Source organism: Klebsiella sp. HMSC16C06, from assembly GCF_001808325.1.
Taxonomy (GTDB): Bacteria; Pseudomonadota; Gammaproteobacteria; order Enterobacterales; family Enterobacteriaceae; genus Klebsiella; species Klebsiella variicola.
The window spans coordinates 1-55,535 of the sequence record NZ_KV792972.1 but is presented as its reverse complement, the minus strand read 5'-3'; the positions used below and the strand labels follow the sequence as shown (position 1 = coordinate 55,535).

65 protein-coding genes and 2 pseudogenes (1 of these 67 running past the window's edge) are annotated in these 55,535 nt (G+C 48.5%); 56 read left to right on the top strand and 11 right to left on the bottom strand.

What is annotated here, in order from left to right:
- From HMPREF3142_RS00325 to HMPREF3142_RS00280, 10 genes are all read left to right on the top strand, one after another.
- Positions 1-388: the end of an AAA family ATPase gene (locus tag HMPREF3142_RS00325; protein WP_049594364.1), read on the top strand. Its footprint begins 845 nt before the window's first position; 388 of the gene's 1,233 nt are visible here — the last part of the coding sequence; the start codon falls outside the window, past its left edge; it ends in the stop codon at positions 386-388.
- Between the two features lie 180 nt (positions 389-568).
- Positions 569-4,087 (top strand): DNA polymerase III subunit alpha, encoded by a 3,519-nt coding sequence (gene dnaE, locus HMPREF3142_RS00320; protein ID WP_040223251.1) that lies wholly within the window; start codon positions 569-571, stop codon positions 4,085-4,087.
- 14 nt (positions 4,088-4,101) lie between these two features.
- Positions 4,102-4,527 (top strand): DUF7740 domain-containing protein, encoded by a 426-nt coding sequence (locus tag HMPREF3142_RS00315; protein WP_172579091.1) that lies wholly within the window; start codon positions 4,102-4,104, stop codon positions 4,525-4,527.
- Positions 4,528-4,727: 200 nt separating this feature from the next.
- Positions 4,728-5,147, top strand: a complete 420-nt coding sequence (locus tag HMPREF3142_RS00310; protein WP_019704547.1) for a hypothetical protein — start codon at positions 4,728-4,730, stop codon at positions 5,145-5,147.
- Positions 5,148-5,158: 11 nt separating this feature from the next.
- Complete coding sequence (locus HMPREF3142_RS00305; RefSeq protein WP_014342082.1) at positions 5,159-5,458, top strand: lipoprotein; 300 nt, start codon at positions 5,159-5,161, stop codon at positions 5,456-5,458.
- Positions 5,459-5,613: 155 nt separating this feature from the next.
- The gene (locus HMPREF3142_RS00300; protein WP_064164595.1) at positions 5,614-6,045 is read left to right on the top strand and encodes a hypothetical protein; all 432 of its coding nucleotides are present in this window, start codon (positions 5,614-5,616) and stop codon (positions 6,043-6,045) included.
- 119 nt (positions 6,046-6,164) lie between these two features.
- Positions 6,165-7,172: a regulator gene (locus tag HMPREF3142_RS00295; protein ID WP_070611325.1), complete on the top strand. Its 1,008-nt coding sequence runs from the start codon at positions 6,165-6,167 to the stop codon at positions 7,170-7,172.
- A 60-nt stretch (positions 7,173-7,232) separates the two neighbouring features.
- Positions 7,233-8,177 (top strand): 5'-3' exonuclease family protein, encoded by a 945-nt coding sequence (locus HMPREF3142_RS00290; protein WP_070611323.1) that lies wholly within the window; start codon positions 7,233-7,235, stop codon positions 8,175-8,177.
- Positions 8,177-8,443, top strand: coding sequence for a hypothetical protein (locus HMPREF3142_RS00285; protein ID WP_070611321.1), 267 nt, complete (start codon positions 8,177-8,179; stop codon positions 8,441-8,443). Before HMPREF3142_RS00290 ends, HMPREF3142_RS00285 begins: the two co-directional genes overlap by 1 nt.
- Positions 8,444-8,445: 2 nt before the next feature.
- A complete protein-coding gene (locus tag HMPREF3142_RS00280; protein ID WP_070611318.1) occupies positions 8,446-9,519 on the top strand; it encodes a recombinase RecA in 1,074 nt (357 codons plus the stop codon).
- 35 nt (positions 9,520-9,554) lie between these two features.
- Here HMPREF3142_RS00280 and HMPREF3142_RS00275 read toward each other — a convergent pair whose 3' ends face one another.
- Complete coding sequence (locus HMPREF3142_RS00275) at positions 9,555-10,331, bottom strand: hypothetical protein (protein ID WP_174441918.1); 777 nt, start codon at positions 10,329-10,331, stop codon at positions 9,555-9,557.
- 748 nt (positions 10,332-11,079) lie between these two features.
- On the opposite strand from HMPREF3142_RS00275, the gene HMPREF3142_RS00265 reads away from it, so the two are divergent.
- Both HMPREF3142_RS00265 and HMPREF3142_RS00260 read left to right on the top strand, forming a co-directional pair.
- Positions 11,080-11,415 carry a hypothetical protein gene (locus HMPREF3142_RS00265; RefSeq protein WP_032440513.1) on the top strand — a complete coding sequence of 112 codons (336 nt, stop codon included), beginning with the start codon at positions 11,080-11,082 and terminating at the stop codon, positions 11,413-11,415.
- Positions 11,415-11,627: a hypothetical protein gene (locus HMPREF3142_RS00260; RefSeq protein ID WP_032734156.1), complete on the top strand. Its 213-nt coding sequence runs from the start codon at positions 11,415-11,417 to the stop codon at positions 11,625-11,627. Before HMPREF3142_RS00265 ends, HMPREF3142_RS00260 begins: the two co-directional genes overlap by 1 nt.
- A gap of 430 nt (positions 11,628-12,057) precedes the next feature.
- Here the strand turns inward: HMPREF3142_RS00260 and HMPREF3142_RS00255 are convergent, their stop codons facing one another.
- On the bottom strand, positions 12,058-13,275 hold the full coding sequence (locus HMPREF3142_RS00255; RefSeq protein WP_072201189.1) for a RepB family plasmid replication initiator protein: 1,218 nt from the start codon (positions 13,273-13,275) through the stop codon (positions 12,058-12,060).
- 208 nt (positions 13,276-13,483) lie between these two features.
- Between HMPREF3142_RS00255 and HMPREF3142_RS00250 the strand changes: the two genes are divergently transcribed.
- Both HMPREF3142_RS00250 and HMPREF3142_RS00245 read left to right on the top strand, forming a co-directional pair.
- Positions 13,484-14,128: a hypothetical protein gene (locus HMPREF3142_RS00250; protein ID WP_021313778.1), complete on the top strand. Its 645-nt coding sequence runs from the start codon at positions 13,484-13,486 to the stop codon at positions 14,126-14,128.
- A gap of 514 nt (positions 14,129-14,642) precedes the next feature.
- Positions 14,643-16,103 carry an Eco57I restriction-modification methylase domain-containing protein gene (locus HMPREF3142_RS00245; RefSeq protein WP_070611316.1) on the top strand — a complete coding sequence of 487 codons (1,461 nt, stop codon included), beginning with the start codon at positions 14,643-14,645 and terminating at the stop codon, positions 16,101-16,103.
- A gap of 30 nt (positions 16,104-16,133) precedes the next feature.
- Here HMPREF3142_RS00245 and HMPREF3142_RS00240 read toward each other — a convergent pair whose 3' ends face one another.
- Both HMPREF3142_RS00240 and HMPREF3142_RS27100 read right to left on the bottom strand, forming a co-directional pair.
- Positions 16,134-17,000, bottom strand: a complete 867-nt coding sequence (locus HMPREF3142_RS00240) for a hypothetical protein (RefSeq protein WP_070611314.1) — start codon at positions 16,998-17,000, stop codon at positions 16,134-16,136.
- The gene (locus HMPREF3142_RS27100) at positions 16,997-17,209 is read right to left on the bottom strand and encodes a helix-turn-helix domain-containing protein (protein ID WP_073579045.1); all 213 of its coding nucleotides are present in this window, start codon (positions 17,207-17,209) and stop codon (positions 16,997-16,999) included. Before HMPREF3142_RS27100 ends, HMPREF3142_RS00240 begins: the two co-directional genes overlap by 4 nt.
- Positions 17,210-17,634: 425 nt before the next feature.
- On the opposite strand from HMPREF3142_RS27100, the gene HMPREF3142_RS00235 reads away from it, so the two are divergent.
- The 25 genes and pseudogenes from HMPREF3142_RS00235 (at position 17,635) to HMPREF3142_RS00120 (ending at position 39,295) form a co-directional block, all read left to right on the top strand.
- Positions 17,635-18,720 (top strand): metallophosphoesterase family protein, encoded by a 1,086-nt coding sequence (locus HMPREF3142_RS00235; RefSeq protein ID WP_032734160.1) that lies wholly within the window; start codon positions 17,635-17,637, stop codon positions 18,718-18,720.
- Positions 18,720-18,953 (top strand): hypothetical protein, encoded by a 234-nt coding sequence (locus HMPREF3142_RS27095; RefSeq protein ID WP_072201193.1) that lies wholly within the window; start codon positions 18,720-18,722, stop codon positions 18,951-18,953. Before HMPREF3142_RS00235 ends, HMPREF3142_RS27095 begins: the two co-directional genes overlap by 1 nt.
- Positions 18,950-20,866, top strand: coding sequence for an AAA family ATPase (locus tag HMPREF3142_RS00230; protein ID WP_019704556.1), 1,917 nt, complete (start codon positions 18,950-18,952; stop codon positions 20,864-20,866). The genes HMPREF3142_RS27095 and HMPREF3142_RS00230 overlap by 4 nt, the downstream gene beginning before the upstream one ends.
- A 25-nt stretch (positions 20,867-20,891) precedes the next feature.
- A complete protein-coding gene (locus HMPREF3142_RS00225; protein ID WP_072201198.1) occupies positions 20,892-21,602 on the top strand; it encodes a hypothetical protein in 711 nt (236 codons plus the stop codon).
- 9 nt (positions 21,603-21,611) lie between these two features.
- On the top strand, positions 21,612-22,181 hold the full coding sequence (locus HMPREF3142_RS00220) for a RuvC family protein (protein WP_032443574.1): 570 nt from the start codon (positions 21,612-21,614) through the stop codon (positions 22,179-22,181).
- 75 nt (positions 22,182-22,256) lie between these two features.
- Positions 22,257-24,560, top strand: a complete 2,304-nt coding sequence (gene nrdA, locus HMPREF3142_RS00215; RefSeq protein ID WP_064146281.1) for a class 1a ribonucleoside-diphosphate reductase subunit alpha — start codon at positions 22,257-22,259, stop codon at positions 24,558-24,560.
- A gap of 130 nt (positions 24,561-24,690) precedes the next feature.
- A complete protein-coding gene (gene nrdB / locus HMPREF3142_RS00210; RefSeq protein ID WP_014342181.1) occupies positions 24,691-25,833 on the top strand; it encodes a class Ia ribonucleoside-diphosphate reductase subunit beta in 1,143 nt (380 codons plus the stop codon).
- A gap of 76 nt (positions 25,834-25,909) precedes the next feature.
- On the top strand, positions 25,910-26,785 hold the full coding sequence (locus HMPREF3142_RS00205; RefSeq protein WP_014342180.1) for a nucleoside triphosphate pyrophosphohydrolase family protein: 876 nt from the start codon (positions 25,910-25,912) through the stop codon (positions 26,783-26,785).
- Between the two features lie 193 nt (positions 26,786-26,978).
- On the top strand, positions 26,979-28,082 hold the full coding sequence (locus tag HMPREF3142_RS00200) for a thymidylate synthase (RefSeq protein ID WP_014342179.1): 1,104 nt from the start codon (positions 26,979-26,981) through the stop codon (positions 28,080-28,082).
- Between the two features lie 19 nt (positions 28,083-28,101).
- Complete coding sequence (locus HMPREF3142_RS00195) at positions 28,102-28,497, top strand: HAD family hydrolase (RefSeq protein ID WP_014342178.1); 396 nt, start codon at positions 28,102-28,104, stop codon at positions 28,495-28,497.
- Positions 28,494-28,970 (top strand): trimethoprim-resistant dihydrofolate reductase DfrA50, encoded by a 477-nt coding sequence (gene dfrA50 / locus HMPREF3142_RS00190; RefSeq protein ID WP_040203768.1) that lies wholly within the window; start codon positions 28,494-28,496, stop codon positions 28,968-28,970. The genes HMPREF3142_RS00195 and dfrA50 overlap by 4 nt, the downstream gene beginning before the upstream one ends.
- Complete coding sequence (locus HMPREF3142_RS00185) at positions 28,970-29,614, top strand: AAA family ATPase (protein ID WP_040223254.1); 645 nt, start codon at positions 28,970-28,972, stop codon at positions 29,612-29,614. Before dfrA50 ends, HMPREF3142_RS00185 begins: the two co-directional genes overlap by 1 nt.
- A gap of 63 nt (positions 29,615-29,677) precedes the next feature.
- A complete protein-coding gene (locus HMPREF3142_RS00180) occupies positions 29,678-30,097 on the top strand; it encodes a hypothetical protein (protein ID WP_023279504.1) in 420 nt (139 codons plus the stop codon).
- 9 nt (positions 30,098-30,106) lie between these two features.
- Complete coding sequence (locus HMPREF3142_RS00175) at positions 30,107-30,664, top strand: 3'-5' exonuclease (protein WP_014342174.1); 558 nt, start codon at positions 30,107-30,109, stop codon at positions 30,662-30,664.
- A gap of 125 nt (positions 30,665-30,789) precedes the next feature.
- On the top strand, positions 30,790-31,623 hold the full coding sequence (locus tag HMPREF3142_RS00170; RefSeq protein ID WP_040223256.1) for a hypothetical protein: 834 nt from the start codon (positions 30,790-30,792) through the stop codon (positions 31,621-31,623).
- 184 nt (positions 31,624-31,807) lie between these two features.
- Entirely contained in the window at positions 31,808-32,401 is a 594-nt protein-coding gene (locus tag HMPREF3142_RS00165; RefSeq protein WP_039817730.1) for a phage N-6-adenine-methyltransferase, read from the top strand.
- A gap of 197 nt (positions 32,402-32,598) precedes the next feature.
- Complete coding sequence (locus HMPREF3142_RS00160; RefSeq protein WP_040203299.1) at positions 32,599-32,841, top strand: hypothetical protein; 243 nt, start codon at positions 32,599-32,601, stop codon at positions 32,839-32,841.
- Between the two features lie 497 nt (positions 32,842-33,338).
- Positions 33,339-33,993, top strand: a pseudogene (rnhA, locus tag HMPREF3142_RS00155) (ribonuclease HI).
- Between the two features lie 157 nt (positions 33,994-34,150).
- On the top strand, positions 34,151-34,690 hold the full coding sequence (locus HMPREF3142_RS29215; RefSeq protein ID WP_176747600.1) for a hypothetical protein: 540 nt from the start codon (positions 34,151-34,153) through the stop codon (positions 34,688-34,690).
- A 299-nt stretch (positions 34,691-34,989) separates the two neighbouring features.
- Complete coding sequence (locus tag HMPREF3142_RS00145) at positions 34,990-35,415, top strand: tellurite resistance TerB family protein (protein ID WP_019704567.1); 426 nt, start codon at positions 34,990-34,992, stop codon at positions 35,413-35,415.
- Positions 35,415-35,570, top strand: coding sequence for a DUF3927 family protein (locus tag HMPREF3142_RS00140; protein WP_014342167.1), 156 nt, complete (start codon positions 35,415-35,417; stop codon positions 35,568-35,570). Before HMPREF3142_RS00145 ends, HMPREF3142_RS00140 begins: the two co-directional genes overlap by 1 nt.
- A 127-nt stretch (positions 35,571-35,697) precedes the next feature.
- Entirely contained in the window at positions 35,698-36,276 is a 579-nt protein-coding gene (locus HMPREF3142_RS00135; RefSeq protein ID WP_040203292.1) for a hypothetical protein, read from the top strand.
- 128 nt (positions 36,277-36,404) lie between these two features.
- A complete protein-coding gene (locus HMPREF3142_RS00130) occupies positions 36,405-38,090 on the top strand; it encodes a class I SAM-dependent methyltransferase (RefSeq protein WP_070611311.1) in 1,686 nt (561 codons plus the stop codon).
- A gap of 61 nt (positions 38,091-38,151) precedes the next feature.
- Entirely contained in the window at positions 38,152-38,880 is a 729-nt protein-coding gene (locus HMPREF3142_RS00125) for a hypothetical protein (protein WP_095889379.1), read from the top strand.
- Positions 38,881-39,031: 151 nt separating this feature from the next.
- Positions 39,032-39,295 carry a hypothetical protein gene (locus HMPREF3142_RS00120; protein ID WP_064146275.1) on the top strand — a complete coding sequence of 88 codons (264 nt, stop codon included), beginning with the start codon at positions 39,032-39,034 and terminating at the stop codon, positions 39,293-39,295.
- A gap of 185 nt (positions 39,296-39,480) precedes the next feature.
- Here HMPREF3142_RS00120 and HMPREF3142_RS00115 read toward each other — a convergent pair whose 3' ends face one another.
- Complete coding sequence (locus tag HMPREF3142_RS00115) at positions 39,481-40,446, bottom strand: hypothetical protein (protein ID WP_064146273.1); 966 nt, start codon at positions 40,444-40,446, stop codon at positions 39,481-39,483.
- 423 nt (positions 40,447-40,869) lie between these two features.
- Between HMPREF3142_RS00115 and HMPREF3142_RS00110 the strand changes: the two genes are divergently transcribed.
- From HMPREF3142_RS00110 to HMPREF3142_RS00075, 8 genes are all read left to right on the top strand, one after another.
- A complete protein-coding gene (locus tag HMPREF3142_RS00110) occupies positions 40,870-41,187 on the top strand; it encodes a DUF5983 family protein (RefSeq protein ID WP_060527990.1) in 318 nt (105 codons plus the stop codon).
- A 12-nt stretch (positions 41,188-41,199) separates the two neighbouring features.
- Positions 41,200-41,394, top strand: coding sequence for a hypothetical protein (locus HMPREF3142_RS00105; protein ID WP_064146271.1), 195 nt, complete (start codon positions 41,200-41,202; stop codon positions 41,392-41,394).
- Between the two features lie 1,549 nt (positions 41,395-42,943).
- Positions 42,944-43,162, top strand: coding sequence for a hypothetical protein (locus tag HMPREF3142_RS00100; protein ID WP_019704577.1), 219 nt, complete (start codon positions 42,944-42,946; stop codon positions 43,160-43,162).
- A gap of 12 nt (positions 43,163-43,174) precedes the next feature.
- Positions 43,175-43,387 carry a hypothetical protein gene (locus tag HMPREF3142_RS00095; protein WP_023279445.1) on the top strand — a complete coding sequence of 71 codons (213 nt, stop codon included), beginning with the start codon at positions 43,175-43,177 and terminating at the stop codon, positions 43,385-43,387.
- 148 nt (positions 43,388-43,535) lie between these two features.
- The gene (locus HMPREF3142_RS00090) at positions 43,536-43,835 is read left to right on the top strand and encodes a hypothetical protein (protein WP_072201200.1); all 300 of its coding nucleotides are present in this window, start codon (positions 43,536-43,538) and stop codon (positions 43,833-43,835) included.
- 119 nt (positions 43,836-43,954) lie between these two features.
- A complete protein-coding gene (locus HMPREF3142_RS00085; protein ID WP_004109918.1) occupies positions 43,955-44,362 on the top strand; it encodes a hypothetical protein in 408 nt (135 codons plus the stop codon).
- Positions 44,363-44,488: 126 nt separating this feature from the next.
- A complete protein-coding gene (locus tag HMPREF3142_RS00080; protein ID WP_070611307.1) occupies positions 44,489-44,770 on the top strand; it encodes an ABC transporter in 282 nt (93 codons plus the stop codon).
- A gap of 204 nt (positions 44,771-44,974) precedes the next feature.
- Complete coding sequence (locus HMPREF3142_RS00075) at positions 44,975-45,457, top strand: hypothetical protein (RefSeq protein WP_064164532.1); 483 nt, start codon at positions 44,975-44,977, stop codon at positions 45,455-45,457.
- Between the two features lie 591 nt (positions 45,458-46,048).
- Here HMPREF3142_RS00075 and HMPREF3142_RS00070 read toward each other — a convergent pair.
- The 4 genes from HMPREF3142_RS00070 to HMPREF3142_RS00060 form a co-directional block, all read right to left on the bottom strand.
- Positions 46,049-46,252: a hypothetical protein gene (locus HMPREF3142_RS00070; protein ID WP_004109904.1), complete on the bottom strand. Its 204-nt coding sequence runs from the start codon at positions 46,250-46,252 to the stop codon at positions 46,049-46,051.
- A 50-nt stretch (positions 46,253-46,302) separates the two neighbouring features.
- Entirely contained in the window at positions 46,303-46,953 is a 651-nt protein-coding gene (locus tag HMPREF3142_RS00065) for a hypothetical protein (RefSeq protein ID WP_004109892.1), read from the bottom strand.
- A gap of 324 nt (positions 46,954-47,277) precedes the next feature.
- Complete coding sequence (locus HMPREF3142_RS28820) at positions 47,278-47,577, bottom strand: hypothetical protein (protein ID WP_123609186.1); 300 nt, start codon at positions 47,575-47,577, stop codon at positions 47,278-47,280.
- Between the two features lie 9 nt (positions 47,578-47,586).
- Positions 47,587-48,117, bottom strand: coding sequence for a transcriptional regulator (locus HMPREF3142_RS00060; RefSeq protein ID WP_004109890.1), 531 nt, complete (start codon positions 48,115-48,117; stop codon positions 47,587-47,589).
- Between the two features lie 155 nt (positions 48,118-48,272).
- Here HMPREF3142_RS00060 and HMPREF3142_RS00055 point away from each other — a divergent pair, with 155 nt between their 5' ends.
- The gene (locus HMPREF3142_RS00055; protein WP_019704582.1) at positions 48,273-48,710 is read left to right on the top strand and encodes a hypothetical protein; all 438 of its coding nucleotides are present in this window, start codon (positions 48,273-48,275) and stop codon (positions 48,708-48,710) included.
- 50 nt (positions 48,711-48,760) lie between these two features.
- Here HMPREF3142_RS00055 and HMPREF3142_RS00050 read toward each other — a convergent pair whose 3' ends face one another.
- Both HMPREF3142_RS00050 and HMPREF3142_RS00045 read right to left on the bottom strand, forming a co-directional pair.
- Positions 48,761-49,036 (bottom strand): hypothetical protein, encoded by a 276-nt coding sequence (locus tag HMPREF3142_RS00050; RefSeq protein ID WP_004109887.1) that lies wholly within the window; start codon positions 49,034-49,036, stop codon positions 48,761-48,763.
- Positions 49,037-49,038: 2 nt separating this feature from the next.
- On the bottom strand, positions 49,039-50,598 hold the full coding sequence (locus HMPREF3142_RS00045) for a DEAD/DEAH box helicase (RefSeq protein WP_032423021.1): 1,560 nt from the start codon (positions 50,596-50,598) through the stop codon (positions 49,039-49,041).
- 59 nt (positions 50,599-50,657) lie between these two features.
- Between HMPREF3142_RS00045 and HMPREF3142_RS00040 the strand changes: the two genes are divergently transcribed.
- The 8 genes and pseudogenes from HMPREF3142_RS00040 to HMPREF3142_RS00005 all read left to right on the top strand — a co-directional run.
- The gene (locus tag HMPREF3142_RS00040) at positions 50,658-51,362 is read left to right on the top strand and encodes a ParB/RepB/Spo0J family partition protein (protein ID WP_050484892.1); all 705 of its coding nucleotides are present in this window, start codon (positions 50,658-50,660) and stop codon (positions 51,360-51,362) included.
- Positions 51,362-52,030 (top strand): ParB/Srx family N-terminal domain-containing protein, encoded by a 669-nt coding sequence (locus HMPREF3142_RS00035; RefSeq protein WP_023279438.1) that lies wholly within the window; start codon positions 51,362-51,364, stop codon positions 52,028-52,030. Before HMPREF3142_RS00040 ends, HMPREF3142_RS00035 begins: the two co-directional genes overlap by 1 nt.
- Positions 52,027-52,668: an ATP-binding cassette domain-containing protein gene (locus HMPREF3142_RS00030; protein ID WP_032423019.1), complete on the top strand. Its 642-nt coding sequence runs from the start codon at positions 52,027-52,029 to the stop codon at positions 52,666-52,668. The genes HMPREF3142_RS00035 and HMPREF3142_RS00030 overlap by 4 nt, the downstream gene beginning before the upstream one ends.
- Positions 52,658-53,209: a hypothetical protein gene (locus tag HMPREF3142_RS00025; RefSeq protein WP_004109875.1), complete on the top strand. Its 552-nt coding sequence runs from the start codon at positions 52,658-52,660 to the stop codon at positions 53,207-53,209. Before HMPREF3142_RS00030 ends, HMPREF3142_RS00025 begins: the two co-directional genes overlap by 11 nt.
- The gene (locus tag HMPREF3142_RS00020; RefSeq protein WP_046882063.1) at positions 53,206-54,096 is read left to right on the top strand and encodes a hypothetical protein; all 891 of its coding nucleotides are present in this window, start codon (positions 53,206-53,208) and stop codon (positions 54,094-54,096) included. The genes HMPREF3142_RS00025 and HMPREF3142_RS00020 overlap by 4 nt, the downstream gene beginning before the upstream one ends.
- A 9-nt stretch (positions 54,097-54,105) precedes the next feature.
- Positions 54,106-54,372, top strand: coding sequence for a hypothetical protein (locus HMPREF3142_RS00015; protein ID WP_070611305.1), 267 nt, complete (start codon positions 54,106-54,108; stop codon positions 54,370-54,372).
- Positions 54,373-54,547: 175 nt separating this feature from the next.
- Positions 54,548-55,189, top strand: a complete 642-nt coding sequence (locus tag HMPREF3142_RS00010) for a DNA-binding protein (RefSeq protein WP_004109866.1) — start codon at positions 54,548-54,550, stop codon at positions 55,187-55,189.
- Positions 55,190-55,191: 2 nt separating this feature from the next.
- Positions 55,192-55,535, top strand: a pseudogene (locus HMPREF3142_RS00005) (terminase); the annotation flags it as partial.

Below are 55,535 nucleotides of genomic sequence, written 5' to 3'. Positions count from 1 at the left end.
CATCGGTACAGGCAACACTAATGGTTCAGGTGATGAAACGGGGCTTTATCAAGGAACGAACATCCAGAACGCGGCTAACTTCTCTCGCTTTGGCATCGTATCTCACGTCAAGTACATGAAGCCTGGTGCTGAGGTGAACATGCTGGTTGAAGCGGGAATCATCCGTGAATACGCCGAAAAAATGGTTAAGTTCGCCAATCTGGTACGAGACGGGTATGAGCAACACATGATCAGCCAACCAATCGGCCCGCGTGAGCTGCTTCTGTCCGCAAAAATCGGAATGATGCGAGGTGATTTCGCAGCCGGCATCGAGAAGTCATTCATCAATAAACTCCCCTCCACCTCTGCGCAAGCGGCGCGTGAAGTGGTTCAGAAAATCTTCGGTTAATCGTGCGTAAAGGTTGTTTTGGATCTCTTATCGCAGCTTCTGAAACTGGCGCGGCCTGTTTGTCATGCGCTCACAGGCCTGACTGCCACCAGGCAGCCAAAGGAGTTGCGATTTCGATATACGGGAAGTTCGTCGGCTTCCCCAACGACAAAATTAAGAAAAAACAGAAGGTAAAAACACATGAAAGCACTGATGGTCAGGACTGATTTTTCCCTGGGAGAATCAGCACTGAAAGCAGAGCACGCAGTAAAGGTAGCAAAGGAGGCTGGCTATACCGCGGTTATCTCTGCTGACACGATGAATATCGCCAGCGTTATCCCCCTGCAGCGAGCAGCTGGCGATGAGATGGCGGTGATCTGTGGTGTTAAGCTGAATGTTGTCGACGATCCAACATACGAGTACCGGGCTAAACTGGCCAAAGAGTCTAATGGATGTATGGAATCATTGGAGCGTGGACGTAACTACTGCTTCACCGCACTGATTAAAAACGAGCAAGGTTATCGCGACATTTGCGAACTAATGACTTTAGCCAATACACGCGAGCAGTTTTACTTCGTACCACGCCTGGCGCTCGAACAGCTGGCGGCTACTTACGCTAAAGGCAATATACTGTTGCTGACTTCGGATATCGGCAGCGTATTCCAGCGCCCGGACTTCGCTAAAATTATTAGCGCGCTGATTACTGCCGGCGGACGCGAGAATTTCTACAGCGTAGTTTATCCGCACCCTACGCCATTCTATGACCAGATCAACGTGCGAGCCATGAAAGTGGCAAGCGCACTGAAAATCGAGCCCGTTGCGTTTTACCCAGCTTATTACGAAGGGGTTGATGACGCTGACATCAAAGACATCGCCCACATGGTGATGAACAATATCAAAGTCGATCAGCCACACCGGCTGCGTATCCCCCACCAGCGCGACAATGCAATAAATGGTCGCCGTCATCTGCTGCAGGCTCTGAAAGAGTTTTCTGTCCGAATGGGCGTATCTGTATCTGCCGCCATGGCTTCTACAACGCAAGACTCCATCGTTAAGGCGTGCGAATGGCGCTGGCACGAGATGGCGCCGGCGCTGCCAAAAATGGCAGACGATGAGCCTGCAACGTTGATGAAACTGGCTGTCGCAGGGCTTCGAAAACGTCTCAGCAACAAAGAATTTGGCTACACGCCACCAGCTTCCGAGCACCGCGTTTACGTCGATCGCCTCAAGTATGAAATGGAAACGCTCACTCGCCTGGGATTCTGCGGTTATTTCCTGATGGTTCGCGATCTGATGAATCATAGTCGCGAGACTGGTATTCCTGTCGGGCCAGGTCGTGGTTCATCCGCCGGCTCTCTGGTGGCATGGTGCATCGGCATTACTAACGTTGACCCAATCCGTCATGGTCTTCTGTTCGAACGTTTCATTAACCCTGAGCGTCTCGACTTGCCGGATGCGGATTTGGACTTTAGCCAGGCGCGGCGTCATGAGGTGATCGAGTATCTGAATGCCCGATATGGCGAAGAGTATGTTGCAGGCATTCCGAACTTCACTTATCTGGGCGCCGCTTCCGCACTGCGCGACACAGCGCGTATTTATGGAGTTGATGCGGCGGATATGGCTGTTTCCAAGGAGCTAAAGACCCTGGAGGATGACAGTCTGTCTCTGTCGGAGCTGCGCGAGCAGCTGGCCAGTCTGGACAAGTACGCCACCAAACATCCGGACGCATTTAAGGCGGCGAGCAAGTTGCAAAACCTGATGCGTGGCTTCGGCCGCCATGCTGCAGGGATGATTGTCGCTGGCGTACCTCTGACGGAACGTACCCCTGTAGAGCGACGTGGAGACGCGCGTTGCATCGCATTCGATAAACGATACTGCGAGGCAATGGGGCTGATCAAACTGGACGTTCTGGGCCTGGCCACTCTCGATCTGCTGGATAGCGCAAAACGTTACATCAAAGAGAGCACCGGTAAGGACATCAACCTCGATGCCATCCCACTGGATGATCGCAAAGTACTTGATGGATTCGCCGCGGGGTATACGCAAGGTGTGTTCCAGCTTGAGTCCGGCCCCATGAGGAAGCTACTCAAAGATCTGGGTGGTGGTATCGAGCCAATGAGCTTCAAAACCGTTGTGGCCACAACTGCGCTTTTCAGACCAGGTCCAATTCAGTCAGGCATGTTGGACGACTATGTTGCTGTGGCCAAGGGCTTCATGCCACCGCAATCACTTCACCCGGTACTTGACGAGCTGACTGCTGAAACAAACGGCGTCATTCTCTATCAGGAGCAGACGATGAACGCTACGCGACTGCTGGCAGGCTTTACCATGGCCGAAGCTGATGGTGTGCGTAAGGCGATCGGCAAGAAGGATATGGAGAAGATGAAGAGCATGGGCGAGAAATTCATCGTTCAGGCTCAGGCTGGGTGGATCGACGTCGTTATGGAGGATGGCACGGCGCAGCGCATACACCGCGCGGAACATTTTAAATGTGAAGACGGCAAGTTGCGGACAGTAGAAGAGGCGCTGGATGCCGGCGTTAAGCTGCCGATGGCAGTTGTTAGCGTGACAGGGTCACATCCTGGGTTATCTGAAACAAAAGCCAGTGAAATCTGGCAAGCCTTCGAGAAGAACGGTGCGTATCAGTTCAACAAATCTCACTCAGTAGCGTATTCGTTGATCAGCTATCAATCCATGTGGCTGAAAACGCATTTCCCTGCAGAGTTCTTCGCCGCAGCGCTCACCATTCTTGGCGAGGACAAGCACCAGGGACTGGTAAAGGATGCCTTAACCTATGGCATCCGCGTACTGCCACCCGACATTAATATGTCCTCGAATCGCATCGAGATCCGCACGCTCGAAGATGGCAGCCAGGTACTTTACGCCCCGTTCTCTGCGGTTAAAGGATGTTCTGAAAATGGGTGCCAGGCCATTATGCGAGCGCGTGAGAAAGTTGGTGGCAAGTTCGAGTCGCTGGCGCAATTTGAGGAAGCGGTCGAGAAGAGAGCCTGTAACAGCCGAGTACGTGAGTCTCTGCAAAAGGTTGGAGCATTCGCCTCTATTGAACCTGGCAGTATGCCGGCGACCGATCCGGTACGTCTGCGCGACCAGGCAGAGCTGATGGGCAATCTGGTGATCGATGCGGTGAAAGCTTCACGCCCATTTGAAATGAACCCAAAACGCTCTGCAGAGGTCAATGTGCTGATGACTCGCATGGCCGCAGAAATGGGCCTGGGCGATGAGTTGATACGACCAAGCATCGGCATTAAGCCAAAAATTATGGTCATACTCGACAACGCCAATGGCAATGATGCACGTACCGGCTACTTCATGGAGAACGGCTACGATGACTTCAAAGCCAAGTTGCTGGTTTCTGGTGACCTGCGTATGGGGGATTTGTATGTCACTGGCGTGTGTAAAAAGGTAAAGGATAAGGAAAAAGACTACACCAAAGATGAGATCGGCCAGTTTATCGACTTTATGCGGGAAGAGATAAATCTGGTTCGTCCAACCTACGTGCTGACGTGCGGCAGCCGGGCGACATCGCTGTTCAATAACAAGAGCAAGCCATCCGATCTTGTTGGGCGCAAAGAATATCTGCCAGACCTGGACGTGACCGTGTTCTATGGATTTAACCCGAATATTTTGTACTTCCGTCCAGAGGAAGGAGAAAAGCTGGAAGCCATTCTGGCAGAGGTAGCGGAGACTATTAACAAATGACTAAAGGAAAACACATGAGCGCAGCGAATAAAATTGCACAAGAGCTCACAGCAATACCACAGGAGTTTCAGGATAAGGCGATTGAAGCCACTCTGCGATCCCAGTTCTGGGAAATCATTGACTGCCCTGTCACGCTCGATCTGGCATTGGCGTTTGCAAAGCAGGATGGCGCCGACCCTATTTGTCGATTACGGAAATGCGCGCGTGCGCTGGCATTAAAAACGCAAGATCCAAAGGCGTGCCAATATCTGCTGGAGATTTATGAATCTGACAAACCAGAAGAAGAGCTGGCTTCATTTAAAACTTTCCGCGCCCGTCTTGTCCTGAAGGTGGCCAAGGAGTTCATGGAGGTGAGCAAGATAGGCGACGTCAGAAAATACCGGCTTAAGAGGCAGACCAGAGTCACTCTATCAAACATATTCGGTAAAAAAGTAGCATAAAGAATGCCCTGCCCTATGGCGGGGCATTCTTTGGAATCAGTGTAAAATTTACCCCGTTCTAACAGAATTGAGACATAAAGCCACACATTTTTAAGGGATGCTCTTGTTTATTCTCGTGAATTTGGGAACATATTTGTAGCACCAACAATGGTACTTAACTGGACTACACACTCTCATAACGGAGCCTTTGGGTTAGGGATATGATAAAAAAAACGCTAATAACGGGGATGAGTTTCATAATGGTTGGCTGTGCTGGCATGAAGATACCGAATTATGATGAGGTCAAAACAAGCCCGCACTACACTGAATGTCGTGAGTTCGCTGCCGATGTTTACAAGAATAATGGATACAGTAAAGAAGCCAACACGGTGATTTTTAACATGGACGACCGCAAGGCCCAAGCGATTGTTTCAGGATGCGTCGTGACAATGAGCAAGAACAGCATCGAAGAAGCAAAGGCAGACTTAAACAAAAAGGCTGCAGCTTATGGGATGATCAGCGGTGCTTGTTATAACACATCATGTCGAGTCGACACTGAACAGCAGTTAAAGGCTTATACCCTTGGGAGCTATTACGCTTCATCTAAGAAATTTCCTGAGCAGATGAAACCTGAATTTTGAGGAAAAAAATAATGCCCCGCACGATTAAAGGCATAGCCATCGTCGCTACCTCACTAATACTTTCCGGATGCGCCTTCCCAGACAAGGATGGCGACTTTGGTGCATATGTACACAGCTGTCAACAATACGCCTATGGTAAAGCCTATGCTTTTGAACATAGAGATTTAGCTTATAAGATTTGCAAAGATGCGGCGAAACTCTGGGGCGACGAAGTCCCTGCCTATGTTATTCGGCAAATCAAGCTTCACCCCGAAATCCCAGAAGATGAGATTAAATACGCGGCAATGGCCGGGTCATTGGGAAATAACTAAATTCACAAAATATAACCCGCCAAACGGCGGGTTTTTTGTTTGCATACTCCATTTATAAGCCCCTCCGCACCCTCCACACCCTCACGACACATGCTCCACCAGCTGATTTCTTCATGGTACTATTGATATAAATTAGTAAGTGGATACATAACAAAATGAGCACCGAAATTTACGAAAAAATCATGACCGATCTGGAGTTCGATCGCGACAATCTGGAAGAGGTTTGGCGGCAGCAACCGAGGCTGTTGATGGAGTACGGCGCAAGACTAGCGCGCGCGGAACGAGAGGTTGCAGATGCTAAACTATCCCTCGATGCCATAGAGGCAAAAATTTACGACATTGAACGTAAGAACTTGAGTATGAACGGAATAAAGTTCAATGAATCAGTACTGGAAGCTAAGGTTCGCACAAGCCCACAATACCTTGCGAAGCGCCAAAAACTGGATGACGCACGTCTGATCGCTGACATCTATAAGCACGCTGTCACCGCCTTCTCTCACCGTAGAGACATGATCGTGCAGGCCTCGAAAATGGCCATCGTAGAGATTGAACGACTGGGCGCCGAACGCTTCACCGCCACCCGATAATTTTTGATAGATAGTAAGTAAGTACTGATCTATTATTATGTACGCTTTTAAGAGCCACGAACAAGCGAATGCCCCAAGCGCAAAGCGCCCATGGCCATAATCACAACAAGGAGAAATACATGTCTAAGTCATTACTTGATCTGCTTAACAAGACCCGCGGCGATATTGCTTCCAAACGAGGCAATAACGTCGACCTAACCCGTCTGAAAGACGGTAATAACTATCTGCGCATCTTCCCTAACAAGGACGATCAGAACGGTGTGTTCTTCCAGACTTTCGGTATGCACTACGTTAAGCATCAGAATGAGGAGGGCAAAGAAGTTACCACTGCCTATATCTGCGAACAGCACACCCACAATCGTGCGTGCCAGCTATGTGAGATGGTGATGGAAGGTCGCGCTCGCTACAAAGGCAACAAGGCAATGGAAGAGCGTATCGGTCAAATGCGCGCTACTCCCCGCTACCTGGTCAATGGCGTACTTTCAGCTCGTGAAGACTTTGGCGACGCGGAAAAATGCCAGCTGATTGAGCTCCCGTCCACTGTGTTCGACGATATCTGCAAAGTGATGTCTGAGGATATCGCAGATGATATCGGCAACCCGTTAAGCAAAGAAGAAGGCTATGCGTTCCTGATCAAACGCACCGGCTCCGGTCGCGATACCAAGTACGACGTATCCCCAAAACGTAAAGTCTACAAGGGCGATATCCCTGAAAAACTGTGGTCGACCCAGCATGACCTGATCGCTTACGCCAATCAGGCTGATGAAACTCGTCTGCTGTCTACCGTTCGCACCATGGGGCGTCTCATTGGTATTGCAGCACCTGCCGCCACCACCGCTGCTATTTCCTCACCAGCTGCTGCAAGTGCAGCAACGCTGCCTGGTTTTGGCACCATCACTGGCCATACGGAAGGTGCAGCTGCTGTAGCCACGACCTCTACCCCGGAACCAGCAAAAACATCTCTGGTAGACGAAGAGATCTTACGTGCCGCAGAGGCTGAGTTCGTTCCAGAGCCGGAAGAAGTTAAAGCACCAGCTGCTTCCGCCACTACCACTGCGGCCGCGACCAGCACTTCTAATGACGATGAAGGTCTTGACGATCTGCTGGCGGAATTAGAATCGCTTTAATCCCAGGCCATGACTGTTAAGGCGTCTACGGACGCCTTACTTTTTGGAAGGAGTTTTCCGGTGAATTATCTCTTAGTGGACGGTAACAGCCTGGGCTATTACCACCAGCAATCTGACAAATTACATAACGGCGAAATGGAAGTTCAGGCGGTGTTTGGCTTCATCAAAAATGTTCGTCGCTATGCGTCCATTCTTCACGCACGCCCCATGATCCTGTGGGACGGCTTTAGCGACAAGCGTCGCGACTATTACCCGGATTACAAAGCAAATCGCGATGAAGATCCGGAAATGAAGAGGATGAAAGAAGGCTTTGCAGTCCAGAAGCCTTACATCCTGAAAATGATGGCAGCCCTTGGCGTCAACCAGCTGATCGCCAAAGACGCCGAGGCCGATGACCTGGCGGGGATGCTGGTTGGTCGTCTTGCGCCACAACCAACGGTCGATCATATCTACCTGCTCACCGGCGACGGCGACTGGCTGCAGCTGGTTCGAGAAAAAGTCAGCTGGGTGAGCCTTCGTGAAGACGCCAAACACAAGCAGGTGAACTTTGAGCAGTTCCCAGAGCTGATCGGCCTGCCTACCCCACGTGCTTTCCTCGAAGCCAAAGCTCTGCAGGGGGATACCTCCGACAACATCAAAGGTGTAGGCGGGATTGGTGACGGTGGCGCCAAGGAGCTGCTGCACGAATGGGGAAGCGTCGCCGCTATGGTGCGCGGCATTAACGACGGCTCGATCGTCATCAATAAAGGCCGATACAAAACGGCATTCAACAAACTGGCCAAAAATGCCTTCAACGAGAAGACCGGCTGCCGGATGCTGGAGGCCTTCAAGCGCAACATGACGCTGATGAACCTCATCGATACCAAGTTCCCACCCAGCGAAATCGAAAAGATAAAAGGCGCACGTGATTTGAAAGCCTTCGAACTGCTCTGCCATGAGCTGAACTTCCGGTCATTCCTGGAAGATCTGGACGTGTTCGTTTTGCCTTTTGAGAGGTACTGCTGATGTTGAAATCACTCATCAACGGCAATACGACCACGCCTACGATGCTGGCTAAGGAGATTGTCTTCTTCCATGGAGAACATGCCGTTGTTGCGCTACCGCGCATTCTCGGCGCGGCCGGCATGAGCGTGACAGAACGAGAGTACGGGCTGATTAGCGAACAGGTCGTCAAGATCCTCTCCCGCATGGCCAAACACCTCAACCACGACGCAATAAAGTTTGATGAAGCCGCCGCTTCCAAACGCATCAAAGAGACAAAAGGAGCCTAAGAATGGCAAAAGGAAAATCAGCACTGGCAATGGCATTAAAAAAGAAAATCGGCAGCAATGACGAGATCCAAAAGGTTTCACACTGGATTGATTCCGGCTTCCCTCCGCTGAATAAAGCCATCTCCGGGCGCTATGACGGCGGTTTCCCAAGCGGACGTATCGTTGAGATCTTTGGGCCGCCAAGTGCTGGTAAAACCTTCCTGGCGACGGCCGCCATGGTCTCCGCTCAGAAACAGGAGGGTCTGGCTGTATTCCTGGACCACGAAAACAGCTTTGATGTTGGTCTGGCGGTGGCAAACGGCCTGAATGCGGATGAGGATGACGGCCAGTGGGTCTATAAGCAGCCGGACACGTTCGAAGAATCGGTTGAGCTGATCGGCACCATCCTGAAACTGGTGCGAGACGAAGGGCTGATCCCCGCAGACGCCCCTATTTGCATCGTAGCCGACTCCCTTGCGTCAATGGTGCCAAACTCCAAAGCCGAGAAGTTCGACAAAATGGCGGAAGGTACAGCGAAGGATAAAGATCAGCTAAACATGAACGACAATACGGCCCTGGCTCGTGCTACGAGCGCCAACTTTCCAACGCTGGCGCTCTGGGCGCGCAAGTACAATGCCTGCATTATTTTCCTTAACCAGGTTCGTACAAAAATCGGCGTGATGTTTGGCGATCCGACCACCTCCCCTGGTGGTGATTCTCCGAAGTTCTACGCCTCAGTACGTATTCGTCTTGGCGCTTCTGTTATGAAGGATGGCAAAGATAAGATCGGTCAGGACGTTGGCGCCGAGTGCATCAAAAACAAAGTGGCACCGCCATTCGGCAAATGCTCATGGAAATTCTACTTCGACCCGACCCGCGGTCTGGACGTTATCGAGTCACTGGTTGAGCACATGCTCGAAGAAGGATACCTGCCAAAGAATGCCAGCGGCCGCGTAGAGATTGGCGACAAGAAGTATACCAAATCGCAGATCGTCGACATGTATCGAGAAAAACCCCTTACGGAAATTATTGCTGCTCTGCAAGCTATTGAAGACAGACGTATGAAGGAATCTAAGACATTGGTTGAGGGCGATTAAGTTAATTAAAAAGGCGCTAGTATGCGCCTTTTTAATTAAAAGAAATCTTTACTATCCTTAAAACGTTCATAGACCTCTTGCTCCCTTTTATTCCAAGATTCATCTGTTATGTAATTAGGTTTCCATTCTAAACTTTCCCAACCACTAACTAAAAAAGCAATAGCAAAACGGTCATCGTTATTAATCATGGTGTTCGATCCAACGTCGACTTTAGCCACTAAACCTATTGCTTTTAAATACCCAACTGCATTAATCACCTCTTGACTTGATAGAGTCAACTTACCACAAATGATTGATAACTTTACTGAAATATAAACATCCCCTCTAGACCTTATCATCAAAAGATATAGGTATACCTTTAGAGCATTTAGTTCATTAACTCCCCGGTTAGTCATTGCTTCAAAAGAAGGGATATGACTCTTGTCGTCTACCACTCCCTTGTAGGGCATTTTGCACCAAAAACCATGACTTGTGCTAAAGTCAGCCAAATCTCTACCTTTTTCTCTTGGCTTGCAATTTATTAGTATGTATCTTTTCTTTCTCTCGCCTTTTGTACGAATAATCTTAGCCTCTTCGAGGACACGTAAACCAGAGTTGATCAATTTTCTGCTCAGAGAACACATTGCAGCAAAGTCGTCATAGGTTAAGTTCGCGCCGATCTTGCCTTCTTCATCAATATCTGACTTTAAACAAATTACGATAAAGAGCTTAAGAACAGAAATTCCCTGAGAAACTTTATTTTTCTTTAAGCTTTGTAAGAATTTTTTATCTCTCATTATGTAGTAAGGCATTGGCTTCCAAAGTGGGCTCATTTCACTTCCCCATGACCAAATAGTAAACAAACAAGAGTAAGGCAGCCGCGACAAACAGTTTCGTTAACTCATCCGCTACGTCAGCAAGACGTAACAAGCATTTTACTATATTTTCCATAGACATACTCGTACCCTCGTTCAAATATTTGGTTTGTTGAAATTAGTATGCAGCTTTACCTAAAGACTTAATAGTCTTTAGGTAAAGTTCTTTCTAGAATAGAGATGCACGTAAATTTCTTATAAAACATAAAGATAACTAAAATTCATAGTTCACGAGAATACTGTTAGGGTTCACGAAAGTATTACTCTCGCTTTCACTCCCTAAAAATTTCATGACGATATCAACAAGAAGTGCATATCAGTCCGCATAACAAATGCCTTGCTTGACGCATTGAACGCCTCGAGGAGATCACTAAGATAAGTAAGTACATACAAAAAAAAGGAGAAGTACATGAGGATGATGCTAAGCCAATCTGTGCGGAAGATGCTTAACATCTTGAGCGAACACAAGGCATTAGCACTCTTTCGTAGCCATTTACAGTTCAAAATATATAAGTTAGTATTTACCTATTATGAAGATATACATAGATATCCTGTTACTCATCTTTTCAATACTGTTTATGTTGGACTGCCTGCTGATCGGGACACTCAAGAAAGCTCTGTCTCCTGTCAACGGAACCACTGTGAACATGCTCGCACTGGTGCTGGTCGTCACCTCTACAGCACAGGTCTACACAGGGATAGTGGTATGAGAAAAATAACGCTACTGCTGGCCGCCCTCTCCTTCTCTCTACTGGCGGATACCCGGATTTACCAATGCGATATGACCGTATCGCAAGTGAAAAATGATCAAATCAGCAGACCTACTAAAGCTGACTTCGGCGCGCTGGTCGTTGATAGCGGAGATCAGTTCTATGTCGTCCGCGGCGATGAGGTTCTCTCATCTCCATATCTGGCTAAACGCAACGGTAAACTGGTTGGCGTTGGCGAGGACAAGCTTATCTACAACAAATCCCACGACGTCTACGGCGTTCATAGCAAAGACCAAAGTTTCTTTTTCGACGGATGTAAGGAGGTTGGTTAATGGCTCTCACAATGACTGGTCTGGAGATTGAGAAAACAAGCGGCTACTGGAGAGCGAAAGGCTTCAGAAAACCGGACATGCAGGAGCGTCTGGAACGCGAAGACGGTTACATCATCCACCAGCGTCGGGAATGGCGCATGTTTGATCCTGAAACCGGGAAACTCACATCGAAAGCACAAACGCTTTGGGGTTTGCTCAAGCAGATCCACTAACCGATGTTTCTGCAAAGCGTTTTAAGTGTGATGGAATAACATTTGTTAGTAACCACTAACCTAGAATTCATGCGGGTTAGCAGGTTAGTGACCACTGGGGAAGCTATATTGTTATCTACACGGGCCTGACGCAAAGCAACGACTGCGTCGCCCGTTTTCAGGATATCTAATTCAGTGCTGTATTACCGCTCACAGTATACGTTGCCAGTGAATTACCGCTCACAGCATACGTTTTACCGCTGACAGCATATCTTTCACCGCTGACAGCATACATTCATAGGGCAGCAGTTGCTCTTAGACGTTAGCCATGTCGATTTATAAAGACCGCAGATAGTGGAAATGTACCGCTGACAGCATACGTTTTACCGCTGACAGCATACATTGAGACAAAAGAACCGCTGACAGCATATGTTGAACCGCTGACAGCGTATCAAAGCAACTTGAGGCTATTGGTGAGTATCTCGATCAGCTTGATATTCTCTGGCGTCAGGTTCTGCGACAGCTCAGAAATTTTGTTTTTGAGGTTCTGTTTCGCATCAATTTCACCCTTCGCTTCTTCTGCCTGCTTAGGCGCCTCTGGCTTCTCGGGTTTGCTCGATGTGACTTTCAGTTTTGGGTTACGACTGTGGATCTGGATGTAGACAGAACGGCCACGCTTAACCTCGCTATATTCGAGATAGCCCAGCTCTTGCAGTGACTTCAATCCGTTCCTGATAGTCTGGTTTTGCGAGCTGACGTTGCGCGTGCTCAGATTGAGCCTGGCGCGCAGCCGGGCAAGAGATACCGGTGCAGGCTTAGGAGGAAGACTTTCGATGAAAGTATACAGCGCCTGGGCCGTCTCCTTGCGCGGGAGCTTGTTAATGACCTTTAACTGCAGCAGAACTTTGTGGTCAAAGCGATAGAGCTCAGACAGCTTAGGTTCAGCATAAAAGACAATAGAGTCTTTCTTCTCGTTGTAATCAACGCTGTTTATGAGGTGAACCATCAACAGGGATATCTTGTTGGTGTCGTCGACGTTCTTCTCTTCATGAGTGCGCTGGAACGACAACGTCGTGCGCATGATCTTGAGCAGGCTGTTTGTCAGGCGGTCTCGCAGGGTTTTGCGGATCTGCGAGGACGGGTAGCCGCAGAACTTGGCGAACTTCGTGATGCTCAGCTCTACGCGCCCTGTTGGCTCGCCGTATTCAGCCAGAGAGCGAACAACACCAACCCAGGTTTTGAAGTCATGATCCATATCCAGCCGCGGACCGGTGATTTTAATGTTTGAATAACCCTCTGACCGCGCGACTTCAAGCTGGACAAGCTCTCTGGATGCGTCGATCATGTTGGACTTGTTGCGAGAGCTATTCTTCGTTCCTTTGAGTGTCGGCACGAAGAGGCCAAGACGCATTAAAGCGATTGGCTGCACCGTGTTGTTGCTGTTAGGAACTAAGTCACCTGTGTACAAATTGAGAGCATCTTCCTCAAGAATTTCGTTATCTTCAGGTATTTCTTTGATTTCACTCTCTTTTTTCTTTTTTGTGGACATGTGGATACCTTTTGGTTCTAACCGCTGACAGCATACGTCAATTACCGCTGATAGCATACACAAAACCGTTGGCAGCATATACCGTACCGCTGACAGCATATCGTTTACCGCTGACAGCATACACGGATCGGTCCTTAGCCCAGGCGTGGCGCGGCCTGCGGCGATCGGGGATCTCTTTGGATCTATATAGGGATCTGTATAGGGATCTTATTATTGGGATCTAACCAGTGGATAAGTGGATAAGTGGATAAGTAAAACAGGCATTTGCGATTACAGGTGTGCCTAGTAAGCTATCGTGGTTCCGGTCAACAATCACTAAAACGAGAACATGGACTTAAAACGCACACGTTGGGTACGCCGTCTGGAAGACGGAACCTACACCATAGAATCAAACTCCACACTGAGCAACGAGAAGGTTCTCTGCAGCCTGTGTGGCATAGCCTCGAAGTGCAACATCAACGAGACCCGACTCAAGTTGCGTGACGCTGGCGTTAACTTCCACCTGAACAGCTGTGCCAGATACGTACCGCTGCTGGCATTTCGAAAACCGATCATCGGTCTGGATACCCCCTACTTCAACACTATGCGTTCAGGCGTTACCTGGCGTGACAGATTGACCGAAGGGAAAATTGTCTGCCTAGTTGAAGCTGATACTGCGAAGATCCTTCGATTCGGTGTCGTGGATAAAGTTTACTCTGGGCCAGTTGATGAGATGCTGAGAAAGCACAGTCGATTCAATCACCTCTGTATGGGCGGAGAGAAGATCGAAAAAGTGGGTGAAGTGATCCGCCGATCCTATGGCCACTTCCTGAAAGAAGACAGCCTGCTCACAGCGATTTACATCAGACACATCAAACGGGACTTTGATATCGAGTATCACAGCGAAGAAGAACTCGATTTAGTCGACCCTCGGCCAAAAGCAGAAGTGTTTAGCATCGCAAATGCGCGTCAGAAGCTCTCTGACGAACCCTAAACGAACAAAGGGGTCTTTACGCGAATACAAAATAGCGTAGCTTAGAATGCATCTGAGAAGCCAAGGGAGTGGTATATGGACGATTTTTACTCAAGAGAGATTACTCTGGCTGATATGATCTTTCTTCTTTCGGATGCATGAATTCTAGGAACCTCCTCATCCCGCAGACACGATATTCAGAAGTTTTGCTATGCCATAAGACTATGAGTATTGTTTTAGAACTTGACATCTGCTTCGAACTAACAGCGGACACTCAGTGATTGCGAGAAACAATCATCCTATGGTGACTCCCCGAAAGTTATTGTGTTGTTTGCTGAGTTTTTTGGTGGTTACTGCTAGTTTTGTCATGAGTCACCGATGGTCGAGAATTTCCTCACTTAGCACGTATCCACTATTAGTGGGCTGGAGTGTGGGGTGATGGGCTGACGTAACCAAGTTATCATTAACTTGAAAGTTGAAAAAAACATAGTAGAATGACGACTAAAAGTAGCACACTTAAGATTGAGCGATAAAAATGCACCAACATATTACGGATAAATCTTTTCAAGCTTTTTTTACAGACGCAGATGACCTTAGAAATACAATGATTAGCTTGTTGGGGGACGTGTCTAATCAAAATGTTATTGAACCTTGTTTCGGTGAGGGGGCATTTATAAAAAACCTAATCGGAAAGCCTAAAAATATCGATGCTATTGACATTGACGAAAATCATTTTTTAAGCGACTTGAAAATAAAGAACTGTAATTATTTTCACGCCGATTTTATCGATTATTTTGTTCAGCCAAATAATCGTAAAGTGCTACTCCCTAATACCGAGTATGATGCAACTATTTGCAACCCGCCTTACGGTCTGAAGTTCACACAAGAATATAGAAAAATAATAAAAAAAGCATTCCCTAATGTGTATGCTAAGGAATCTTACGCCTTATTTTTCTATTTTACATTGAAGACATTAAAAAAAGGAGGGCGTTATGTTTTCATTATCCCTGATACCTTCCTTACGAGTACGAATTTGAGGTATATGAGGCATTTCATACTTCAATCAGCTAAACCAAGTCATATCATTCAGTTTAAAAGTAGACGATTTGGCTCTGTTAACTTCGGTTATAGCAATATGTGCATTATTGCTGGTAATGTGGGGTCTCTTGGTACTGATTGCGAAGTTAATTGGATCGATGCCGTTGACTCAAATCAACCTCTCTTACAACTATTGGAAACCGATAACACAATTGTTCGTGGTGATTATTTTATTAATAATGTGGACAAAGCCTGGATTAGTCCAAAATTGTTTGAATCAATTAAGATATCTCGAGAAACTGTAACTCTGGGTGAGATTGCAGAATGTAAAACAGGTATTTATACAGGTGATAATCAAAGATTTTGTGGATATGACTCCGAAAATGCGCCTAAAAGAATTAATGGTCACCCAGTTGATTGGAGTCTAGTAAATCTAACTCCAACTGATCTTGAGAAGGAGCATGGTATAGATTCAAATATAGCTTATGTACCTTTTGTCCGAGGGGGACATAGAAATGTCTTTGAAGCTACAAATAGCTGTATTCGATGGGATAAAGAAGCTGTCGCATATTATTATAATGATAAGAAAGCTCGGCTTCAAAACAAAGATTTTTATTTTAAAAAGGGAATCGCAATACCTATGGTTACCTCTGGTAAGTTAACCGCTTCAGAAATGGATAACTGCATTTTTGACCAAGGTGTTGTTGGTGTTTTTGCCAAAGAGGCAAGCTACCATGATTTTTTATTAATTTACCTAAACCACCCATTTGCAACAGAACAAAAGTCCTTGGTATCACCTGGGGCTAATAACTCTGCAAACTATTTGAAGCGGATTAACATTCCTAAGTTGACCGAAACTGAGTTGTTAGAAGCAAGCAAAATAGTCGAGTTAGCGAAAGTTCAAGGATGGGAAAAAACAGAAGACAAAAGAAATGATTTTATTTCCTCCGTCTTTTAAACAAGGTGCACTATGTGCACCACTTTAATATTACCAATTTAAATAATCAGCTAGATTGGTATTAACTAAATAACTCCAAAATTTAGGCGATAGGTCATTCCTAAAATCAATGGCTTCTCGTCTAATTTCGCATATCCCTGCATTTGTCAGTTCATCTATTTTTTGGTAAGCCGCATCGCCACAATGAACTTCCCATATATTATTTCTGCGAATAGTCTCTAAATAGTTATTATTTTCGTTTTGTCTAACAAGGAATAATAAATTGACATTAGGATCCCAATGTTTGTAGGCTCGTCCGACAGCAATTAAACGAAGTGTATTCCCTTTTTCGTTAGAACCAAAGCCACTTTTAAAGTCTATAATATAATTTCGTCCATTTAGATTGAACATTTCATCTTCAACCATATTAATCTCACCTACAAGTTCAAAAACACTATCTACGTCATTTACGATGTGGTGTTGATATTGATTCCCTTGGGTGTGATTTATTATGCGATCTCTAAAGCTATTTCTAACCTCATGGAAACTTGGTGCTGAAATACGATATAGATTTGGCAATAAAGAGTGATCCCATGCAGCTTTGCAAAAACGCTCCCACAACTCTCCATTCCTTCGTGAAAAAGCCATGTACTCATATGGCCAAACTACATTCCGATATTCAAAGCTCATGACTGAATAACAATATTGGAGAAGCATAAATAACTTTGAACGATCGATATGTGAATACTCAACGATTAATATTTTACCTAAGTCATTTTTTACACGTTCTACCGCTTGATTTATAAGTATTGACTTCGAACTCTCTGGAAGGTTTTTAGCTTGTATATCTCTGGCGATATCCGTTAAATTTGAGTGAAAATAGGAAAAAATAAATTGTTTTAACTGAGTGTAATTCATTCAAATAGTTCCTTAACTTCTATACCTAAAGCTGAGGCAATCTTATGGATATTTAATAGGCTGACGTTTCTTTCCCCACGCTCTACACTACCTATGTAGGTTCTGTCCAAGTCACATAAGCTTGCAAGTTCTTCTTGTGTTAAGTTCCGTTTGTTTCGATGCTTTCTGACAGCTAAACCAAAACAAACTTGGTAATCATTTTTTTTCATAACAATCGATTAAACCTAAAAGATGACAATGAGTCTACAGACTATAAGTCTCATTGATGTGTGAAAAGGGAGGAAAAGTTGTGGATCTTAGTCTAGAAACTACCTGACTTGTAATGGCGCACAAAATTTAGTTAATGGCACAAAAATGTTTACATCCGAGTCTCGTTCTTAGACGAATCTTCTCACATAAACAATTATACCTTTTCGCCTTGTACATACGGAGCTGGGCTCCCGGTAATGCCACACCTAGAGCCCAGATCTTACTTAATTGTCTTGCTTAACCTTAAAAAAATAAGTATGTACTTACCTATTTATTTTGCCATAATATCCCGCCTGTAGATTTTCTAATGTGCCGTGTTTACTTGGTTGTTGGCCTGTTTTGCATGCTTAGAATCTATATCAAAATAACCATAAAGGAAATACACATGACGTTGCCATATGGGGTGATCTCCGATCCCCATTACCACAAATGGGATTCATTCTCGACGACCGATGCAGATGGTCTCAACTCTCGGCTGGCTATTCAGTTGGAGGCTACAAAAGAAGCGGCCATCGCTATGAAAAAAGCGGGCTGCACCCACATGCTGGTGGCCGGCGACACATTCCACGTCCGCGGAACCGTATCCCCTACCGTACTCAACTACGTCTCCGATGCCTATGAGTGGATCGTCAAAGATCTGGGGCTCAGCGTTGCGATGCTGGCTGGCAACCATGACCTCGAAACGAACGACTCTGTCTACAGCGCTAACGCCGCTGCGGCGCTAAAGTCGATTGGCGTACAGATCGTCTGCGGCCGTAAGCCCCACAGCATCAAATTGGGTGACGTCACAGTCCATATGGTGAGCTGGCGAAACAACCACGCCGAGTTAATTAGTGACCTGAAAGCACTTCGTGCGCGGCTTGACGGGGATCTGCACGACGTCGTGATTCATACCGCCATCAACAAAGCTATCCCCACAATGCCTGATGTTGGCATCGATGCGCAGGAGCTGAAAGAGATAGGCTTTCGCCTGGTGCTGTCCGGCCATTACCACAACCACAAGGAGGTGATCCCCGGAGTTATCAGTGTCGGCGCGCTGACGCACCAAAACTGGGGGGACGTAGGTTCGCTGGCGGGCTACATGATTGTGAACCCAGACGGATCGTTCAGTCATTTCGAAACCTCGGCGCCGAAATTCGTAAACCTGGAAGACGATGTGGATGACAGGCAGATACACGGCAATTACGTGCGCTTCCGGGCCGTCGTCGAAAACGATGAGGAAGGCATCAAGCTGCAGAACGTCCTGAAATCCATGGGAGCGAAAGGTGTTGTATGCAACTTCATCCGCAAGGGCTCAATGATGGAGGGTACTGCCAGCACCTCAGAGACCAGCAAAATCGACAGCCTTGGCGAGTCTGTTTCTGCTTACTGCAAAATCGTTCATGACACAGACGGTGGATTTGACCTGACCAAACTGAATGCCTTGTGTCAGGAGATCCTCACCGAAGCGGAAAGTGCGGAGGCGGTGTAGTGACTTCCTCCCGCAATAATTTCTGGGATTTCATCCAGATGATTAAACGGCTTGAAAGCGGAAAGCCCGTTTTATTCCAGAAGCCCTATCCGCCAGAAGGAAACCCACAGGCGTTTTACCTTGGTCAACTAACGAAACGTGGCCTCCTGTCACGCAACTCCTTCCCGGCACATACGGAATACCGCCTTCGCAAAGGGCAGAAATTGACTAAAGCAATTCGAGGCAAAGCATGAAATTTTTAACGCTCGAAGTGGAAAACTTCATGGCGCTGGCAAACGCCAAGGTCGAGCTTGATCAGCGTGGGCTGGTGCTCATCCAGGGTGTTAATGCCGGGGACTCATCGGCCGCCAGCAATGGCGCTGGTAAATCAACCCTCATGAATAGTTTGATGTGGTGTATTTATGGCGAGACATCCCATGGTGTTAAAGGTGACGACGTTCTCTCTACGGGGCATGAGAAGAACTGTCGCGTAAAAGTCACCATTGAAGACGAAGGTAAACGCTACGCCATTATCCGCCACCGCAAGCATAAGGAATTTAAAAACCGGCTTATCGTCCGCGGCGAAGACGGCGACATGACAAAGGGTAAAGATTCGCTCACCCAGGAGTTTGTAGAGCGACTGATCGGTGCGTCAAAAGAAGTATTTATGGCATCGATCTATGCCAGTCAGGAGGCGATGCCTGATTTGCCTGGCATGTCGGATAAAAACCTCAAAACCATCGTAGAAGAGGCTGCCGGCGTCGATCGTCTCACCAAAGCCTACGCGATTGCTCGCGAACGAGCCAACGCAGCTGCCGCACGCATGGAGACCACTAAAACCAAGATGGACGCCTGCTTGTCTCTGGTCGAATCGGCCCAGAATGAGCTGGAGTCTGCCAAAACCTCTTCTGAAGCCTGGGAGCGAGACCGCAGCGAACGGCTTGATGTCGCCCGTGCCGATCTGGTTGGAGCGGAAGTCACGCTCACTGAGGTCGAAATGGAGTTGCGCAGTCTGCCGGAGCAGATCCGCGATACTGAAAATGCCATCGGTAAAGAGCGGGAAAAACTTGCGTCCAAAGAAGAGCACGACGCCAAGCTGGTTAAGGTTCGTGGAGCGATCACTGATATACGCGCCAGCATCCGCATTACCGAAAACATCCAGAAGGAAGCGATGCAACGTGCTCGCGCATTCAAGGTGAAAGCGGAAGAAGTAAATACCAAAGTCGGTGAGCCGTGCCCTACCTGTGGCAAGGCTTATTGCGTTGAAGATCTGTCCACCGTGAAGGAGAGTTTTGTTGAACAGGCGCGCAGTGAGATCAGCCAAGCGCAGGCATCTGCAACGTCAGTGGCTAAATACCAAGAGCATCTTGAGAAGGCGCTCAAAATTGAATCATCACTTGTCGCCAGTACACCAGATGTGTCTGCCATTATTTCCCGAATCGAACAACTGACTAAAGAGCTGGGAACGCTTCGTCATCGGGAAAAAGAAGTCGTGGCTGTAGAAGCTTTGGTTGCCCGGGCGCGGAGCGAAGTAGATCGCATTACCAAAGAAACTAACCCATTTCTGGCTGTCATCAAACGCCATGAAGAAAGCCTGGCTGCCAATAAATCTAACTATGGTGTACTTAAAACTGAGTTAAAGAATATACAGGAGCAGGCTCTGCTGCTTGATAAAGCGCGCCAGGTCTACTCTCCTGCCGGCGTTCGCTCGCATATCCTGACCTCCGTGACGCCTTTCCTGAATGCCCAGACAGCGGAATATCTCAATACACTGTCGGACGGAAACATTGTGGCGGAATGGTCAACGATGGAATCAACCAAGAAGGGCGAGTGGCGCGATAAGTTCAATATCAGCGTGCGCAAGATCGGCGCCAGCAAAACCTTCCAGACATTGTCAGGTGGCGAAAAACGCAAAGTGCGCATTGCGTGCTCCCTGGCTCTGCAGGATCTGGTGGCCAGCCGCGCGAGCAAGAACATCGAGCTGTTTATCGGCGATGAAATTGACGATGCTCTGGACACAGCCGGTCTGGAGCGTCTGATGGGTATTCTGGAAGCAAAAGCGCGCGAGCGCGGCACGGTGATGATCATTTCTCACAAAGAAATGAAGTCATGGTTCCGGGAAACCATCACCGTGGAAGTGAAAGAGGGTCGCAGCTATGTCGTTTAACCTAAGCCGCACGCAGTTTTTGCAAATGTTTGCTGTGATGCAGTCATTCAGACTGATTAACAGTTATACCGCTGCTAGGGTGGCTCCTGGTGTAGGTTGGCAAAATCTCAATATTGAGACGGAGCAATTTACGGCTCTGATAGATCTGCTTTTCAAGACCCCGTTAATGCCAAGCCTGAAATCGATGCCGCCAGAGAGCAATGCGCCCATTCTGATCAACCCATTTTCGAAAGGTGGCTATCTTCCACACTCTGGGCCTGGGTTCTTGGTGATCCCGGAATCATCTGCGATGGTTATCGAAGATGATGTGCTGTACGGGGCAATAGAGGCGCATACCAGCAGTGCGTTTACTAACCTGACTCGACTGGCAAATGCACGTGCGTGGCAGGTTGCAATGCCAGGCAAGGCATTTGCTGGCATCAATTTCAATTGCGATTCACATGGGAGATTTCCAGAAAGAGGCGAATTAAGCTTTGAGACTGAAGATGGTGATAAGGCAATGGTTGAGTTCTCTGTCCCCTATGTACTTCGTTCTAACAGGATGGTTGCGCGTAAGCTGATAGATATCATGTCCTACTTCATCGGGCAGAGCATGATCGACGCAGACATAGAAAATGGTGTGCTGACCAGTGACAGCATACACGTGGTGAGCAGCATTCCAGAGCCCGTTCGCAAGTCTCCAGTTAAAACCCTGGAAGAGAAATTAATGGAATGCCCGGTATGGGCAACATGGTAAGGAAACTCTATGAGTAAAGTGATCAAAGTAGTTGGCGTCGACCCTTCAATGAGCAACTTCGGGCTGGCCATTGGTACGCTGGATCTGGATACAGACAAACTGGAAATCCATGGTCTTGAACTGGTTGAAACCAAAGCCGGCGGAACGAAGAAAAACGTCAGAGTAAACAGCGATGATCTGCGCCGGGCTAAAGAGATCTGGCGCACCGCCAGGCCCATCATTGAACAGGCCCATATGGTGTTTTGTGAACTACCGGTGGGTAGTCAAAGCTCTCGCGCGCAGACTTCTTACGGTGTATGTATCGGCGTTCTTGCTTGCGTTGATAAGCCACTTATCCAGGTTACGCCAAATGAAATTAAGCACTACGTCGGGAATAAACTGACCACATCTAAGGAAGAGATCATCCAGTGGGCGATTACAAAACAGCCTGATGCCCCTTGGTTGCGTCGGAAACAAGCGGGGAAAGATGTACTAGTTGCCAAGAATGAGCACCTGGCGGATGCCATAGCTTCGATATATTCTGGAATGCAGACAGACCAGTTCCGACAAGTGCGCGACGTTCTTAAAGGGATTTTATAATCCTCAATTGATAGGTAAGTACTTATTTAATAATATAGGCCACTACATTTAGTGGCCTTTTTTGATGGGTGATACATGATAAGGATTGTCAAACGTAATGGCTCCACAGAGCCGCTATCCGAAGAGAAGTACAACCGCGTCGTGATGTGGGGTGTAGAAGGTATACGTAACGTAAGCGCCTCTGCCGTAGCCATGGGCGCCGCCGCGAGCATTTTTGACGGCATGACAACTTCGCAGCTTCATGAGGCATTGGTTAAGTCGGCTGCAGATCTGATTTCGCCTGAAACTCCGAACTACTCCCAGGTCGCAGCACGACTGAACATGTTCAAAATTCGCAAAGATGCCTTCGGCGAATACGCTTACCCAAGTTTCTATCATCATATCGTCAGCAACGTCAGCCGCGGCGTTTACGATGAGGATTTGCTTAAGTTTTACTCCCGCGAAGAGATCGCTGAACTTGGCGTGTATATCAAACCCATGCGTGACGAACTCTTTGGCTATGCCGCGACTGTTCAGCTGGCGAGTAAGTACCTCGTCCAGAACCGAGTCACCGGCGAAATCTACGAAGCCCCGCAGCAGCTGTATATGCTGGTGGGTATGTGTCTTTTCCAGAATTGGGAAGATGGTTGTGCCGGCAAAACACGTCTGGAAATGGTGAAGGGGTTCTATGATGCCACCAGTACATTCAAATTGTCTCTGCCCACCCCAATCATGGCCGGCGTCCGTACCCCGACGCGCCAGTTCTCCAGCTGCGTTCTGATTGAGTCCGAAGACAGTTTGAAAGGGATCAGCGCTGCGTCCTCTGCCATTATCGATTACGTGTCGCGTCGTGCTGGCATTGGGATTGGTTTTGGCCGACTGCGTGCATTGGGGAGTGAGATCCGCAATGGAGAAGCCACCCACACTGGCGTAATCCCCTTTCTGAAACACTTCCAGACCGCTGTGAAATCATGCTCGCAGGGTGGCGTTCGAGGGGGCGCAGCGACGGCTTTCTACCCTATTTGGCATTTGGAAGTTGAAAGTCTGCTGGTATTGAAGAATAACCGCGGCATCGAGGAGAACCGTGTTCGTCATCTGGACTATGGCGTAATGATCAACCGCCTGATGTATCGCCGCCTGGTACGCAACGAGAATATTACGCTGTTCAGCCCGCATGATGTACCGGGGCTCTATGATGCTTTCTTTGTTGATCAGGACAAATTCGAAGCGCTGTACCTGCAATATGAAGCTGATGAGAGCATTCGCAAGAAATCCGTTCCCGCTGTTGATCTGTTCTCAAACCTGATGCAGGAACGAGCCTCTACCGGCCGCGTGTATATTGCGAACGTTGACCACATGAACGAACACGGCGCCTTCGATCCGAAAGTCGCTCCAGTTCACCAGTCAAACTTATGCATGGAGATTACGCTGCCAACTAAACCGCTGGCGTTTACCGATGACCCTGATGGTGAGATCGCCCTTTGCACACTGTCTGCGTTTAATCTGGGGGCATTACGCTCACTGGACACGCTGAAAGAGGTTGCATTCTATGCGGTGGCTGCGCTCGATTCCCTACTCGACTATCAGGATTACCCGATGGCCGCAGCGGAAATTCCGGCAAAAGCACGTCGTAGTTTGGGCGTCGGCGTTACCAATCTTGCGTACTATCTGGCGAAGAACGGATTTAACTACTCTGATCCGGCCGGCAACCAGCTGGTGCATGAAACGTTTGAAGCGATCCAGTATTACCTGCTTGATGCAAGTTGCCGGCTGGCGGAAGCCAAAGGTGCCTGTGATTGGTTTTCCCAAACTAAATATGCCCAGGGACAGCTGCCGATTGACCATTACCGCAAGTCGCTTGACGCTAACCCTGATACGTCCTTTGAGCTGAAAATGCCTTGGGAAGAGCTGCGCGACCGCATACGCGAATATGGTCTGCGTAACTCTACCCTGACAGCTCAGATGCCGTGCGAAACGTCCAGCCAAATCACCAACTCCACAAATGGTATCGAACCGCCGCGTGGTCCTGTTTCCGTGAAATCATCCAAAGACGGCATTGTGAAAATGGTGGTTCCGGACTTTGCTGAGCTGAAAGATCAGTACGAGTACCTTTGGGATATGCCGGATAACCGCGGCTATCTGACCAAAGTTGCGATCATTCAGAAGTTCTTTGACCAGGCTATTTCAGCTAACACCAATTATGACCCTACTCGCTTCCCGGGCGACAAGGTTCCAATGATGAAGTTGCTTGAAGATCTGCTCTTCGCTTATCAGCAAGGCGTGAAGACGCTTTATTACCACAACACACGAGATGGTGCCGGTAAGCGTGAAGACGATGATCTGGCCTCTGTTGCGTTGGTTGAGCCAGAAGATGAGTGCGATGGCGCATGCAAAATCTAATAAGCGTGGGGAGATATCCCCACCTTTCACTTCATTGAATGCCTCATTTTAACCAATAAGATAATAATTTGTTTAGAAGTGCATCTAATCAAATTGTTTAATAATACCGATAACATTCAAAGGGAAACACATGAGTTACTCCACTTTCCGTTTGGGCGCTAACGACGCAACCAAAGAGCCTATGTTCCTCGGGCAGTCTGTCAACGTTGCGCGCTACGATCAGCAGAAGTACCGCGATTTCGAAAAGCTGATCGAAAAACAGCTCTCCTTCTTCTGGCGCCCGGAAGAAGTCGACATAACCACCGATCGCATCGATTTCAATACTAAGCTGCAAGAGCATGAGCGGCACATTTTCCTGAGCAACCTCCGTTACCAGACTCTGCTGGATTCCGTTCAGGGACGCAGCCCAAACGCAACGCTGCTGCCGCTTATTTCAATTCCAGAGCTCGAAACGTGGGTGGAAACATGGTCGTTCTCTGAAACCATTCACAGCCGCAGCTACACCCACATTATTCGCGGTATGGTGGATGATCCGAGCATTGTCTTCGATGGCATTGTGACCGACGAGGAAATTATCAGCCGGGCTATCAGTATCTCTACAGAGTACGACAAGCTCTATGAGATGACCTGCGCGCGCCAGCATCTGGGAGAAGATGAATTCGAACGGCTCTACGTCTCCGAATTTGACGGAAAGCCCTACCCTCTCCAGCGCCAGCTGTTCCGTACTTTAGTATCCATCAACGCGCTGGAGGCCATTCGTTTTTACGTTAGCTTCGCCTGTACGTTTGCTTTTGGAGAAAGGAAATTACTTGAGGGCAACACCAAAATCATGCGTTTCATTGCGCGTGATGAGGCACTTCATTGCGAAGGCACAGAACGAATGCTCCGGTTTATGCGTACAGGCCGCGAAGGCTTGCTATGGGCCCAGATCGCTGCGGATGAGGAACCATTCATCTATCAGACCATGATGGACGTTGCCGAACAGGAAATGCGCTGGGCAGATTACCTGTTTAAAGACGGCTCAATGATTGGCTTAAACGCCGATATCCTGAAAAGCTATGTTAAATATCGAACCAATCTTGCGATGCGCCGTCTTGGCCTGAAACCACTGTACCCGGAGATAAAAGATGACCCGCTGGTGTGGATGAACAAATGGCTGTTGTCCGACACCTTGCAGATTGCACCGCAGGAAGCTGAGCAAAGCACTTATCTCGTTGGCCAGATTGACTCCGCTGTTGATCGCGCTGGCCTAAGCCAGTTTGCCGATTTGTAAGCCTGGATAAAGATTTTGTGGCCTGGTCGCTCTGGGCCACAATGAACGCGAAAAAAGCACTAAGGAAAGATAAAGCATGAAATTAACGAAACTGACCGACCATCTCAAGCTGGCCACCGATAAGCTGGTGGGCTTCAAACCAGAGCCATATGAGCTGAACCCCGGTTTTGGAGAAGCGACAGAGAGTATTTACAAGATGGTTGACCAGTTCCACGAGCTGTTTCAGCACCCGCGTCGTGTAATGCCCACTCCGGAGCTGCTGCGCCTGCGCGCTAAGCTGATCCATGAAGAGGCGGTAGAAGAAGGGCTGCCTGCAGCGAAAAAAGGGGATATGCAGGGATTGCTGGATGCAATGGCTGACTTCCTGTATGTGGGTGTCGGGACGATGGTAGCCATCAAAGGTGGACTATCAACTGGCATGAGCTACTACACTCAGGAGCAAAGCGTCGATCGCTTTATTCATACCATTATGGTGCCTGGAAATACCGTCTTCGACGATATGGCCATCCCCTTCAATGAAGCAGAAGAAGCTGCGCTTATGTTGGCCGCGCTGGCCGATAAACTTGAACATAACAAGGTAGGTGATGCTGAGCTGATTCAGGATCTGCGCCGCGTGATGAACAAAATCTATGTGGCGTGCATGATGGTGTATCGCCTGGCTGAATTCCTTGGCGTCGACGTCGTGGAGCTGGTGGCGGAGATCCACCGTTCTAATATGACAAAGCTGTGGCCGGCGGATGCTGAAGCGCGTCGTCTTGCCGTTGAGAGCTGTAAATATGATAAGAATGATCTCGGATTCCGCCATGCTGACGGCACTGACATGATGATCGGCTATCGCCTGTCTGATGGAAAAATCCTTAAATCGCCGACATATAGCGATGTCGATCTTTCTCGTTTCCTTGAGCAAGCACAGGCATCTTCGCTGTATGAAGTGGTTAAAAACAGCTTGTAAGTACTAACTTATCAATATATATTGAAATTGACGTGTGATCTATTGTCCATCTCTATCCTTATCAATCTTTATTTTCGATAAAGTTGAGCGTTGGTGGCCCCGAGGCCACCATTTTTTTACTTAATTTCTAGCCTGGATGTCTTCTCTGTGTTTAAAATGATAGGTATGTACTTACTTATTATTTGAGGTCATCTTGTCTTTTTTACTTAATCGAGAATTCAGTAACGGTCAGCTGGCTTCTAGCTCTTATGGCCGTGTCATTCAGACCGTTGTTGATACCGGCGTTCCTTCCGAAGATCGCACCGGCACCGGTACGCTTGGCGTTTCTTATGTGCCTTCCTACTACATGCTTACCGGCGGGGCTGTTCCGCTCATTTCTTCAAAACAGGTAAACCTGAAACCGCTACTGGTTGAGCTTGAATGGTATTTACAAGGTTCAGGCAACATTGGGTTCCTTAAAGAGCATGGTGTGAAGATCTGGGATGCTTGGGCCGACGATAATGGCGATTTAGGGCCTGTATATGGCAAGCAGTGGCGTCGATGGGAGGACACCAGAATTGTCCCTTACAGCGAGTATCGCCTTAAGGAGGACATCTTCCTGGAACGTGGTTATCGCGTTGAAGGTTACATTGGGCTGAATGAAGACCGCGTCGTTATCACCCGTGAAATCGATCAGTTACAACGTATGGTTGATCAGTTGCGCAACGACCCGACCGATCGCCGCATACTGCTTAATGCCTGGAATGTTGGTGAGCTGGAGGACATGAAGCTTCCACCTTGCCACTTTGTGTTGTCCGTATGGAGTCGTGAGCTCGATTTCCAGACCCGTTTGTCTATGGCCACCGACATTGGCATCCAGCATAACCGGCATGGCTATGAATCGATCTATACACAGATGCTTTGCCTGATAGAGCAGCGAGGCAGTATCTCTGAGCCAATGCTGGATGAGCTTGGTATCCCTAAACGTATCCTGAACTCCTGCCTGGTGCAGCGGAGTGTCGATACTTTCCTTGGTATGCCATTCAATATTGCCGGTTACGGCATCCTCACGCAGTTCATTGCGAAGATTACGGGTCACATGGCTGGCGCCTTCGTCCATTTCGGCTTTGATGTTCACATTTACAACAACCACTTGGAGCAGGTTGAAGAGCTACTGGCTCGCGAACATCCGGAGTCGTCCGACCCCATCGTCGTCTTCCCGCACGAATGGGAAGAGCTGGATGACTTCAAATGGGACGGCGTGCAGATCTTCGGCTACGAACCACTTCCATGGATTAAGGCTCCAGTGGCGGTGTGATATGGCCAGAGGCATGTATGTGTTATGTGAAATTGAAGATGTGCTGGCGAGAGCCGGCCATCGTAAAGCCGCTGCTGATGAAAACGCAGACACTCTCGTTGCAGGTGATGAGCTCATATTTCCCACAAGCCGCATGTTGCGTGGCTTTGCTCGCTCTGGTGCTGAAGTGGTGCTTATCAGCCACCGTCCGGAAGCGCTCGAAAGCGCAACCAAAAAATGGCTGAGAGATTTCGGCATTGATTATGACTGGCTGCACCTTGCACCAGGTGGAGTCAATTACGAAACCCATATAAAGCGCACGCTTGCCGCGCATAAAGATGATCTGATGATCGCGGCACTGGTGAGTTCGTCACGCCTACGAGCCGCTCTGTCTGGTTTCCACCAGCGCCCGGTATTGTATGAGGTGTCTCAATGAAGATGATTGCAGCTGTCGGTCGCAATTATGAGATCGGTAGAGGAAACGAACTCCCCTGGCGCTGCCCCTCAGAGTTAAAACTGTTCAGGGAGCTCACCACAAACGCCACAGTCGTCATGGGCAGAAAGACAATGGAAAGTCTTAAGCGCCCGCTTCCGGAGCGCCACAACGTCGTTCTAACGCGCTCATCTGGGTTCATGCCCAATGGTTTTTACCCTGCCACTATGGACGATGTAATGCAGCTTGATGGTCCCGTTTGGGTTATCGGCGGTGCGCAGATCTATTCTCTGTTTCTGCCTCACGTCGAGGAACTCTGGCTATCGCATATGGGCGTAAACGTTCCTGACAGTGATGCTCATTTTCCGCGGCAAATGATGCGTAATCTCGGCTTCTTTCCTGTGTTAACGGCTCATACACAACGGGGAACGGAGGATGAGCCCGGCTTCCAACAGATTGTTTACAGAAGGTGGTAATGGATTACCGAATTGGGATCACTGGCGCTCAGGGCAGTGGAAAAACAACCCTGGCAAAGTTTATCGACGAGCATTACGGCATTACGTATGTGGATGCTGGCGTCGGCGCACTGATGACAAGGCTTGGAGTCAACGTAGGCGATCCAATGCCGCTCTTTGAGCGTCTGCAGGTGCAGATGGAAGTTGCCCGCCATATTGAGCTGGTAACACGCGGAGCGGAAGGCTTTGTAATAGACCGTACGCCTGCTGATGTGATGGCTTATACGCTCGATTTGGTCGGCCAGACCAATGACCAACGATGTATTGATCTGGCGCTGGAAATTGAGCGTTTTTGCCACAAGACCGCGTTGTCCAATTTTAATGCCATTGCGGGGCTGCGCCCGGGCGTGAATTTGAGAGCAGAAGATTATGAACGTGCCCAGAGAGGTTCGCTTGATCGCCTTTATGTCGCTCGTATCGACTCGTTGATGTGTGGCGAGCTGACAAAAATTAACTCTCTGGCCAAATCCGGAGATCTGCAGGTTTTCGTCCTGTCGGAAACCTGCATTTCCGTTGACGCAAGAGCACGCTCGATCATGCGAGTAATCGACCGCCATGTGGAACGTATAGAGAGCCGTATCTCAAATCGCGTCACCTTCCACTGATTCTTGTTCCCCTGTGAAGGAATGCCAGAATAACGTCACCAAAAATAGTTTCAGGAAAACAGAATGTTAGGCGAAATATCTCTGGCTGATGAGTTAGATCGTAAAACGATAGAGGCGCTGACACGCATCGCAGACGAGCAGTCCCGATCGCTGATGACAGAACGAGAGGCCAGGCTGGCTATCAGAGCTGTTTTTGAGTCCGTTCAGGGATTGGTAGGCGATGATGTGGGAGAGGTTCTGAATGTGGCAATGTCCCAGTTCAGCGAACGCGGCAAGCGACCTATCTTCCCCATGCATATCAAAATGGCTGCCGGCACTGTTCTGTATGTGTCGATTTGTCTGGATACCAATGAAATTCGCATTCTCAACGTCACCACTGGTGAGTGGCGTGCGCCGGTAGAGTGCGAATCGCAGGAGGAGACCATCAAAAAAGCAGCTCAATTCGTGCGTAGCGCACTGCTCAAAGGTGCCAAAAAGCTGTAAGGAGTAGTTATGACAACTATTGTTGCTGGGCTTGATATTGAATCCACAGGGTTGGACTTTAGGGCTAACCACAAGATTATTGAAATAGCCATTACCCGCTATGAACTGGAGACCCAGAAGCACATCGATAGCCTGGCGATGCGTTTTAACCCGCGGCGGAGTATCGATCCAAAAGCCCAGGCAGTGCATGGCATTTCGCTGGAAGATCTTTCCGCAGAGCCACTATTGTCTGAACATGCCGGTAAAATCGCTCGCTATATTAGCGATGCAAGCGTTTTGGTTGCTCACAATGGTGAAGCGTTCGACCTCCCCTTTATTCGCCATGAATTTGCAGAGTACGGCGTCACTCTCCCAGAGCTGCCTCTTGTGGACACTATGTTATCCGGATTATGGGCGACAGAAGACGGCAAACGGCCGCGACTGGAGGAACTCGCCTTCTCATTGGGTTTTGTCTATGACAAGGCTAAGGCGCACAGCGCGCTCTATGATACCGATCTGATGATGCACTGCTTTTTCAAAGCACGGGAAAAATACGGCTTCTATAAGCTCCCATTCGAAAGCGCCTGACGGCGCTTTCGCCCCTCTCATTATCACAACTGCCTGTATTTACTTCTTTTCCGCCTAATAGGTTTTGACAAAATGCTCTCAACCCAAAAACGTATAAACGCTCACACAACGTAAAGGAGAGAGACATGAGCAACCTCAACAATACAGTCAAAAAAGATGATCTGGATGAGCTGACCGCCATGCTGCAACTGCTCGATGAGCCTGAAAAACTGGCTTCGGAGGCCGTTGTAGGAGACGAAATAGACGACCTGCTGGCAGATCTTAACGATGAGACGATCGTACCGGTGCCGGCTGTTGCTGAAACTGTAATGGAAGCGAAAGACGGCGGCGATCTCTCCGGTGTGTTTGAAGAGTTGGAAAACGAACATGAGTCGCTGAAGGTGGTTGATGTTGAGATACCTCAAGTCGAGTCGATCTCCCCTCTTCCTGAGATCGACTCGACACAGGGTGATAAGCCTCAGACTGATGAAAAAAAGGAGAAACACGCCAAAGAATCGTCAGTTGCGGCTCAGCCAAAAGAGTCGAAGGCGGCGAAAAAAGAGCGTGCAGCACCCAAGCCTCGATTCAGCCTGAACGATAAGGGCAATGATTTTTATGCTGCGGCTGGTCTGAAACGTGAGGTCTTCATCGAAGCTCTGAATGCGGCGCCGGTCAAGGCAAAAGACAAGATCTCTAACCTGCTAAATTGGTTCAATGGCGGACCGGATATCAGCATCTACACGGTGATTGCATTGCGGCATCTTATTGACACAAAAGAGGCAAGCAGCAATAGCATTAAGCTGGCGTTAATGAGCTATCCGGAAAAGCCATATCCACTCAGCACCGCGTCGACTCAGGCTGGCCAGATGATGGCTGTTTTCCCAGTCACGGGAATCGCTACGAGGGATGGTGGAAGATTGCTTCTTAACGAAGAGTCCCCGATCGTAAGGAAATTTATCGCGGAGTATTCCATTGGCTGACGATCCGTTTCGCGCTCTGAAGCCCCCTGATAGTTTTAGAGCGTTGGACAGTTATTCGTATGCCCCAACAGTAAAAAACACGCCAGAGCGTCTCCCGTTAAGCAATCTGGCGTGTTTTTTCTTTATTTGCCATTCGTGAAATGACATGAAAAAATAGGTAAGTACTTACCTATTGGATTGTAAAATGATATCAGCCGAAAAAATCAAAAAGCGAGAGCGAGATGCCTCTCTTCGAGACCTTTGGCGCACACCGAAATGGTTGTTTGTCGCCATTCAGCGATATCTCGGCATTACGTTTGATGTTGATGTCGCCTGTAACAAAGAAAACGCGCTTCTTCCGAGCTACATAGGTGTGGAACGAGATGCTCTTAAGTCCAGCTGGGGTGATCCTGGTACGGTGGCCTTTCTCAACCCGCCCTACTCCAAAATAACCCCCTGGATAGAGGCGGCTATCCGAGAGCAAGCGCGTGGTGTAACCACCGTTATGCTCATTCCGCAATCGCTCGACACGATGTGGTATGAGCGCGCCACCGAGTGCGCAAACCAGACGGTAGTTCTGTCTGGCGGCCGCGTAGCGTTCATGGAACCTGACGTCACATTGGGTTTGGTTGAGGTCAATATCAACCCAGGCGGAAGTATGCTGGTGGTCTTTCGCGGATTCTGTCAGAACGCTGGTCACTTCATGAATAAAGTCCCGCTGACGGTGATGAAAAGTCTGGGTGGTTACGATCCTGCCAAAGTGATCAGGAAAAAAAGACCACGGAAACAGGCTGCTTAATCCGAGTCTGGGAGCGTTTCATAACCTGCTTTCGTATATATAAATAACTAAGTACTAATTATAAACATATACGAAAGCAGGCTTTTCCTTGTCGATTCCAGACCACTCCCAGACCGAAACAAGACGCCCAGACCACTCTGGAACCCCTTTCCAGACGCTATAGAATCGTTTTTGTGAAGACAAGTAAGGAAACCATCATGGCATACCCGACCAACGTTGTAGCGCTCGTTGAGAGCGATTTTTTGGCTAACGCTCGCGAACTCATGAAGGATCGTGAAAAGGCATTTAGTCTTTACGAGTGGTCACTGAAATGTTTGCACACTGGCGAACACAAAGACCTGATTGAGCAGCTCCTTGGCGAGCTAATCAACGAGGTTTTTGCTCTGCAAGTTCAGCTTCATGGTAGACAAAATGATCAGTCAAAAAAAGTAAGTAAGTAGTTACCGTTTACGATGTATCATATTGGTTGTAGAATGATGTCGATTTCGACCTGAATCGAAATCTCGGTCTGGTGGGTGGAGGATAGCGTCACTGGCACCAGACTTAAAAAAGCCCACAACCAGCGCAGAACCAGCCCTTTTGGGGTCTGGGGAAGGGGGAACCAAAGTGGGCAGAGAGAAGGGTCACTTTATGATTGTCGAGTCTGGGTATTTTGAGAGGTTGAATCCAGTACTCCCCTTCATGAAGTGTGGGAAGATCTCGGTTCTGGGGTGCTGTCATCCATAACTTCCCAAGCCTAAGCTGGCAGTAGACTTAGGTCATAACTTTTCAGGTTATGAAACGACCAGGTTGGTGAGGATTTTTTACTCACCTCCCTGGGAGAGTATTACCTGAAAAGACAACCTCTCACTTCGTTCGAGGTGAACTTCACTCACTTCGTTCGCTCAGTTCAGGTAAAAATAAACCCGATCTGGGAAGTAATTCATTGAAAATAAATATGTATAAACACGCGTGCGCACACGCGCGAGGAAAAACGGGCGGCGGCGCACGCTTTGGAGTTAGAGATGACGACAAGCACACACGCCAGACGAAAAACGGCAGCCGGCCGTGCGCAGCACCAGTATCAAAAACACCCCCGCAAAAACTTCAAAACGCCAGTTGTCGAATTTAATCCCCGGTTTAAGACGGTCAAAGTTTTCAGTGATGGCTCTTGTCTCAGAAACCCAGGCGGGCCCGGTGGATATGGCATCGTCTTTCAGTTCCGCGGCGAAGAACGCGAGTTTTCCGACGGCTTCCACAGCACCACAAACAATCGCATGGAGATGATGGGCGCCCTGATAGCTTTGGAACGCCTTAAATTCTCCTGCAACGTGATCCTGCACTCAGATAGCCAGTATCTCAAAAATGGTATGACCCTCTGGATGAAGGGGTGGAAACAAAATGGTTGGATCACTGCTGACAAGAAGCCTGTTAAGAATGTCGACCTCTGGAAACGACTCGATTTAGCCGCCAGTCGCCACAATGTCAGGTGGAACTGGGTAAAGGGCCACGCCGGGCATCGAGAAAACGAAATATGCGACAGGCTGGCCAAGATCGCAGCATATGCGGCAGCGGATACTCCACACAAAAAAGATGCTGGTTTTTTGGTATAAAATGATAAGTAAGTATTTACCTATCATTTTGTATCATGTATCTTACCCATCGTCAGGATGACAACGTGCTGGTTAGGCACGGTTCCAAGGATGGAACGCAAAAAACGGCGGCTGGACATTCCAGCCGCAACTCTTTCTGACATTGAAAGGATTTCAAATGGCACATCAAACGCCTTCCTCTTCTATTAAGAAACACCCCCGTTCGCTACGACTCATCCTGGCGGAGTTATTCTCCGGCCGTGTGTCTGCACGCCTGTCCGAACTGGAAGAGAAAGTAGGTCAAATGGAGCATCGTCTGGATGACCATGCGGTGGCCATCTCTAACCTGGGGGCTCGTGTGGCAATGGGGGAAGTGATGAAGACCCGAACCGCAAAAATCCTGCGAGACACCTGGGGCGTGCGAGCCAATCAAACGCGCATGGAGAGCTCAGATGGATCAATTTCAACGAAAAAGACTACTTCCAATGGCCTACGGGCTGATCACGATTTGTCTGGCAGCCGTAGCAATACCGTCGACTCAGGCGTTGCTGATGCCGGACTCATGCAAAACGGTTTCGCAGCAGACGCCGGCACCAGTCACGGAAAGCACAACCAGCATCACCACCATGCCCCGGTCTGCCACTCTGGATGGGATGCGGTTGGATTCGATTCCTCAAGTTCGTCCTGCGACTCCGGATCTTCCTCCTGCTGCGACTGAGGTGATGGCGTGATCTTCTTACTCAAAAACTGGTCATTCATTTGGATAGCCATTCTGCTTTTGGCGGTGGGTAGCTGGATCTCAAACATCGTTAAGCTGGCACTACACGGTGATTTATTTCTTCACTCAGGTATGACGATCGCTCGTGTTGTGGGGATTTTTGTCCCACCGATCGGCTCTGTTCTCGGGTTCTGTTAATGGGCGTAGGGGTAGAAGCCTTCGAGGCTCTCTTTTCTACCTTAATGTTTATTTGTATACGAAAACAATTTGTTTAAGCACATAACATATAGGGAAAACACATGTTAGGTTTCTTCAAAAAGAAAACTCGTAAAGCGGTTATTGAAGTTAAAAAAATGGAGAACCGCGATGCGGTCGAAGCTACTGTCTGGGGCGCATACATGATCGCTTATGCAGACGGCAACTGTGATGCAAAAGAAATCGCTATTCTGGAGAAGACCATCTCCGCATTGCCAGCTTTCTCACCGTTCGCGGGTGAGATCGCGCAGATGAGCAGCAATATTCGTGCTCGCTATGAAGCTTCTCCTCGTTCCGCCAACGCACAGGCTCTTCGGGAGCTGGCTGATGTCGCCGGCACTCCAGAAGCCGTTGATGTGTTGTGTCTCTGCCTGGATATTGCCGATCAGGATGGCATCGGCGAAGAAGAAGAGGTTGTGCTGAAGAAAATTGCTCAGGCGCTGCAGTTATCTCTGGATGCGTACATCTAATGGCAGAGAAATTAAGGCTGGCCGTCGTCGCCATTCTTCTCGTGCTGGTCGTGCTGGTGGACTTCACTGGCAAACTGATGTCTATCGCGGCAGATGGCGTGTTGGTTGGATTGGCTATCTACTTTGCCCAACCTCTACTTAAAAAATCGAAGTGATCGCCGAGGGCCACCTGGCCCTCGATTCTTCTGGTTTAACCGTTATGACGCGTTTGCCCCCCTCTTCTGAATTGTCAGAATAAAGCCACCAAGAAAACAAATTATTTTAACAATTAAGGAAAAACACATGTGTGATAAATGCACCGCCGCTAACGCTGAAGTAAAGAAGATCATTAATGAAGTCGGGGCTAAAAAACTCGTAGGGATGCTTGATTCTATAACTGGTCATGGTGACGCTCATCCGCTGGAACGCATCATGGCCATCGTCCAGGTCATGGACTTATTTGACGAACCAATGAAAATCCTGATGCTTGCTCGTCACTTTGGCGGGGCGTATGTGGAAGAGCATGAACGTGCCAATAAACTGCAGGCAACTCTGGACATGATGAGCGAACCAAAATGCGCGCCGGCGCCAGATCTCTCCGGAGACAATATCGGCATTGAAAGCAAAGAGCGGGAGATCGCCAGCCTTAAGTCTTCTTTAGGCATGTTAATTACCGCCTTTAAACTAATGGCAACCCATAACGGGTTCAAAATGCCAGAGCTAACCGGCGATGAACATCCCGCTGCTATTCGCCAGCTGCTTGGTGCGATGGCGGATAATATGGATGAAGCGAAGAGCCGTATCGAAGACATGATGCGAGAACTTGCCCATCGCCACGATCTAAATGAACAGCCGCACAAGATGCAGCAAGTCAGCCACTGAACCTGAAATAGCAAGGGGGCGAGAGCCCCCTTCCCCTCCTCCGTAGCCCTCTGTATAGATCTTTTACGCCTTTTCTTGTCTGAGATAATAAATCCAATAAGAAAACAAATTGTTTATATGGTGAAATTATGAGTACAGCGCTTTCTGTCCTTGAGTCTTTTGCTTCGAACACCGGTATCGACCACAGCAAAGAGATGAACGTCATCCATGACATCGTGGCCGAGTGCGAGAAAGAGATTGCGTTCATGCACCAGGTTCACGACTTCGTTTATGGCGATGAGCGTCACAACATGATTAACCGCCTGCTTCGACTCAACCACCGGCCGGATGACGAACGCACTCGTTTCAACAGAGCCTGGCTGGATAAGGTCGATCTTGAGTGGGTGAAGCAGAATATCTGGGCCGAATACTGGAAGAAGGTCACGGATATGACAAACGTTCTGCTGATCATGCCAGCTTCCCGCCGAGATGAATGGCGCGAACAGTTCATAGAAGGCAAGCAGGAAACCATCAAGACTGACAGAACCGGCTACCAGATGAAGGTTAAGGAGTTCGTTGGCGTACCTGAGTTCAAAGCAGAGACGGTCATCCCCACGATGGTCAATCTGCTGAATGACAGGCATAAATATCTCTCTGAGCGCGTGTACGGTTTGTTTAAGGCGCTGAGCCCTGCGCATAAGACCAATAAAACGAACGGCTTTAGCGAGCGGCTGATCATCGCCAGCTGCATTTCACAGTTCTGGCGGGATAGTGTCAGCGTGAACTATCGGAAAGAGGATTACATCGATGACCTGCGCGTAATGCTGCATTTCTTTGCGCATAAGGAGTTCATCACCATTAACCGCACAACAGAGATGCTATCGGCTGCGTACCGGGCAAATGATTGCCAGACGGGTGATTGGATCAACGTGGATGGTAACCTCATGCGCGTGAAAATGTTCAAGAACGGTAATGTGCATTTTGAGATCCACCCAGATGTTGCCTGGAAGCTTAATGAGGTGCTGGCTTACAGTATGCCGGCCGCTATACCTGCCCCCTGCCGAACAGCCCCAAAAACCAGAGCGCCTAAGGAGTTTGGCCTCATTCAAAAGACCATCTCTGAGCCCGTTCGATCCACTTTACGTGACGGGCGATTCAGCAAAGACAAGGGGGTTTGGTACTTCTCTGATTCCAGTCTCCAGAAGTCGCAGGTTGAAGAATTGGAGCGCACATTGAGCTTCATTGGCGGCGTACAGGATAAAAAGCACTGGCAGTTCCCGTATGAGATCGGTCAAACACTCAATACGATTGTGGCGACAGGTTTGATCCCGGATGCAAAATCACATCAGTTCTACCCTACCCCTCGTGTAATCGCGGAGTACGTGGCCAAGGTCGTTGACTTGAAATCTGGCGAAACATTGCTGGAGCCGGAAGCTGGTCGCGGAGATCTGCTTACGTTTATTGAGGCGAATCCTGAGGACGTGACCTGTGTTGAGGTTGCGCCGCTATTTGCTGACATCCTTCTTGGAAAAGGCTACGTGAACACAGTCTGCTGTGACTTCATGAAGTGGTCTGCTGACAATGAAGGCTACCTCTTCGACAAGATAGTCATGAATCCACCCTACTCTCTCGGGCGCCACAAAGAACACACGCTGGCTGGGCTGGGACATCTGAAAGTCGGTGGGCGCCTTGTTGCTGTTTTGCCGGGTGACTCACCAACAATGAACTGGATGATGCTGGAGAATTTCGTCTACGCCAAAGGTAAGTCGTTCACAGGTGAGTTTGATGACACGGGGATAACCGTCAGTGTGTATGTGTTCAAACGCACAAAATAATAGGTAACTACATACTTATTTTATGTAAGAATAATGACGCGAAACTTAGAGGGAAACACACATGGAAAGCAGGAATAAAGCCACTTCTATGGATATACAGGCTGTATCACTGATGAGCACGGACATTCCTTTCAGATTTTGCCTTCAGGGCAACAACACAACCGCTGCGGGCACGATTATTGTCGATAAGGGTAAGGTCTCATTTGAAGGCGACGCCGACGAATCAGCGCTGATTTTTATTGAGCACCTGGTGCGTCGAAATAGTCAGCAGTGGGCAGAGCTGGAGAAACGCGCCAGACATTATGATGAGTTTATGAATGTCATAGAGGCTGCGCGTACCGCTCTTGCTGCCGGCACTCCTGTAGATCTGGAGTCGTTGTTTAACGGAGAGCTGGCCTCTGCCATGTTCGCCACCATGTTCGCAGGCGAATTTGTTCGACACGGTGCAAAAAACTATCTGGAATTGAGCTACGACGTTCCTGAACTTGGATTTTTCACGGTTACGACTCAACGTAAGGATGGCAAAACGCCAGGCGAGCGCATCGCAGAGCTGGAGGCTGTGGTCGACCAACGCAATGGAGAATGCGTGCGGCTTATGAAAGAGCGTGACGAACTGCTCAGTGATCAGCTAACCAAAGGCTCAAACATTCGCGCGGCAGCCGACGTTTACTATCAACTCATGGAAGAGTGCCAAATACCGCCAGGCGGATCTCTCGTTGAGTATGTACGTGAGCTTGAAGAACAGGTCAAGACACTGCAGCGGCAAAACCTACACGCCACCGCATCATGATGAGGTCGTAACTGGTTTCACCAATTTAAGGCTATATCAATAGCCTTAAACAATTTGTTTTCACCAATAAGTTATTGTCACCGCCGTCAAACTTGACCGCATTTCATCAAAGAGCTACTGTTTAAATATACAGTATTTTAGGGTGATCAAAATGGGCGGAAAAGACACCAGTTATCAGGTCGTATACAGAGGCGAGTCACTTAAACAGTTCAAGCCTGGCCAGTGCGTCTTTTTCCAGCGAGAGAGAGAGTATGGTGGTGGCTATTGGTTGGGCAAGACTCATGTGGACGGTTTTGAGTTCCTGCTCGAACAACCAACCTCTCTAAGAGAGGGGATGTTGTTTCTGCTCACTCTTGCAAAGGTGGAAGCCAGACATATGGAGTTCGTCGATTTCGATGACTTCAATTTAACGTAGTCACTGCTTGGGACAGACTATGTGCAACAGCAAAGTTGTAATGTCCGCTTTGAGCGAAAAGCGGGCATTAACGCCCAATTAAAGTGTGAAGCACGTATTCACCATACTCAATTTGAATACCTTAATCACTAAATTTGAACCAAACTGAAAATGCCAAGCGTGCTGAGCCATTCTTAAATTGTTTGTTATATTTCAAGCACGACAGAGTCAATAGACAACCTTGAGTTATCAGAAATATCCTCGACAAACTCAGCCCACGTACCTCTCTCGACTCTTCGACTGCAATAATGCGAAGTAGCCCTAATGAAGCCAATAGCGACGTCATACAAATCTTGGATAAATTCTTCTATAATAGCTTCGTTGTTGTCACCGTAGGATAAAAATATAGAGTCACGATAGTTCGCTTTACCACGGTATCTAAATGCCTGAATAAGGAAATTAACTTGTCCTTTTTCTAGTGCGTGATCGCGAACTTCGCGAGCAGCTTTCGTGCGAAAGTTGTCAACACCAAGAGCTTTGAAATCACGAGAAGTTCTCACCCTCTCTTCTGTTTCCCACTTTTTGTAGCCATGAGTCCCCTTTAGATAGGAAACCAGTGCACCATGAGCAGTTTCATTATCATAAGCTCTATCATTCAGGTCGAAACGGTTATCACCTCTATATGCAGCAATCTCGGCATCAGCAGTGTTTGAAACTAAACTAGTTAGAAGAAGATTAAATGGATATGGGATAAGTTTTTTTTCCGCGATATCTGACTGCCAAACTTTTGCTGTGGCTGTATGTGTCTCTTGAATAGAACCAGAAGATGCTGCAACCATCGCGCTAGCGGAAAAATAGATACTGTAATACCAAGAAATAATAGCTGAACGACATATGTCATATTTATCTTCGACATCTTTATTCATACTTTTCAAAGATGACAGATTATGTAAGGCCATCATTGTGTTCTCAAAAACAAGCGTATCAGCTTCACGATTGACAGGTCTACGTTGTACCCGAGCATATAAATCATTTAGTTTATCATCGGCACAAGCGCCACCGTTAACGACTTCGGCAAGGGCCCTCATCCAATTTACAGTCCCCTGAAACGCAAACCGGGGCTCTGCCTGATCACCGGCTTCAAATAGCCTGTCTAATAGCCACTTACTCATGATAAACCCTTGGAAATATGAGGTTATTCAGCGGAAAAATCTGTATCTAAACACGGACTTTTCCACGTTTGTAAATTTAATGTGTGGAACACTACATCGCTTTTGTATAACTGACAATAGCTTATAGGTACAGCCGGGAATTGTATTTGTTATAAATACGGATTAATCCACCTAACAAGTGGTGGCGATACCTTGATCCGGACAAGATATTTTTGCAGTGCAACAACGTCTGCAATTGGCACAGAGCGGACTTTCCAGCTTTGCCCTGCCCCGGACATCTGAACTTAGCTTTGACACTATGCGCCTGATTATCGTAATGACAGTATCGAGACAGCCGCACTGCCTCAAACAAAATGTTTTCTACCTTTTCTTATAGCTGATAATAACTAATACAAGGAAACAATTAGTTAAAAGAGTTAAGTAATGTTGAAAATCACTGAAGCCTACAAGACAGCTGTTATCAGCACTGCGCACGTTACTGCGGAAGACTCCGAACAACTGCCGATTGCCTGTTTTGACCCAATCACCGATCGCGGACTGAACTGGGTACACGGCACAGAATATGGTTGGATTGTTCGTGCCGGAATGCGTGACAATAGCTGGGCAGATGAACTGCGTACATTCAACATCTCCGAAGCGGCGATAGCCAATATCAAGATGATACTGGATGCCGGTTACGACGTGGTTCACTTTGATCGTGATGCCGAGCTGGTGGATGGAATGCCAGCCTGGGACTGGTAAGGGAGAGAAAAGATGACGGCAGAAGACGTGATTAATGATGTGCTGGTGGAGCTGGGTAAGCTACCTGATCATCTCCTCATAGCCACCGTATTTGACAACAAACCTGCTGAGTTAAAGGCACTGGCCAATGAGTGGGGATGGATGGATACGGAAGTTAGAGAGCAGCTCTATGCGATAGCCTGGCGGATAGTTAACGCGCAACCATAGCCTGCAACGCGTTGACATTGGCGGTCACTAATTGAGGATTTCTATAAGAACTCGTTGATCGCCCCTCTTCCCTACCCACCAACCTCATACACTCCAGGCGCGGCAAGGCTTTTACGCACATAACACCCACAAGAAAACAAATAAATAACACATCAACGAAAAGTCAACGCTTTACCCCGATTTGGTCTCAAAAATTGACGTTTTGCCATGTCACTTCTTATATCCGTTAAGCAGCGTACCAGAGACCAACACCCTGCGACGAAAACGCCAAAAACGACTCCTGATACCACCACAAAACAGACACGCTCAGAATGGCTCTCGTTGCGTTTAATGAGTATATAAACAAATTGTTTTAGGCGATAAGAAAACAACAAAACAAGATAACGAAGAAAAGGAACTGCCATTACCCACACCCAGGCAATACCCACCTCTTCCTGCCAGGCTACCGAAAAGACCAACCTCATTGCCCCAGGCTACCGACCCCATGAAGCAAATCTCGACCACCACCAAAAAGCGGCGAGAGAAAGGCAATTTCTCTGAACGCCATTCCCCCAATACACGGAAGAGAATACCCGGGAAGAAACTCCAGACAATACGAGGCCAGAACAGTCCCCAGCGCCATCTCGTTTACCCACTCTTACCCCGAAAGATAACGCAAATTCCTGATAAGCAGGGAACGCCATTACTTCACATGCGGAGAACGACAACAGACCAGAAACCACATCACCCACACTTCCACCTCTCAAGGTAAACGAAAGGAAAAGCGCACACGCCATTACTCCATACACAGAGAAGAACTATCCCCACAACGAAGAATACAGACCAGAGGAAAACCACAAGACAACCACCTCTACAACATCTGCAAAACCACTTACCGGCAGAGAGAAGAAAGTTGCCTTTTCTCCCATACGAATGGTCACCGTATAGAGCGCTAATAAGAGAGATACGAGTCCCCATAAGAGAGGTTATTCGAGTCAGGAAAGAGCACAGATATAAGAGAGAGGGGATGGATGGGGATCGCTCCCTTTCCCGTATTTATTCAAGTCCTGATTTTATCCGCCGTAACATCCCTGCGGTCGAACGAGTGAAAGGGCCACCGCGAAAATCTATCGGGAGCGTCCCCGCAGGGGAAAGGCTGGCTGCCTGAGTGGAAACGGCTGGAGGTTTTTCGGGAAACGGCTGGGTTCCCGTCATGGAAAGGGTGCGTGCCGGTATAGAGACAAAATGCCGCGGGGACGGCTGATTCCCTGGCGGTACACCGTTTGGTGCGCGGGTGGCTTTCTTCCCGCTGCGCGCAGCTGCTGATACGTATTCTGCCAGAGCGTTCGAGGGTCACAAGCTGTTTCAGCAGGTTTTCGGGAAGAGGAAAATACTGCCCACCAGCCCTGCGGTGCGCGTTGAGAAGAATAATGTAAAAAGCGCTCCCGATACGCTCCCGGATACTCACTGCTTTTCCAGTGCTTCCCGATACAAAATGCTTTTTCGCCTATGTCTTATTGCGATAATAACACCAACAAGAAAACAACGTGTTTAGACAAAGGAGAAACACATGTACAAGCATTTAAACATCAGCATCACCCTTTGCGGAGAAGAGACATGTACTGACGAACTCCAGATCTCTCTGGATGACGTTATCCGCTCTGCGGATGTCGCTGGGCGCATTGGTACGCTGATTGGCGAAGGGTATCGCGAGGGCACGTTTGATTTTCATATCGAGGACAACGCAATGTCCGTCGCGTGGAACTGCACAACGTCAGAGTCCAGATAAAGGAGAGAGACAATGGATATGCCTGTGATTGTGGAAGTATGGAGCGTGGACTCGCTGGCTGAGTGTCTTGATGGCGTAGGGCCAGCACTGACCCGTAAATTATGGTCGTTTGTACCAGCTGAGGGAGAGTCACCAAAAGGGAAGGACGTGTGGCACCTGCTGACTGATGAAGAGAAGCGGGAGCTGGTAGCCGCAGTGAAAGAGGAGTTCCCTGACGAAGATTAACGACGGCCACCAGCAGGTGGCTTTTGCGTGATTGTGGCCTGCGGCCAGCTGAATGCCTGAACGCTTCGCTTGGTGGCCGTTTTCACAATGGTATTATTTACACCAACAAGAAAACAAGTTGTTTACGGAGTGTGTAATGAATACCGAGATGATTTTGAAACTGGATAAACTCCAGCCTCGCAAAGACAAACCTGCAGTACTCGGTTCGATCACTTTACTGGACATTGTGGCCAACGGCACAGTCATCCGACTTTTCAAAGAGACCGTTGTCGTCTTCGGCGAAACTTCTCGCAAGCGCATCGTAATGAGCGTCAGGCGCTATAGTGCGAAAGGGTGGGTAGCTAAACAAGTTATCTGGCCGGAGTCAGATCTGGAGTTGGCTTTACTGGAAGTTAACAAGGTCGCCCAGCAGGAAATTCAACGCGCAACAACCCTCGCCATAGCTTAGTCATGTGCTACACAGATTAGTCGAATTTACGACAGCCCCGTCGATCCTTCGGGGCTTTTTTGTATTGTAAGTACTTACCTACGGCGATAGTATTACGACGCATTTACATGGAGGTAAAAATGAGTTTGACCAAAGAAGATTTAGTATTTGACCTGTACTACGCATCCAGCACTGACGAAGAAGGCAATAAACTGGCCCAGCTGACCGTTCAGTTCCGTGATGCATCGGCTGTTCCGCATGTGACTACCCAGCTGGCCCGCACAACTCTTAAGCGAGATCGCTCGAAGGTTTATGCCGTCGGCGAGCAATCAGTGAAAAATGGTTCGGACACTCTGCTGGCCGCCATTGAAGCCTATTATCGAACAGACCCGAAGACCATTTTCGAAAACCTGATGGCACAGGTTCAGGATATGATCGAGGGCAATCTGGGCGCCAACAATACCTGGGTTGGTTCTTACGGCATCACCATTGTGTCTGGCGGCTCTCTGGAAGAGTATCTGCCTGAGTCCGTCTACAACGTCCAGTAAACCAGCCAATGGCGCGTAACCCGCGCCATTTTTCCCAACCCGTAAACAAGTTGTTTTATGCCTTTCCTGCGTTGCGATAATAACACCAACAAGAAAACAAGTTATTAACGCAGTGAGGAAACGCACATGACTGATTTCACCATCTCCCCGAAAGCAGAAAACGTATGGCTGGAATCCTGGCTTGACCTGTCGCCGGCCGAGCAGAAAGAAATGGATCACGTCGAACCGGACGAACAAACCAGCTCCCGCTTCTTCCATTATCAGGATAGCGTTTATGACATTGCCGATTTCATGCGCGATGACCGCTTCCCGGAATGGCACGCCGGCTATCCACTGAATGCCTTCGCTATGCTGATGATCCGCTTAACTGATTCAGGCGATACCATCGACATCGGATTACTTTATTGAGAGGGGAGGGCCACCGATGCTGGTGGCTCTTAACTACCACCTGCTTTCCCGCAGGCTAAAAACACCCACCTCTTACCGCCAGGCTACCGAACACCCACCGACTTCCCGACGGCCACCAGTTGCCGAAACAGAACGCTTGGACGCCTCACACCCACTGCGATAATTAAACCAACGAGAAAACAAGTTGTTTAAAGGATTATCACAATGAACTATATCGCCACTGTAAACACTCCCGCGCATGGCACCATCTCTGTCACATACTCCGACATTGAAAAGAACATCCTGGGCGCCTGGCGCGAAGAAGAGACCATCCAGCTGTCCGGGAAAGAGAAGCAGCAGATCGCCAACGACATCATTTGCAACCGTCGATTCACGCGGGTATTTGAGAAAGCGTATGTGGTAAATTCTGGGTTTGGAACATTTGTCTTCCCGGTGCGCTCCGGGCGATTCTGCCAGTCCAAGCTGACTGAGTTTGCCTCGCAGATCGCTATCTGGATTAAGACTCAATCGTCGTTCGATTTTAGCGATGATGAAGCAATAGCGCAGGGTATGCGGATCGCCAACAATGCAATTAAATGCAAAAACATCACGTATGCCGCTGGCGTTGACTCATGGAAACTGTTTTGCGCTAACTTTATGCTGAATGTATACGCCAGCAATCGGATTCACATACTGGCTGGCAAGTAAGAGGGGAGGGGCTGGAAACGCCCCTTTCTTTCCGTCCACCAGCTCCCGCAGGGAAATTCAGGAACGGGCAGAAAGCCATCCGGGCAACCGACGGGAAACGGCCAGAAAATTTTCGGGAAACGGCGGGGGTCGCCTCATGGGAAAAATTTGTATAGAGGGAGACGCCAGAATCGTCGCCAGCTGGTGGACATAAGCTGTTTTTGCGCCATACGTCCAGCGCTGTGATCTGCGCTGCATTGTTCGCGCGTACACGTTGCGCCAACGTGCTAATGATACGTGAGCGCCCACGGATCGCGCCAATATTGCCGACACGCCCCGAAGGATAGCGCGGATCGCGTCACCAGACGATCACGCCCACGACACGACAAAATAAGCCACGCGCTAAAACGCTTTTAAACGCGCTATAACGTGTTTTTTACTGTGTGTAATGGGTATGTACTACCACACGTAAAAACACGTTAAATTGGCGCGTTTATGGCGCTTATTTTTGGTGTGAATGAGTGAACGCCAGATAAAAGAAAACGCGCCAACAATGGCGCGTTATGGTGGAGATCCTGAAACGGAAAAAGCGCCCATAGTGGGCGCTGGTGGCTAAATGCTGTTTTGCAACTTTCCGATCATTTCAGACAAGCGCAAATATTCTCTTTTCCGTTTACAGTCTCGCTTGCTGTTAAGCAAATCAGAGAACGTAAAGTTTAGCGCGTCACGCTGGGCGCTTAATTCGTCGATGAGTTCAAGTTTATAAGCGCGATATTTTGCGCGATACTCCGCGCGGATCTGGTCATAGCTAATCATGATTTTTATCCTTAAAACTAGCGCCCATAGTGGGCGCTGAATCCGTCTACTTATGCTTTGAAAGCGTCAGCCAGATAGTTATAAAAATCATTTTTGATAAAGCGATATTGCTGTGATCCGTTTTTGGCTGCGCCCATTCCTTTAATCTTCTCGACCAGTCCCAGACGTTCACACAGATTGATCAGCTGGTTGGCTTGCGTATATCCTGCATCTAACTTAATTTCATTTGCTTGTTTTGCTTCATTCATCAAATCGAAAACAGCACCATTTGTGAACGTGTCGATCTCATCGTTAATCATATCGATTAAAGCGAATACGCGAGATCCGGACATATCAGCGACTGAATACACACATTTACCAGACTTGATAGACTTCACCAGATAAACCAGCTTTTCGAGAGAGTAGCTATTTGTCATCGCTTCGCGGAAAAACACTTCTGGCGTTTGCTTGCTTGCTTTGATCGCGTAGTAGAAGACACCAGACAGCTTATCGTCGTTTACTGCGTTTACAACGTTGTTCACGAAGTATGCAAGTTTAGTAGACGCTGCAAGCATGTTAGCTTTATCTGCTTTGGTGTGCGTGCCATTCTGATAATGTTCGTTGTAAGTTTGAGTAGCTTGATCTGCTTTTAATTGTAATTCGTCAGTGATAACTACAGCTGCATCAATGATGGATTTTTTAGAAATGGTTACGTTAGACATGATTTTAATCCTTATGTAATATTGAAAACTTATTTTGTTTTTCGTCTATCGTCAGCATGTTTGCTTTCGATGTAAGTAATTATCGACATGCAAAAAATAAAATCAAGCGTTTTTCGCAAGGGGTGATAAAAATTTTATTTTGCAAATAAATCAAAGTCTTAGAAATAAATCGCATTTTCTCGAAGGTGTTGCCTAAATAAATTCTACACTCGGTGTATTACCCTTATATATTTAGCGCTGACAATACTTTTGGTGATTTAATTTATCGGGGCGTGACCCATAAAATAATAACCGGACATAGCCGGCTATTACCCTTATAGGAATTTACATCTTTTTTGCATAGTTCCTGATTTCTTTTATTATATACTCCCCAAAACGTTCCGAGTTTTCGCATTTGTCTTTCGATGGCTCATCAAGCCCCAACTTGCATCCCGAAACGATCAGTCCATCTTGATATGCAGCGCCTAAAGCCATGCTTAGCTCTAACATGCACAAATCGTAGTCTTCCGCCTTTGAACACACCTTTGTAGTGACACGTTGAGCTCGTTCAATGCTATTTTCTTGAGAAAATGCGGAAGAGCTAAAAATGAAAGTTAAGAATGTTAATGCTGCTACAATTTTCACATCAATATCCTAAAACGGCAGAATACGTTCAACCCAATCAAACAGGACGATCATTTTTCGCCCGTTCCCCACGGCAAGTGTGACCTGACAAGCATCGACGCCGAGTGACACACCTTCAATTTCGCGGCCGTCCGCCATGTAGACCCTTACTGATTTCTGGTTCTCGTGGGCCTGGCGGCAAATTTTAAAGAAATCACGGCGGGATGGCCGGTTATCAACATAGTCTGGATGTACGGTTACGCGACCAACGAAATCATGGGTGACAGCGTCATTTACACCTGACTCGATAGTGCTGATTCGCTCAAGTGGCAACCTTACACGATTGTCTTTGTCGAACGGCGCCGGGCATAGATCTACCTTGTTACGGGAGGACATCGTCCCCTGAACGTACATGCAGAACACCTGGCCATCTTCCATCGTGACCTTTACGGGAATTTGCTCCTTGCGCCAGAACATCAACGACGCCTCTACTTTTGAGTAATCGCGCGGCCAGACCTCAGCAGGTATCCCGTAGGTGATATCGGTAATGGTATTGGGCATATTTTAAACGCCTCATGTTATGCGATAAAAATTACCAGAAGGTACGAGTCACCATTATCTTCTTTTTCCTTAGTTTTGACAGGCGAAAAAGCGTTACCTTGTTGCAAATACTTAGAATTGTTATAGTTTGCAGGCAAGTTTCTATATGGTGAAGAATGATGAATAAGTGCGCATTAATAGCTTTGATAACCTCCAGTTTACTGGTGGCTGGATGTTCAACCCAGGCGGTCAGGACGAGTGCTGCCGACCCAGTCCCAGCTTCGAGAATACTGTCGACCAAATACAATACGCCGTCAGAGAATACGCAAAAAATCATCGTGAAACGAGACTCTGGCAGTAAGGGCGCGCTTTGTACCAGCCGGCTTTCTGTTGATGGTGAGCCAGTTGCTGATATCAAAACATCTGAGAAGGTTGAGTTAAACCTGCCTTATGGCGAGCATATTCTGTCTGTAGATCAGCAGGGTATGTCTATTATGTGCGGCAAGATGAACACCGAAAGAGAAATCATGGTGTCAAAAGATAAGCAAGACGAATATCGGATCGGGGTGACGGTGTCGGCAGAGCTGTTCATCATGAAAACAGCCTATAAATAAATGGTAGAGGAGGGCGAGAGCGTTTCACCCACGCCCTCCGTAAGTACGCGTTAGAGACGTTTGAGGATATCTTCCAAGTCTTCCTTGGTCATCCCGGAGTTCTCGTAGATCTGCAACACTTTCTGTCTAGCGTTCTCAGCCGCTGCCATCGAGGTCGCGATCTTCTCAAACTCTGCTGTGCTCATCTTGGTCAGAACAAGGTTGATGATGTCTGACTTCGACATTTTGATGTTGCGCTCTTTCAGGCGCGTTTTGAACGAACCAAGCTTTTCGTTGGCTTTTTCGGTGAGCTTCACCTGACATGAAATTGAGCGATTTTCGGTCATAATTAATCTCTTTGTAATACACCAAAGTCAAAACTGCTCCCGACAGGCAACACGCCTTCCGCAAACCCGGGAGTGGTGTCAATAATGTGTTTTCGTTCGTATGAGTGTGACATCAGGTGTTTGTTGCTTATATCGATAAAATCCGAAATAAAACACACATTTGCCTGATTCTTCTTGGCACGAAGGCCGCGACCAACACGTTGACGCATTTCGACTTCGGCCTTGCCTCCTCCGGCAAGAATTACGGCGCCAACACTTGGCACATCGACACCGACATCCAGTATCGTAGAGCCGATCAGCACATCAATTTTCCCTGCAGCCAGGCTGTTAAGCTTAGCCTGTCTGGTACTCTGGTTGGATTCACCGTAAATAAAATCTACCCGTAAGCCGCTCTCTTTCATCATTTCCATCAGTATCTGACCGTGGCGTTTGATCCTCACCAGGGTCATACAGTTCAGTCCATGATCACGGTACATCAGCGCGTCGCGAACGACGGCCTCGTTACGTCCAATATTGTAAACGATACCGAGCTGATAAGCTTTCTGATACGGCGTGCTCATACCAACTCTGAAGTTCAGATGCTTGGAAGCGAGCTCCGCTCGTATACGAGCCTCATCCGGAGTGTACGCGATTTTATGGTATACGAAGTAAGGTTTAGCCAAAATACCTCGCTCGATCAGATATTTTTCAGTGACCTTTATCTCGATGCGTCCTGCAACCGCCATCAGACGCATATTGGCCTCAGTTGAAGCCTTCATAAACGGGGTTGCCGTCAGCGCCAGGCGATAGTCTGCGTTAATGCAAAGCCTGGCGATGTCATAAAAGTTTGAACCGGAGGATTCGTGGGCTTCTTCGAGGATTAGCAGTGAGACGCTTGAGAGGAATCGCTTAACCAGCTCCCGGCGCTTAAGATGATAAACCTTTTTCTCCGCCGGCATATCGCGTGGAGGCTCTTCAAGAAAACTCGCCAGGGTTTGCACTGTTGCGACATTGATATGGCGAGACACCTGAAACTCACCAGAACCAATGATGCCAACCTTCTGACCTTTAAGCCACGGCTCTCCATTCTCAGCTCGATAGTCGATCGACTTCTGGAAGTTATCTGCCATTTGAAACATAAGAACAGAGCGGGTGGTTAAAAACAGCGTCATGCGTCCAATACGCGCCGCGGCTTTGCAAGCTACGTTCGACTTTCCCCCGCCTGTGGCGATCTGCGCAATCATCATTCCTTCGCGAACCAGTGTCTCTACAGCCTGATCTTGATACGCATAGTCCGGATTATAGGGGAAGGGGTTAACTGCCGGGTTTGGTTTACCAAGCGCCGGAACCTTGTCTTTGCGAATATGCACGCATTTAATGCCAGCCTTCACCAGATTTGCTGCTACCGATTTAGCAAAACCCGCGGGGAAGGCATTTTTGCTCCAGTTGAACATAGTACTGGTGCCTTTCCAGTCGCCAGCTTCGACTTCGTAACTCAGCATTTCCTGGACGAGTCGCTTCACGTTGTCATCAGCGCCGGAGACCATAGCGTTGACCGCGTTCGAAACAATCCTAACAGTCATAAATATCTTTCCTTCGTGCCTTTTATATGTTAATTGGCTAGAATAGTAAGTAAGTACTTATGCAATGGATTGTATCAAAAAGTATGGACGTAAAAATTACCATTCTGCAGGTAGAAGTGGCCAGACTCCGGCCAAATCCCTGGAACACCAACTCGGTTGGTGCTCAAAACTTCGAAAAACTGAAAGGCTCCATCGAAAAACTGGGTTTTTTCAAGCCAATTCTCGCGCGAGAGCTGGACGGTGGCCAATTTGAGATCCTCGGTGGCGAACATCGCTGGCGAGCCGCTATGGAGCAGGGTATTTCCACGGTTCCCGTTATATCGGTGGGCAAAATAAGCGATCTGGTCGCGAAACAAATGTCTCTGGTCGATAACGAGCGATACGGCGAAGACGATCAGGTCGCATTACAGCGTCTGATCGAGGAAATTCAGTCCGAACTCGATTATCAGCTGTCGGAAATTGCCCCTTACGACGACGAACTGGCGGCCACACTGGCTCGTGAGTCGGCAATTGACCTGGAAATGCTTGAGGCGTTGTCGCGTGGCGACGAAGAGCCCATTGAGAAGGACTCTCGCGAAAAAGCTGAGCGTGTCGGTGCGGAACACCAGACCATGCGCTTCAAAGTGACGTTTGACGCTTCTGATCGCGTTACCGAAACCATTAAATCCATCATCAAAGAGCAGGCGATCAACACCGGCAACGACATGGAGAATGCTGGTGAAGCTCTGGTATGGCTGGTCGATAACTACAAGGAGTGTATTTAATGACCAAAACGTTCGAAATCGTCTACCGAGACCCGGCAGAGCTCATTCCCTATGAAATGAACGCCAAAAAGCATGACGAGCAACAGATCCGCGACCTGGCCGCAGCCATAAAAAAGCGTGGTTTTGACCAGCCGATCACTGTCGATAAGGACGATGTCATCATTACTGGCCACGGCCGCCGCGAAGCTGCGCTTTTAGCGGGGCTGAAAAGTGTGCCGGTGATCGTTCGCGACGATCTGTCCGATGAAGAAGTGAAGGCGAAGCGTCTGGAGGATAACCGGCTGGCCAGCATTGATTACGATGCCATCAAGTTACAGAAAGAGCTGGAGTCTCTGGTACTTGGTGACGTTGAAGTCTTCGGCTTTGACGAGCGTGAGCTAAACGTGCTGGTCGGTAGCATGACCGAAGAAATGGATACTGGCGCACTGGTTATGGATCTTGGGGAGGAAACCGAGCGCCAGAAAGAAGAGCACACCGAAATCAGTCGCGAAGTCGCCGCCGAAGAGGTTCGAGTGGTCGATGTTCTGGGCTTTAAAACGCTCCCTGCTGGCTCTGCGATTGTCGTGGGGGATTTGCTCGCCCATATGGAAGAAATCACGGGAGAGAGCGGGGTAGACGCGTTCGTTGCTTATGCGCAGAAAGTTTCCTCCGGGGGAGTCGAAGCATGAGCACATATACCATCAACGTATCGTTCCAGACCCGTGTCAACAAGACTACTCGCACGCTTGAGATCGCCGAATCGTTTGGGCTTGGCCTGGATGAAAAAGACTGGACACTTTACGACAATCTTGAGCTGGAAGTTGAGCAGGGTGATGTGGTTTACATCACTGGCCAGTCAGGTTCCGGAAAATCTGTCGTGCTGCGTGAGCTACAACGCCAGATGAAAGAGGAAGGGCTTTCAGTCGCCTCCATTGATGACTTTACCTTTGACAACGACGTCAATGTCATCGACCAGCTGGGTAAAACCACCAGCGAAGCGTTAGGGCTGCTTTCGATGGCCGGCTTGAACGATGCCTATCTCTTTGTGCGCAAACCTTCTGAAATGTCGGATGGACAGAAATACCGTCTCAAGATCGCCAAGCTTATTGAGTCGGGCGCGAAGGTATGGGCTGCGGATGAATTTGGCGCAGTTCTTGATCGTGTTACCGCCCAGGTTGTGGCCTCGAACCTCCAGCGTGCCGCGCGAAAGGTAGGTGCGACGGTAATGGTGGCGACGACCCACGAAGACCTGAAGAACGCGCTGCGCCCGGATATGCAGATCACCAAGCACTACAAGGAGCGAGTGAAGGTTGATTATGCAGATTAAAAAGACTTTCCCGATTTATGAGGGCCCAGATCTGCGCCGCCGCTGGACTACAGAAGCCGAATGGCGAGACTGGCTTCGTGCTCATGGCGCGTACGGTTTTCGCGTTACCCCGTATTTCAATCGCTGCTGTGTCGTCTTTGGTGAAAGACGTTATGTCGAGACGATAAAACAGCTCTATGGCCTCGATGAAAGCGAGTTCGTATATGGGGTTGGCGGCATGGTGACAACGCTGGGCTATGTTCAGGCCGACACGATGCTTCATTGCGTCTACCTGCCAGAAAATTACGATGAAACAGTCTACTGGCATGAGGCACTACATGTGGCGCTGATGACCGCAGAATATCACGGCGTGCAACTCCATGATCAGGAGGCATTGACCTACCTGCAGGGTTATATCGCGGAAGAGTTCAATCGTTCCCGACTACAGTTTATGGCCGACAAGAAAGCTGGTGGACTGCCTGCGATCGAGGGAATCGTGACTCGTCCAGCATCCACTATCTGTCGTGGCGGTTTTTGCAATCGTAAGGTGGTGATGCGATGACTGACATCATCATTAAACGGTATCGCCCAGAGGAGTTCCCGCGCCATCTGGACTTTCTTGAGCGCATGACCGTCACCAGGGGGACGGTAGAAGACTGGCACGCGCTTAAGTCGCTTCACTACAAGACAGATGGGAAGCCGTTCGCCCCAACCTACTACCGTTGTGAGCTTGATGGTCGGTTGGTAGGCGTTGTAGTTATGGCCTTCCCTAAACTGCTACTGGCGCCGCGGCATCGCATGTTTCCAAAGCTGAAACCCACAACCAATACCACCGTGGCAAATCAGTACTGGGGACGTTACGTAAACAACAACTTCGCTGTGATCAGCCGCTCTGTAGTGGACACCCAGTATCGTGGCGTCGGGGTATCGTATCGCATGATTAATCTGGTTAGCAGGATGCATGACCGACCAATCATCGAGATCCAGTCGTCGATGAGCAAATATAACCCGTTTGCTATGAAAGCAGGGTTTTGCTTCATCCGTCCTGAACGTCCGAAGAGCTACGAAAGCGCGCTTCGCGTCTTTCAGCGCCATTTTCGTTCTGATCCAGGCGACAACGAAGCGATTGTGAAGGAGCTGTTTGCGATGACTGATTCACGCCGGCGCCGCGCACTGCGAGATCTGGTGGCGGACTACCACAAGAATAGTTCTCTGGCAAAAGCTGGCCGCAACCGTGGCACTACCATTCAGGATATCGCGGATAGCCTGGTGGATGAGGCCAGCATCGTGAAACTGCTCAAGGATATTCACAATCTGAGCTTCACTTCACCGCTCTATGGGGTTTATCGCAACCCTGATTTTGGTCGCCAGCTGCCTGAGACACTGCCACTGCTGGCTTTTGATAAACAACCGCTGAATGCACCACTGGATATTGCGTTACCGGCATAAGGATTTGCCATGACACTGACTGATAAACAGAAAGACATCATTAAGACAATCAACTTAGGCCATGAACGTGGACATTTGCTCGATCTGGACGAGCTGCTGGAAGTGCTGCCTTACCGGACGACAAAGCAGTCTATGCAATTCTCCCTGCGCGCGCTGATCAAGAAAGGTTTGGTCGAAAAGCACGACTGCCGGCCGCGAGAGGATTCTGGCTACCAGCGTCGAACTCTGGGGCTGACGACATTAGGTCGAGCCAGAGCCAAGTTACTGGTGATATAAGTTGGTCTGGGAGTCAGATTAACAGCCTGCGTCTGTATATATAACTAATAAGTCACTTATTAAATATATACGAAAGCAGGCTCTCAAACGGATTCCCCAGACCTAATTAATACAACCAGAAAACAAATTGTTTAAGAGCGCAAGGAAGCGCTCTGTGTGTGTTTTAGAGGGATCTATGACTGTCGAAAAAGACGAGAGCAAAACTCGCCTGACTCCGGCTGAATGGGCGGAAGCCGAAGCGAAATGGACTTCGGGCGAGTATACGCTCTCAAAACTGGAAGAAGAGTACGGCATCCGTCGTGAAACGCTCTCCAGACACTTCAAAAAGCGTGGATTAGAGAAAGGCGCCGATTCTGTTGGAAAGATGGTGCGCGAGTCTCTCAAGTCCGATGCAGAACTGCGCGCTAAAGCCCGAGCCGAAAAGATAGAAGACCGCCGGACACGCTATGACGGCTGGGCGTATGCCCTTGGTCAGATGGTGATGGTCGAGGTCACTACAGCAAAGCGCGAAGGTAAGCCACTGGCCTCGATTGAGGACGATCTTAAAAGCCTGCAGCGCGCCAGCGGCACGCTGGCCAAATGCTTCGAAATTTCCTCCAAGGCATTGGGCATGGAGAAAGAAGAAGGCGGTGAAGAGGATATTCCGAACCTTGTCTTTGGCGAGCTAACCCCATCACAGGTGGCCCAGCTGCGCAAGGAAGATGATGAGCCCGAAGTGATTGATGACGATCTGTTGGAATCACTCGAAGAAGAAGCGCTGAGCGAAGCTGAGAGCGATTTTGACGCATCGGGCGAAGACGATGATGGAGATGCATAACCATGTCCATCCCGTCGTCTCTAAGTCTCGTACAGCTGCATTCCGGGCAGATGCAAGTCTTCCAGTCGCCACATCGTTTCAAAGTGGTGTGCGCCGGACGACGTTGGGGTAAATCGAGGCTGTCGATCTCAACCATCATTCGCGCTGCCGCTAAGGAAAGAAAACAACGAGTTTGGTACGTCGCGCCGACCTACCAAATGGCGCGCCAGATTCTATGGGATGATCTGCAGGAAGTTTTGCCGCGTAAGTGGATTCGGAAGAAGAACGACACCACGATGACCATCGTGTTGAAAAACGGTTCGGAGATCGCGCTTAAAGGCGCGGATAAACCGGATACGCTTCGTGG

Excerpts from the sequence above, each read along its gene's own strand:
- HMPREF3142_RS00035 (WP_023279438.1), top strand. The coding sequence starts at position 51,362 with ATGACCAAAACGTTCGAAATCGTCTACCGAGACCCGGCAGAGCTCATT.
- HMPREF3142_RS00250 (WP_021313778.1), top strand. The coding sequence starts at position 13,484 with ATGGACTTAAAACGCACACGTTGGGTACGCCGTCTGGAAGACGGAACC.
- HMPREF3142_RS00205 (WP_014342180.1), top strand. The coding sequence starts at position 25,910 with ATGAAATTAACGAAACTGACCGACCATCTCAAGCTGGCCACCGATAAG.
- HMPREF3142_RS00315 (WP_172579091.1), top strand. The coding sequence starts at position 4,102 with ATGAGCGCAGCGAATAAAATTGCACAAGAGCTCACAGCAATACCACAG.
- HMPREF3142_RS00260 (WP_032734156.1), top strand. The coding sequence starts at position 11,415 with ATGGCTCTCACAATGACTGGTCTGGAGATTGAGAAAACAAGCGGCTAC.
- HMPREF3142_RS00010 (WP_004109866.1), top strand. The coding sequence starts at position 54,548 with ATGACTGTCGAAAAAGACGAGAGCAAAACTCGCCTGACTCCGGCTGAA.
- HMPREF3142_RS00045 (WP_032423021.1), bottom strand. The coding sequence starts at position 50,598 with ATGACTGTTAGGATTGTTTCGAACGCGGTCAACGCTATGGTCTCCGGC.
- dfrA50 (WP_040203768.1), top strand. The coding sequence starts at position 28,494 with ATGAAGATGATTGCAGCTGTCGGTCGCAATTATGAGATCGGTAGAGGA.
- HMPREF3142_RS00030 (WP_032423019.1), top strand. The coding sequence starts at position 52,027 with ATGAGCACATATACCATCAACGTATCGTTCCAGACCCGTGTCAACAAG.
- HMPREF3142_RS00100 (WP_019704577.1), top strand. The coding sequence starts at position 42,944 with ATGTACAAGCATTTAAACATCAGCATCACCCTTTGCGGAGAAGAGACA.
- HMPREF3142_RS00285 (WP_070611321.1), top strand. The coding sequence starts at position 8,177 with ATGTTGAAATCACTCATCAACGGCAATACGACCACGCCTACGATGCTG.
- HMPREF3142_RS00145 (WP_019704567.1), top strand. The coding sequence starts at position 34,990 with ATGTTAGGTTTCTTCAAAAAGAAAACTCGTAAAGCGGTTATTGAAGTT.
- HMPREF3142_RS00230 (WP_019704556.1), top strand. The coding sequence starts at position 18,950 with ATGAAATTTTTAACGCTCGAAGTGGAAAACTTCATGGCGCTGGCAAAC.
- HMPREF3142_RS00305 (WP_014342082.1), top strand. The coding sequence starts at position 5,159 with ATGCCCCGCACGATTAAAGGCATAGCCATCGTCGCTACCTCACTAATA.
- HMPREF3142_RS00175 (WP_014342174.1), top strand. The coding sequence starts at position 30,107 with ATGACAACTATTGTTGCTGGGCTTGATATTGAATCCACAGGGTTGGAC.
- HMPREF3142_RS00115 (WP_064146273.1), bottom strand. The coding sequence starts at position 40,446 with ATGAGTAAGTGGCTATTAGACAGGCTATTTGAAGCCGGTGATCAGGCA.
- HMPREF3142_RS00105 (WP_064146271.1), top strand. The coding sequence starts at position 41,200 with ATGACGGCAGAAGACGTGATTAATGATGTGCTGGTGGAGCTGGGTAAG.
- HMPREF3142_RS00090 (WP_072201200.1), top strand. The coding sequence starts at position 43,536 with ATGATTTTGAAACTGGATAAACTCCAGCCTCGCAAAGACAAACCTGCA.
- HMPREF3142_RS00120 (WP_064146275.1), top strand. The coding sequence starts at position 39,032 with ATGGGCGGAAAAGACACCAGTTATCAGGTCGTATACAGAGGCGAGTCA.
- HMPREF3142_RS00245 (WP_070611316.1), top strand. The coding sequence starts at position 14,643 with ATGCACCAACATATTACGGATAAATCTTTTCAAGCTTTTTTTACAGAC.
- HMPREF3142_RS00310 (WP_019704547.1), top strand. The coding sequence starts at position 4,728 with ATGATAAAAAAAACGCTAATAACGGGGATGAGTTTCATAATGGTTGGC.
- HMPREF3142_RS00015 (WP_070611305.1), top strand. The coding sequence starts at position 54,106 with ATGACACTGACTGATAAACAGAAAGACATCATTAAGACAATCAACTTA.
- HMPREF3142_RS00185 (WP_040223254.1), top strand. The coding sequence starts at position 28,970 with ATGGATTACCGAATTGGGATCACTGGCGCTCAGGGCAGTGGAAAAACA.
- dnaE (WP_040223251.1), top strand. The coding sequence starts at position 569 with ATGAAAGCACTGATGGTCAGGACTGATTTTTCCCTGGGAGAATCAGCA.
- HMPREF3142_RS00165 (WP_039817730.1), top strand. The coding sequence starts at position 31,808 with ATGATATCAGCCGAAAAAATCAAAAAGCGAGAGCGAGATGCCTCTCTT.
- HMPREF3142_RS00065 (WP_004109892.1), bottom strand. The coding sequence starts at position 46,953 with ATGTCTAACGTAACCATTTCTAAAAAATCCATCATTGATGCAGCTGTA.
- HMPREF3142_RS00070 (WP_004109904.1), bottom strand. The coding sequence starts at position 46,252 with ATGATTAGCTATGACCAGATCCGCGCGGAGTATCGCGCAAAATATCGC.
- HMPREF3142_RS00130 (WP_070611311.1), top strand. The coding sequence starts at position 36,405 with ATGAGTACAGCGCTTTCTGTCCTTGAGTCTTTTGCTTCGAACACCGGT.
- HMPREF3142_RS29215 (WP_176747600.1), top strand. The coding sequence starts at position 34,151 with ATGGCACATCAAACGCCTTCCTCTTCTATTAAGAAACACCCCCGTTCG.
- HMPREF3142_RS00180 (WP_023279504.1), top strand. The coding sequence starts at position 29,678 with ATGTTAGGCGAAATATCTCTGGCTGATGAGTTAGATCGTAAAACGATA.
- HMPREF3142_RS00220 (WP_032443574.1), top strand. The coding sequence starts at position 21,612 with ATGAGTAAAGTGATCAAAGTAGTTGGCGTCGACCCTTCAATGAGCAAC.
- HMPREF3142_RS00020 (WP_046882063.1), top strand. The coding sequence starts at position 53,206 with ATGACTGACATCATCATTAAACGGTATCGCCCAGAGGAGTTCCCGCGC.
- HMPREF3142_RS00295 (WP_070611325.1), top strand. The coding sequence starts at position 6,165 with ATGTCTAAGTCATTACTTGATCTGCTTAACAAGACCCGCGGCGATATT.
- HMPREF3142_RS00025 (WP_004109875.1), top strand. The coding sequence starts at position 52,658 with ATGCAGATTAAAAAGACTTTCCCGATTTATGAGGGCCCAGATCTGCGC.
- HMPREF3142_RS00255 (WP_072201189.1), bottom strand. The coding sequence starts at position 13,275 with ATGCTGTCAGCGGTAAACGATATGCTGTCAGCGGTACGGTATATGCTG.
- HMPREF3142_RS00050 (WP_004109887.1), bottom strand. The coding sequence starts at position 49,036 with ATGACCGAAAATCGCTCAATTTCATGTCAGGTGAAGCTCACCGAAAAA.
- HMPREF3142_RS00080 (WP_070611307.1), top strand. The coding sequence starts at position 44,489 with ATGACTGATTTCACCATCTCCCCGAAAGCAGAAAACGTATGGCTGGAA.
- HMPREF3142_RS00140 (WP_014342167.1), top strand. The coding sequence starts at position 35,415 with ATGGCAGAGAAATTAAGGCTGGCCGTCGTCGCCATTCTTCTCGTGCTG.
- HMPREF3142_RS00135 (WP_040203292.1), top strand. The coding sequence starts at position 35,698 with ATGTGTGATAAATGCACCGCCGCTAACGCTGAAGTAAAGAAGATCATT.
- HMPREF3142_RS00170 (WP_040223256.1), top strand. The coding sequence starts at position 30,790 with ATGAGCAACCTCAACAATACAGTCAAAAAAGATGATCTGGATGAGCTG.
- HMPREF3142_RS00265 (WP_032440513.1), top strand. The coding sequence starts at position 11,080 with ATGAGAAAAATAACGCTACTGCTGGCCGCCCTCTCCTTCTCTCTACTG.
- HMPREF3142_RS00095 (WP_023279445.1), top strand. The coding sequence starts at position 43,175 with ATGGATATGCCTGTGATTGTGGAAGTATGGAGCGTGGACTCGCTGGCT.
- HMPREF3142_RS00110 (WP_060527990.1), top strand. The coding sequence starts at position 40,870 with ATGTTGAAAATCACTGAAGCCTACAAGACAGCTGTTATCAGCACTGCG.
- HMPREF3142_RS00075 (WP_064164532.1), top strand. The coding sequence starts at position 44,975 with ATGAACTATATCGCCACTGTAAACACTCCCGCGCATGGCACCATCTCT.
- HMPREF3142_RS27100 (WP_073579045.1), bottom strand. The coding sequence starts at position 17,209 with ATGAAAAAAAATGATTACCAAGTTTGTTTTGGTTTAGCTGTCAGAAAG.
- HMPREF3142_RS00225 (WP_072201198.1), top strand. The coding sequence starts at position 20,892 with ATGTTTGCTGTGATGCAGTCATTCAGACTGATTAACAGTTATACCGCT.
- nrdA (WP_064146281.1), top strand. The coding sequence starts at position 22,257 with ATGATAAGGATTGTCAAACGTAATGGCTCCACAGAGCCGCTATCCGAA.
- HMPREF3142_RS00060 (WP_004109890.1), bottom strand. The coding sequence starts at position 48,117 with ATGCCCAATACCATTACCGATATCACCTACGGGATACCTGCTGAGGTC.
- HMPREF3142_RS00085 (WP_004109918.1), top strand. The coding sequence starts at position 43,955 with ATGAGTTTGACCAAAGAAGATTTAGTATTTGACCTGTACTACGCATCC.
- HMPREF3142_RS00125 (WP_095889379.1), top strand. The coding sequence starts at position 38,152 with ATGGAAAGCAGGAATAAAGCCACTTCTATGGATATACAGGCTGTATCA.
- HMPREF3142_RS00240 (WP_070611314.1), bottom strand. The coding sequence starts at position 17,000 with ATGAATTACACTCAGTTAAAACAATTTATTTTTTCCTATTTTCACTCA.
- HMPREF3142_RS00160 (WP_040203299.1), top strand. The coding sequence starts at position 32,599 with ATGGCATACCCGACCAACGTTGTAGCGCTCGTTGAGAGCGATTTTTTG.
- HMPREF3142_RS00235 (WP_032734160.1), top strand. The coding sequence starts at position 17,635 with ATGACGTTGCCATATGGGGTGATCTCCGATCCCCATTACCACAAATGG.
- HMPREF3142_RS00300 (WP_064164595.1), top strand. The coding sequence starts at position 5,614 with ATGAGCACCGAAATTTACGAAAAAATCATGACCGATCTGGAGTTCGAT.
- HMPREF3142_RS00040 (WP_050484892.1), top strand. The coding sequence starts at position 50,658 with ATGCAATGGATTGTATCAAAAAGTATGGACGTAAAAATTACCATTCTG.
- nrdB (WP_014342181.1), top strand. The coding sequence starts at position 24,691 with ATGAGTTACTCCACTTTCCGTTTGGGCGCTAACGACGCAACCAAAGAG.
- HMPREF3142_RS00275 (WP_174441918.1), bottom strand. The coding sequence starts at position 10,331 with ATGAGCCCACTTTGGAAGCCAATGCCTTACTACATAATGAGAGATAAA.
- HMPREF3142_RS00055 (WP_019704582.1), top strand. The coding sequence starts at position 48,273 with ATGATGAATAAGTGCGCATTAATAGCTTTGATAACCTCCAGTTTACTG.
- HMPREF3142_RS00280 (WP_070611318.1), top strand. The coding sequence starts at position 8,446 with ATGGCAAAAGGAAAATCAGCACTGGCAATGGCATTAAAAAAGAAAATC.